Source organism: Caulobacter sp. GW822-FHT07D08 (genome assembly GCF_058798735.1).
The window spans coordinates 113,249-169,978 of sequence record NZ_JBXAKU010000005.1; the positions used below are offsets into that span (position 1 = coordinate 113,249).

A 56,730-nucleotide genomic window follows, 5' to 3' on the forward strand; every position below is an offset into this window, starting at 1 on the left:
TGGCCTCTTCGGCCTTCTCTTCGGACATCTTGTCGGGGTTCGAGCTGACTGTGGGCATCGGGACGCTCCTGCGGGATGGTTCTGGATCAACCCCGGGGCCGTGCGCCTGTTCCGACGGCTAAGCCGCTTCGGCGTCCGTCGTCGGCAGGAACGGCGAGATCACCGCCGTGGCGCGCGCGATCCAAGCCGCCTTCTCGCCCACGGGCGCGACATAGTGGATCACCTCCTCGGCCGCCTCCAGCCCGGCGGCGCGCGCGATGACCCAGGCGGCCAGATACTGCGAAGCCAGGCAGCCGCCCGCCGTGGCGACATTGCCGTGGGCCACGAACGGCGCGTCCAGCACCTGGACCCCCGCCTCGATGACCCAGGGCTTGGTGGTCAGGTCCGTACAGGCCGGCAGATCGCCGACCAGACCCAGCTTGGCCAGGATCAGCGTGCCCGAACACTGCGCCCCGATCAGCTGGCGCGCCGGGTCGAGCTGGATCCGGGCCAGCAGATCGGCGTCGGCGGCCACCTCGCGGGTCTTGATCCCGCTGCCGATGATCACCGCGTCGGCTTCGGCGGCGAACTCCAGCGGTCGCTGGCGCTGGACCGTCACGCCGTTCAGCGACGTGACCTCCGGGGTCGGGCTGGTGATGTGCGCCGCCCAGCCGCTGGCCTTCATGCGGTTGAGGATCGCCGCGGCGATGAACGAGTCCAGCTCGTTGAAGCCGTCGAACGTCAGCACCGCGATCTGCATGGGAAGTCTCCTATCCCGCCAACCTAACCGGCCGGCGTAATCCGCTCAACGCGATTGAAGCCCCCAACCCTTGGCCCGGGCTTCGGATCGGTCCAGGCTGGACGCCATGCTCTATCTCGTCATCAAGGCCGCCGTCTCGGGGGTGATCGTCGCCGCCGTGTCGGAGATCGCCAAGCGCTATCCGGGCCTGGGCGGCTTGGTGGCGTCGCTGCCGCTGGTCTCGGTGCTGGGCATGATCTGGCTGTGGCGCGACACTCACGATCCGGCGCGGATGGCGGCCCACGCCAGCGGCACGTTCTGGTTCGTCCTGCCATCGCTGCCGATGTTCCTGCTGATCCCGGCGATGCTGAAGCGCGGCGCGCCGTTCTGGACGGCTCTCGTCGCCGGCTGCGTTCTGACCATGGCGCTTTACGCGGCGATGGTCTGGGCCGGGCCGAAGCTGGGCCTGAAGCTGTAGCTCAACCTCTGGACGCGCCGCGCGCGCACCGATAGCCTTCCCGCGTTCGCGGAGGGGTCATGCGCGGTCCGAACCACATCCTGCCGACGCTGGCGGCGCTGGCCCTCTCGTCGCTGGGCGGGCTAGCGCACGCCGCGGCGTGCGAGCAGCGCTCGCCGACCGTGTTCGCCCTCAGCGGCGAGACCAACCCGGCCATGGCCGACTGCGTGGCCGCCAAGCTGCAGCCGACCACGACCGAGCTGGTCGTCGACAGCCAGGGCGGTCCCAGCGGCGCGGCCATGGACATCGCCGAGCGCCTCTCGGGCCTGGGCGACCTGACGATCCGGGTTGACGGCCAGTGCGCCTCGTCCTGCGCCAACTATGTCCTGCCGCTGGGCCGACGCCTGCTGATCGGGCGCCAGGCGATCATCATGGTCCATGGCGGCATGGACCCCGCCCAGGTCGCCAAGGTCGAGCCGAACAAGAAGGCCATGATCCAGGCCCTGGCCGACAGGCAGCTGGCCTTCGCGCGCCGCCACAGGATCCCGCCCGGCTGGCTGCTCTACCGCACGGCGGCGGCGCCCACGCGGGTCGACGGCCTGGACGGCGCCTATCGCTGGCGGACCACGCCCGAGGCCGAACTCTATCTGGTCGAGGCGCCGATGTTGCGCTCGTGCCTGCCCCGCCTGGATGTCACCGCCTACGAGACCTGGCTGAAAGGCCAGATGACCCCGGAACGGATCGCGCGCCTCAAGAAGAGCCGCATCGCCGCCACCGGCACGATCGTCTGCAATGGGCAGGGGTGGTAGGCGGCGGACCTCGGGAGCCGAAAACCTCGTCCTTCGACAAGCTCAGGATGAGGTTTTCCACTGAACCGTCGTCGAAACTAGTCCTCACCCTGAGCTTGTCGAAGGGCGAGGACGGGCCTGCTCACAGTCCCGTCCGGTCCAGACGCAGAACCATGCCGTCTACCCCTTGGCCTCCAGCCGCGCCGTCAGCGCGGTCATCTGGGCCTCGAGCCGTCCCAGCGCCTCGGCGTGCTGCTTGCCCAGCGCGACGATGTCACGCTCGCGCAGGGCGTCCAGCTTGTCGTGCAGGTGTATGATCTCCAGCTCGGCCCGCAGGTTGACGACATAGTCGTGCTCGGCGTTCTGGCGATCCTTCAGCGCCTGGCGGTTCTGGCTCATCATGATCACCGGGGCCTGCAGCGCCGCGACGGTGGACAGCAGCAGGTTGAGGAAGATGAACGGATAGGGGTCGAAAGCCAGGTTCAGCGGCTTGAGCGCGACATTGACCGCCGTCCATAGCAGCAAGGCCGCGCTGAAACCGCCGATGAAACCCCACGAGCCGCCGACCGCCGCCACCTTGTCGGCCAGCCGGTCCCAGAACGAGCGGTCGTCATTGAGCAGGATCGAGTTCAGGCCGGTCGGCGCCTCGGCGCAGATCAGGTCGATGACGCTCTTCTGGACCTCGTTCAGCTGTCCATAGGGGACAGACAGAAGTTGGCGGGACAACTGGTCGAGGCGGTCGTCGACATTCATGGGCGGGCTCTTGGGCAGGTGAAGACCGGATCATCGGCTGAGCCGGCGTGCGAAACCAACTTAAGCGTCATCACCCGGTGATTGACAGGCCCGCCTTCGCAAGGCGACGCTCGGCGGGTCGGGTGGGGCCGACCTCAAGTCAAACCGATCGATGGAGACGACCGATGGCCCATAAGTTCGTGATCAAGAAGAACAAGGCGGGCGAGTTCGTCGCCTACTTCACCTACAACAGCGAGACCATCTTCTGGACCGAAGGCTATGCGTCGAAGGCCTCGGCCAAGAACGCGATCGAGTCGATCCTGAAGAACGGCCCGGGCGCCGAGATCGACGACCAGACGGACTGAGGCTCTCCTCCCCCTTCATGGGGAGGTGGATCGCCGCGAAGCGCGGCGAGACGGAGGGGGCTGGTCAGGCCTCGATAGCGCGGCGCCGCCCCCCTCCACCGCCCTTCGGCGGTCCCCCTCCCCCCGAGGGGGAGAAGAAATCGACCGCTTGACCCATCGCTCCCCCGGGTCTCTGATCATTGATAACAATGATACGGGAGGGAGCCGTCATGCCGGCCAACGGGCGCAAGAGCATCTTTATCACCGGGGCCGCCAGCGGCATCGGCCTGGCCTGCGCCAAGCGGTTCGCCGCGGCGGGCTGGTTCATCGGGCTGTCGGACATCGACAAGGCCGGGCTCAAGGCCGCCCTGCTGGCCATCGGACCGGACAACGGCTCCATCCATCCGCTGGACGTCCGCGACCGCGACGGATGGGCCAACGCCCTGGGCGAATTCGGCAAGGAGACGGGCGGCAAGGCCGATGTCGTGCTCAACAACGCCGGGGTCGCCCGGTTCGGGGTGCTGGAGGATCTGTCCGACGCCGACTGCGACATCCAGATCGACGTCAACATCAAGGGCGTGATCAACGGCGCGCGGGCGGGTCTGCCGCTGCTGAAGGCCGCCGGCGGGCGGCTGATCAATGTCGCCTCGTGCGCGGGGCTCTACGGCTCGCCGAAGCTGGCGGTCTATTCAGCCACCAAGTTCGCGGTGCGGGGCCTGTCCGAAGCCTTGGACGTCGAATACGCCCGGCACGGCGTCAGCGTCGCCTGCGTCATGCCGTGGTTCGTCGAGACGCCGATCCTGAACGCCGGGGCTTCGGGCTCCAACGAGCACATGGCCGACGCCCTGCGCGCCGGCGGGCTGGAGGTCTATCCCGTCGAGGACGCCGCCCAGGCGGTCTGGGACGCCGCCCACGGCAAGCAGCTGCACTATTTCGTGGGCAAGCGGGCGAAGCAGATGCGCTTCGCCACCAGCCACATGCCGGGCGCCGTCAGGAAGCAGCTCCGCTCCCGGCCCCTACTGTCGTCTTGAGGCCTTCCAGCGGCGCGCGGTCGGACGAGACCGGGATCGCCTTGGTCGAGGCCGCGGTCGCCGGAGCCTTGATCGACATCGCCGAGGCCGGCGTCGTCTTGGCGGCCGTGGCGATCGGCGCCGAAGCGGGTTCGGTCACCGCCGCGCCGATCGGGCCGCCCATGCCCGGAGCGTTCGTCGAGGCGGGCTCGAGGCGACCCAGGGCGCTGGCGGCGTAGACCACCGGCGGACGACCATCAGCGGTCAGGCTGGCGATCTCGGACGGGGCGATGTCGTCGACACTGGGCAGGCGCGACGGCGCGAAGCTCGAGGCGCCGCCGCGACCGAAGCGATAGAAGATGTGCATGCCGACCTGGGCGACGCGCAGCAGGCGCGGACCCCAGCCGGGCGAAACATTGATCGTGTGGAAGTGCGTGGCCGAACCGACCTCGCTCTGGATCGTGCCGGCCAGGGTGCGCGAGGCGACCTTGCGGGCCCGGGCCCAGGCGCCGACGTCGCGGGCGCGGCGCATCGAGCCGTCGCAGGCGAAGCTGAACTGGCAGCCCGTGCGGTTGACCGCGCCTTGGAAGACCACGCCGCAGATCGACTTCGGGAAGGCCGGATGGCGCACGCGGTTCATCACCACCTGGGCCACGGCCGCCTGGCCGCTGGGGGTCTCGCCGCGCGCTTCGTAATAGACGGCGTCGGCCAGGCATTCGAGCTCGCGCGAGCTCTCCAGGGCGTTGCCCAGCTGGAATGGGGTGGCGCCCCCGACGTTGAAGGCGTTGCCGAAGCTGGCCCGGAGCATCAGCGGACCGGTGCGGCCGCTCTGGCCGGGCATCAGGCTGGAGCCGGCGCCTTCGAGGCGGGCGGCAAGCTGCTGGGTCTGACGGCCGCTGCGTTCGACCGCGGCGAAGAGATAGGGATCATGACGCTTGGCCACGGCAAGGGCGCCGGGGTCCATACGCGTAGAAGCGCTGAGCATCGCCGCGTCGGAGAAGTTCCCCGAAGCGCCTTCCGCCAATCGGGCGACGCGGGCGTGGGTGGAGGCCGATTGGGCCAGGCCACCCAGAAGGTAAACGCCGCCCAGAGCCAGACCCGTGATGGATCCGACCAATACGGCGCCGACCAGCCCGCGCGCATCCGCGCGCGTCTGCGACTTGATATACAAAACTCGTGTCCTGCGCGGCGAGGGCGCTCCGGCCCCCCGACAAAAACCGCCCCGAAATCCCCGGAAAAATCACTGCGGGGAGCGCTTCGAAGCGGAGACCCGGCCGTATCACGATGTGGCCAAGGTCCTGCTTGTAGCGGCTTATGACGTATCCGTGACCGACTCGCAAGCACTTGCCGCACTGCAACATGGCCTCTGCGCTCAGAAGTCGCACAGTTGAATTGTTAACGCCTTGAATCATCGCGAGAAGCTGGACGACTGCGAGCGGCGTTTTTTTGTGGATGGAAACGCCTTGCCGCACCTGTGTTCGCCGATTTCTGAACCGTCTTCGGCGGCGCCGCATCGTTACTCGACGACGACATAAACCTTAACATTCGGGGTGAACGAAGACTCAGAACACGGAGCTTCGAGGGGCCTGTCCGCCCGCCTACTTCCCCCTCACCAGCCGACGCCCGTCGACGAACAGCTTGGTCAGATAGACGCCGGCCGCGACGACCATCATGACCTTGAAGGACAGGTCGACGGTCTCTTGCAGGCGGACCAGATTCTCGCCCGGCGCATCGGGGAGCATTAAGGTGATCAGCGGCTGGGCCGGCCACAGCACGGCCACCAGGACCAGGCCGCCCAGCGAGCAGATCAGCTCCAGGCCGGCGCGCGGCCGCGCCCAGCCCGGCTTGACCACCACCAGCAGAGACGAGCAGACCTGCACCACCGACAAGGCCAGGATCGGCCAGTACAGCGCCTTCAGGACCGGGCTCAGCGCGATACCGACGTCGTCGCCGTTGTCGACGAGGGCGCCCATCGGGAACGGCAGCAGCCGGGTCCACCAGGCGATGAACAGCAGCGTGACGATCAGCTCGAACAGCCCCTCGAAGCGGCTCTTGACGAACAGCCCCTTGCCTTGGGGGATGTGCGGCAGGTCGCTGGCCTTCCACTGGCTGAAGTCGCCCAGCCTGATCCAGCCGCGCTCGACCGCCGCGCCGACCAGGGTGGCGCAGCCGATCAGGCTGAGCGCGGTCGGAATGAAATCGTTGATCACGCCGCTGATCATGTGCGACCCGCCCTGCCCCGTGACCAGCAGGATCCCCGCCGGGACGATCGCGGCGATCGCGGCGATCGCCAGCAGCACTTTCACGCCGAATTCCCAGAACGGATAGAGCTCCGGCCCGATCAGGGCGGTGTGGGGGCCGTAGCGGCCGGCCACGGCGATCGGGTGGCCGATGTCGCGCAGCAGGGCCTCGATCTCGCGCTTGTCGAGCGGACGACGACGGACGGCCTCCTGCTCCTCGACGCGGTTCATGATCAGGTCGCGCAGCTCGGCGGTGATGTCCTGGCGCTGGTCCTTGGGCAGCAGGGCGGCCACGGCCGCCAGGTAACGATCGATCAGATCGCTCATGGTCTTGTCCCCTTGGAAATGAGAGGCCGCCTTCACAGCAGCGGCTCGAGGGCGGCGTTGATCGCGCGCCATTCGTCGGCGAGGCGGGCCAGCACGCGCCTTCCCTCATCCGACAGCTGGTAGAAACGCTTCTTGCGCTTGTCTTCCTCGCGCCATTCGCTGGCCAGGAGCCCCTGGGTCTCCAGCCGGCGCAGCATCGGATAGAGCGCGCCTTCGTCAATCTCCACGCCCACGGCCTGGAGGGCCTGGCGCAGGCTGTAGCCGTACCGCTCCTCCCGCAGCTGGGCGAGGACGGCCAGGATCAGGCTCCCCCGCCGCAGCTCCAGGCGGAGCGATTCAAAGATGTCCGTATCGGTGGGCATTGGGTGTGCGTCGCATAGTGTGTGGCACATGGTGTGCGATACACACTGTATGTCACACAGTATGAGGGGGAGTCAACAGCCGGGGAACACCGTTCGGCTTTTCGCCACGGGAAAGCCCGGAAGCCGCGCGGGGCTGTCCGGGCTGACAGGCGCTGGCCCTCCCTCAGATGATGCCGCCGTTGACGCGCAGGACCTGGCCGTTGACCCAGGCGCCGTCCGGACCGGCCAGGAAGGCGATGCTCCCGGCGATATCGTCCGGCTGGCCGAGGCGCTCGAGCGGGGCGGCCTTGGACAGGCGCTCGATCACCTCGGCGGGCTTGCCGTCCAGGAAGAGCCTGGTCGCCGTCGGTCCGGGGGCGATCGCATTGACCGTGATGTTCCGGCCGCGCAGCTCCTTGCTCAGGATGGCGCTCATCGTCTCGACGGCGGCCTTGCTGGCGGCATAGACGCCGTAGCCAGTGGGCAGCAGGCCGACGACGCTGGACGACAGGCTGATGATCCGGCCGCCGTCGCGCAGGCGGCGGGCGGCCTCGCGCAGGACATTGAAGACGCCCTTCAGGTTCACGGCGATGGTCTGGTCGAACAGGGCGTCGTCGGTGTCGGCGATGTTGGCCAGCTTCATGATCCCGGCGTTGTTGATCACCACGTCGACGCCGCCAAACGCCGTCTCGGCGCTGTCGAACAGGCGGCGGACGGCGGCGGGGTCGCTGACATCGGCCTGGGCGACGACGGCCTTGCCGCCGGCGGCCTCGATCTCGCGCGCCACCTGCTCGGCGGGCGCGGCGTTCCCGGCATAGTTGACGATCACCGCGAAGCCGTCGCGGGCCAGGCGTCGGGCGGTTTCCGCGCCGATGCCGCCCGAGGCGCCGGTCACCAGCGCCACCTTCGAAGTTTGCTGAGTCATTGGAATGTCTCCGGTCTCTTTCGGGGCCGACCTCTTGTCGGCTGGGAGACCATGCGCCTTCGCCATGATTGAATAATTCAGCCAATCGCGACATTATTGTTCGCATTATCGAATAATGGAGGCGCGCGACGTGGATCGGTTCGAGGCGATGCGCCTGTTCACGCGGATCGTGGAGCGCCGCAGCTTCACCCAGGCCGCCGCCGATCTCGACCTGCCCCGCTCGACCGCCACCGAGGCCGTGCAGCAGCTGGAGAGCCGGCTGGGCGTGCGGCTGCTCCAGCGCACCACCCGCCAGGTCAGTCCCACCCTGGACGGCGAGGCCTACTACCAGCGTTGCCTGCGCCTGCTGGACGATCTGGAGGAAGCCGAGGGCGCGTTCCGCGAGCGCACGCCGCGCGGCCTGCTGCGGGTCGACGTCCAGGGCGCTCTGGCCCGGCGGTTCATCGTTCCGGGCCTGCCCGCGTTCCTGGACCGCTATCCGGAGCTGAAGATCCAGATGACCGAGGGCGATCGGCTGGTCGATCTGGTGCGCGAGGGCGTCGACTGCGTGCTGCGGCTGGGCGACCTGGAGGACAGCGCCATGGTCGGCCGCCGCGTGGCCCTGCTGCCCGAGGTGACCTGCGCCGCGCCGGCCTATCTGGCGCGCCAGGGAACTCCCCGCACGCCCGAGGACCTGAAGGCCCACCGCATGGTCGGCTTCCTGCAAGCGGGGACCGGACATCCCTACCCGCTGGAACTGACGATCGACGGCAAGCCGCGCCAGATCGCCGTGCCCGCCGACGTCACCGTCAACTCGGCCGAGAACACCGTGGCCATGGGCCTGCTGGGCCTGGGCCTGATCCAGGTCCCGCGCTACCGGGTCGAGGCGCAGCTGGCCGACGGCGGCCTGGTCGAGGTGCTGGCCGACTTCCCGCCCAGCCCGACGCCGGTGTCCCTGCTCTATCCGCGCAGCCGACAGCTGTCCCCGCGCGTTAGAGTGTTCATCGACTGGGCGGCGCGGCGGTTCGGTTCGGGATGACAGAAACTTGCAGCGGGAGTTTGCGATGGCGGACCTCAGCCGCTTCGTCGAGGCCCAGACGACCGTCCACGACACCGCCCTGGCCGAACTGAAGCGCGGCCGGAAGACCAGTCACTGGATGTGGTTCGTGTTCCCCCAGATCGCCGGCCTGGGCCGCAGCCCGACCGCCCGCTTCTACGCCATCGTCGATCTGGACGAGGCCCGCGCCTATCTGGCCCATCCCGTCCTGGGCCCGCGCCTCGTCGAGGCGGTCGAGGCCATCCTGGCCCTGCCCGGCCATGACGCCCGCGCCGTGTTCGGATCGCCCGACGACCTGAAGCTGCGCTCGTCCCTGACCCTGTTCCAGGCCGCCGCGCCGGACGAGCCGAGCTTCCAGAAGGCGCTCGACAAGTACTTCGCGGGCGCGCCCGATCCGATGACGGTGGAACGACTGTAAAAACAGCTCTGAGTTGACAATTGGCCAAATTCGCGCCAAAGTCCGCGCCGTACCGGGGCGTGAATTTGTCGAGTCCGTAGACGCGCGTCGCGTCCGGCCGCGCCCTCCTTTTCTGGCTTTCGTTCGCGTCGACCTCCGTCCGGGGCCTGCCATGTCGCTGAAGCCTGTCGCCGACCTCGCGCAATATGGCCTGCTGATCTGGCTGGCCGTGGTCGCGGCGGTCTTGCTGCTGAAGGGCTTCTCCGGCGGCGACATCCGGGGGCTGATCGTCAATCCCAAGACCGGCGGCGTCTCGGCCGCGCGGCTACAGGCCCTGGGCGTCACGGTCGGGTTCGCCGGCTGGTACGCGACCCTGGGGCTGCAGGCGATCTCGGCCCACGCCGACAAGCTGCCCGAACTTCCGACCGAGGCGCTCTCGATCCTGGCCGCCAGCCTCGGCGTGCATATCGGCGGCAAGCTCTATGAACGCACATAAGGGGGAAGCATCATGATCAACACGCCCTGGGGCCTGCTGGCCTACATCGTCGGCGTCGCCGTCGTCGCCATTATCCTGGGCTTCGCGGCCGTGGTCGCCTGGCGGCTGGCCACCAAGCGCGGCGAGCTGGACGGGCTGATCGCCGAGATCCCGTCCGAGACGGCGCTGAAGGCGGCGCTGGTCGCGGCCGTCACCGCCGCCGGCGGCCAGGCCCCGACCGCCGACGCCGTGGCCGCCGCCGTCCGTCGCGTGCCGGTCAAGGCCAGCCTGTCACGCTTCCAGTTCCTGATCTTCACCTTCGTGGTGGCGGGGCTGTTCCTGCTGCTGTCGATCGAGGCCGGGGCCTTCGTCGAGGTGCCGCCGACCGTGCTGGGCCTGATCGGCATCAGCGGCGGCAGCTTCATCATCTCCAAGGGCATTTCCAGCAACAGCAGCGGCGGCACGGGCGGAACGGCCAATACCGGCGACACCACTCAGTCCTGACCGCCAGAAACCTGATCGCCAGACGGGAGAGACCGCGATGCTTCGCTTAACCCTGCTTGGGGCCGCGTTGCTGGCGCTGGCCCCGGCCGCCGCCCTCGCCCCAGACGCTTCGTGGGCCCAGGCCACGCCGCCCGGGACGCCGCAGAAAGGCGCGCGGCCCGACCCGGCCCCGGCGGCCTGCCTGGCCCGCTTCGCCCAGGTCGGCCTGCCCCGGCATCGCGGCGACGACGAGCTGGCCAAGCAGATCCTGATCTGCCGCGACGGCTACGCCGTGTCGTTCAACAAGGAGACGCGCAATCCCGACTGGGTGATCGAGCGGCTGTCGCCGGCCGCCCTGACCGGGACCGCCAAGCGCAAGGACAATTTCCGCGCCGATCCCGACGCCAGGGGCTTCAGCCCGACGCCGCGGGACTATACCGACCCGGCCAACCCCCGCGACCGCGGCCACCAGGCCCCGGCGGCCGACTTCAAGTCCAGCCAGCCCCTGACCGACGACAGCTTCTACATGAGCAACATGTCGCCGCAGGTCGGAGCCGGCTTCAACCGCGCCCAGTGGCGGTTCCTGGAGGAGGACGTGCGCGCGGCGGTGCTGTGCGGCGGCCACCAGGACGTGATCGCGATCACCGGCCCGATCTATGGCTCCAGCGCGCTGTGGATCGGCAAGGGCCCGTACAAGATCCTGTCGCCGGCCGCCTATTTCAAGGTGCTGTACGACCTGCGGCGCGGCCGGGCGATCGGCTTCCGCCTCGACAACAAGGCCTACAAGAAGACGCCGTCGGACAAGTTCATCGTCCCGATCAGCCAGCTCGAGGTCGAGACCGGCCTCGACTTCCTGACCGCCCTCCCCCGCCGCGACCAGAACATCCTGGAAAGCAGCAAGGGCAGCTTCTGGGGTCATGGCCAGGGCTGCGCGAACGAAGTGAGGGATTAGGAGGCGGGCAAGGCTCGCCGTTCGAAGCACTGGCTTTCGCCGAAACGGACTCATCTGGAGGCGCGGGCGTCTGGCGTCGGCGCGGGCGGCGAAGGTCGAAAGTCCCCCTGACGAGTCGCCCTTTTTGAAGCGACGCCATTTTTCCGCCCGCAGCCCGGAAATCGGGACGGGAGACATTTTTCTTACGGCATCGAAACGCTGCTGCGTCCTACGAACAGGAGGCCCCAGCATGTCGGCGTCGGTCATGAGAACACCGCTTGAGCAGGTCGTGATCGACTACTCAGGACCGCTCACGCGCTTTTTCCAGCGACGTATCCGGGCGGGCCAAGAGGCGGACGACCTCGTCCAGGAAGTGTTTGGACGGCTGGCCCGGCAGAACCTTTCAACAGTGGACAACCTCCACGGCTATATCTTCCAGATCGCCGCCAATGTTCTGCGCGATCAGGCGCGCCGAGCCAGCACTCGCGCCTTCATCGTCGCTCAGCACGGTGATTTCGATGCGGAGGATCAGGCCGGCTTCTCGCCCGAACGGGTGCTGCAAAGCCGCGAGACCCTGCAGAGCCTGGTCTCGGCGCTCTACGAACTGCCGCCCGCCGTCCGCAACGTGTTCAGCCAGTACCATTTCGACGGAGTCTCCCAAGTGGAAATCGCCCGGCGGATGAGCATGTCGCTGAGCACCGTCGAAAAGCAGATGGCCAAGGCCAACGCCCACCTCCTCAAGCGTCTGCGGAAGCTCCTATGAACAGGACGCCGGACATGGATCAGATCGAGGCCGCCGCGGCGTCTTGGGACGCGCGACTGCGCCGGGGCGACGCGACCGAGCGTGAACGCATCGCCTTCCAGGCCTGGTTGCTGGAAGCCGACGAGCATCGCCAAGCTCACGAACGCCTGCAGGCCGCCCTGTCCACGCTTCGGGCCCAGGCGGACCTGCCGGAGCTGAGCGCCCTGCGCGACGCGGCCCGGCAGACCGCAAGGCGCATGGACCGCCGGCGCATGGCCATCGGCGCCGGTATGGCCGCGGCGCTGGCCTTGGCGGCAGGCCTGGGTTTGAACGCCAATCGCGGCGCCGAAGCCTTGGCTGTCCTGCAGGGAGCGAAGATCTACAGCACGACGCTGAACGAACGGACACAGGTCGTCCTTGCCGACGGTTCCGCGGTGACGCTGGATTCCAACACCCGCTTGGCGGCCAAGCTGAGCCCGGCGCGCCGGGACATCACCCTGCTTTCGGGCCGCGCCCTCTTCCACGTCGCCAAGGACCGGCAGCGTCCGTTCGTGGTCCGCGCGCGGGATCGGACCGTGACGGCGTTGGGCACCGTCTTCGACGTCGGCCTTTCGCAGCGCGGTCTGCGCGTGACCCTGCTGGAGGGGCGCGTGGCCGTCCGATCGGTGCAGGCCGGCGATGTTTCCCGCGAGTTGGCGCCGCGTCAGGAATTCGTGGAACGGGACCACGTGAGCGCGATCGTCAGGACCGTGGATCCGGAGAAGGCCCTTGGGTGGGTCGACGGCCAGATCTTCTTCGAAAACGACACCCTGGCGCAGGCCGCCGACGAGATGAACCAGTATTCGCGCCTGAAGATCGTCGTCGATCCGGCCGTCGCGAACCTGAAGATCAACGGCATGTTCCGGGCCGGGAACCAAACGGGCTTCGTCGGCGCCCTCCAGACCACCATGCCGGTCGAAGTTCGGCCGGACGACCATGGCCAACTCTTGGTCACGAGACGGCCCGGCGCCGCCCGTGACGCAGCGATCGTCGGAGACGGAAGTGAGCAGTAAGCAGGAAGACAAGCGCCTGGGCATGTCGGCCCGGATCAGTCGGCGCGACGTGGTCAACGGCGTCCTCGCCGGCAGCGGCGCCATCTTGATGTCCGGCTGCGCCACCGGGGCGGACGCGGCCGAAGCCGCCGGGCCGGTGCGCGACGCCTTCACCGGCCGCGGCGGGGTGGGCGACTACGCTCTGTCGAACGGCAACACCCAGACGGTGATCAACGCCGCGCACCGCGTGCGTGACATGACCTTCGACGCGCTGCCGACGGCCGATGACAGCGAGCAGGTCGACCTGGTGATCGTGGGGGGCGGGCCGGCCGGTCTCCTGACCGCCTTCGACTACGTCAACCTGACGGGAGGCAAGAAGACCACCCTGATCCTGGAGAACCACCCGATCTTCGGCGGGGCGTCCAAGCAGAACGACTTCCTGGTCAATGGCGTGCGCCTGACCGGCCCGCAGGCGGCCAACGACTTTGGTCCGCCGGTCAAGGGCTCCGGAGGAATCATGGACCGGGTCTTCGATGATCTGGACCTTCCGCGCGACTACGCGTTCGCCAGCTTCGACCCCAAGTTCAAACCCCTGCGGTTCGCGTGGGACAACTACACGAACATGGACGGCTTCGGCGAACGGCTCGTCGACATCGGTTACCACTTCAACGCCGCCGACGGCGCCAGCCCACCCCGCCTGGAGCGCAATATCTGGGACGATGGCCTGGCCCGCACGCCGTTCTCGCCCGAACTGCGTCGCCAGCTTCTGGCCTGGCGCGCCAACGCCGGCGGGACCTCCGACCTCAGCCCCGAGCAGCTCGATGGGATGAGCTACGCCCACTATCTCGAAGTGGTGAAGGACTATGATCCGGCGGTGACCCGCGTGGCGCGCCCGCCCATCGCCCTGCTCACCGGCCTTGGCATGGGCGCGGTGTCGGCGCTCGCCGCCAGCCGCTACGTCACCAACACCGCCCGCCAGACCATGTCCTTCCCGGGCGGCAACAGCGGCATGGCGCGCCCGCTGATCAAGAAGATGTTCCCCGGCGCGATCGGCGGCGAGAACACCTTCGCCGACATCCAAAGCAAGCCCATCAACTTCGCCGCCTTCGACCGTCCCGGCCAGCCCACCCGCCTTCGGCTGGGCGCCACCGCAGTCAAGGTCAGCCATACCGGCAAGGCGGGGCAGGAAGACGGCGTCCTGGTGGTCTACGAGAAGGGTGGGCGTCTCCATCAGGTGCGCGCCAAGGCCGTGGTCATGGCCAGCGGCGGCTGGGTGAACCGGCGCGTGCTGACCGACATGCCCATCGACATCGCCTCGGCCTACGGCGAGTTCATTCACGGCCCGGCCCTGGTCATCAACGTGGCCCTGACCAACTGGCGGGCGATGTACGACCTGGGCGTGACGGCGCTACGCTGGTTCGACGACGCCAACATGCTGGGGTTCAGCGGCAACATCCGCGCGCCAATGCTGGTCGACGGCATGACCCCGCCGCTCGATCCCGACAAGCCCGCCCTCTTCACCATGTACATGGGCGTCTACCCGGTCGAGGGCGCGGACGCGCGGGCGCAGACGGTCGCGAGCCGCATCAAGCTCCTGGGAACGCCCTACGCCACCTACGAGCGGATCGTGCGTCAGCAATTGGCGACCATCCTGGCTGGAACCCGTTTCGACCCCGCCAAGGACATCGCCGGGGTCGTCATCAACCGCTGGGGGCATGCCCGCGTCGTCCAGCCGCCCGGCTTCTTCCTGGGCAAGGACGGCAAGCCCAGTCCCCTGAAGGTGGTCGCCAAGGGCTACGGCCGGGTGATCATCGCCCACTCCGAGCTCAACGGCGCCCAGAACGCCCGCGGGGCCTTCGAGCATGGCGCGCGGGCGGCCAAGGAAGCCGCGGTCCTGACCTGAGCCTTCGCGCCGCCGCCATAGACCACCCCCCGCCGCCGCCGCCTCCGCGCGCGGCGGCGTTTTTTCATCCCGCAGAAATGGAGACCAGATCATGCGCATCGCCTCTTCCCTCGCCGCCCTCGCCCTGTTGGGCGCGGCCTCGTCCGCCTGCGCCCAGGAGGTCGTCCGGCACGGCCGCGAGGGTTCGATGCTGCTGGAAAGCGTCGAGTTGGGCGCTGGGGCCAAGACCATCATTCTCGGCGGCTACGCGGCCGCGCCCCTCGATCCCAACGACCGATCCAAGGGCTATGGAGACACCAAGACCCAGACCATCAGCACCCTGAAGAAGATGCAGGCTGTGTTGGAAAAGCACGGTTACAAGATGTCCGACATGGTCAAGATGAACATCTTCGTGGTGACCGATCCGGCGCTGGGCAAGGCCGACTACGCCGGGGTCAACGCCGGCTTCAAGGAGTTCTTCCTGACCACGGCCAACCCCAACACGGTGGCCCGCACCGCCCTGGAGATCAAGGCGCTGCAAAGCCCCGACCTCTATGTCGAGATCGAGGGTTGGGCCGCCCGCTAATCATTTTCACAAGAGCCGGAAACGCGATCGCCGCCCCTCGGGGCGGCGATCTTTGTTTCAGTTCCGCGCGCCAACGCCTGGAAACAAGCGTCTCCGTCCGGGGCGCGACGATCGCCCCGGACGAAGACGGCGTCGTCAGAAGCGGAAACGCGCCCCGACCCGGTAGGCTCGACCCAGCAGGTCGTATTGGCTGGTCGTGCCGAACGCGTAAGCGACGCTGAACAGGCCGGGGATCGGATTGGGGTCACGATCCAGCAGGTTCTCCACGACGCCAAACACGGTCACGTCGCGGCCGGCGATCTTCAGGTCGTAGTTCTGCGCCAACTCGACATAGGCGGCCGAGCCGAAGTGGTTGATCGCCTCGGCCACGCCTTGCGCGTTGGTGGTCGGGAAGTTGCTGAGCCGGCCGCCGCCCAGATAGCGCACCGTGACGGTCGTGCGGCTGGGGCCGTAGGCGTAGGTCCCCGTCACCAGGCCGTTCCACTTCATCGTGCCGGGCAGGCCCAGTTGGTCGGTCAGGGTGCCGGCCAGGGCGGTTTCGTTCTTGAGGGTGTTCGACGCCAGAAGGCGCAGGTCGATCGAACCCTTCAGGCTGTCGGTGAGGCTGGCCAAGTCGGCGCGGTAGGAGACCTCGTAGTCGACGCCTTCCACCGCCTGCTTCTGGGCGTTGACGCCGCCGATATAGATGGTGGCTCCCTCGATGCCGCGGCTGCCGGGCGCGCGGATGATCGAGGCGCAAGAGGCCGGATCCTGCTGCACGCCGGCGCCATAGCATTGGTTGATCAGCTGCTGCGCGCCGATGGCCACGATCGCGTTGCCGATATCGATCTTGTACCAGTCAACCGAAGCGCTGAAGCCCCGAAGCCAGTGGGGACGATAGACCAGGCCAGCGGTCCAGGTTTTGGCCGCTTCAGGCACCAGGTTCGGGTTGCCGCCGCTGATCGTGTAGGTGGACACCGTCGGACCGCCAGGCTGGCTGGCGTCCACGAAGGTGTTCTGGAAGGCCGTGCCGGCGGCGAAGAGATCGCTCAGGTTCGGCGCTCGAATGTCGCGCGAGCGCGTGGCGCGCAGACGCAGATCGTCGTTAACCTCCCAGGTGAGTCCGGCCTTCCAGGTCGTGACCGCGCCACTCGTCGAGTAGTCGGTCCGGCGGATCGCGCCGTTGAAGTCGACGCTCTTGAAGAAGGGCGCGTCCTTGATCAGCGGGACGAGCACCTCGCCGAAGATCTCCTTGACGTCATAGCTGCCTTGCGAAGCGCTGAAGTTGCCCGTGTACCAGGCCGACTGCAGCGACAGGGCGTCGGCCGTCGCTTTGAACTGTTCCTTGCGATACTCGAAGCCGGCGGCGATCGAGACCGGTCCGGCCCAGGTGGAGAAGGGCTCATATTGGGCGTCGATGGCCCAGACGTCCTGCTGGATATCGAGGTCCTGGCGGGCTTGCAGACCCTCGTCGACGCCGAGCACCCAGCGGGTCGCGTTCTGGCTGGGCGCGCCGATGCCGAAGATGTTCAGCGGCACGCAGCCGTTCGAGGCGTTGGTCAGTTGCGAGCGGCAGATCGCCTGGCCCGTCGCGACCCCGGCCACGCCACCGGTCGCGGGATTGGCGATGACGTCGATGGCCTGATTGTAGCGAGCGACAATCGGATTGTTGTCGCGCGTGTACCACACGTCGCTATCGCCGCGTTGGTAGTAGGCGCTCCACTTTCCGGTCTCCAGGAAGCGACCTTCCAGGGCGGCCAGGTAGCGGTTCTGGCGACGGTAGTAACCCGCCTCGCCGCCATGTCCGCCCGGCGTCACGAGGTCGTAGTTCAGGCGGCCCATGGTGAAGCCGGTCAGGTTGTTGGCGACCATCGCCTGGCGGATGGCGCTGGGGATGAACGGGTTGTCGATGCTGACATTGATGTTGGCCATGCGGTTATATTGCGATGACCAGTTGGAGGCGTCCGACCCGCCGCGCGAGGCCTCGAAGATGGCGGTGACGCTGTCGGTCAGCTCGTAGCTGGCGCGGCCGTAGACAGCCCAGTTCTTCACGGGCGGCAGCAGCGGCCAGATGCGCGCGATGTCCTCGACCGTGCCGCCGGCCTGATAGTCCCCGCTCTGGATCGGTCCGAAGACGAACTGGCCGACCTGGGCGTTCTCGCCGAACATCACGCCGCGCAGCGGCCCGCTGGTGATCAGGCCTCCGGGCGTGGCGCGGCCATAGCCGATGTCGTTGCGGACAATGCGGCCCGGCTGGCCGTTGGTGGCGGTCCAGGCCGGATTGGCGATCATCCGGAAGCCCGGCTGATACCAGTCGCGGCTCATCACCGAGTCGACGCCCTTTCCGTCGAAATAGTTGCCGCTCAGCAGCAGGTGACCGCGACCGCCCGCGAACTTGGCGCCGAACGCCAAGTCGGCCGTGTAGGTCTCGCTGTCGCCGCGCTCCGTGGCGCCGGCGCTGACCGAGCCCTTCAGGCCGGTGAACTTGGTGTCGAGGACGAAGTTGACCACACCGGCCACGGCGTCGGAGCCGTAGGCCGCCGAGGCGCCGCCGGTGACGATATCCACCCGCTGGAGCAGATTGGTCGGCAGCAGGTTGATATCCACGGCCGAGTTGAGGCCGGCCGAGACGACGCGTCGCCCATCTAGCAAGACCAGGGTGCGTGTCGGGCCCAGATTGCGGGCGTTGAGCAGATTGGCGCCGCCGCCGGTGGTGCCGGCGCTCAGCGTCGTGGTGCGCGGCGAGGTCGGCTGCCCCATCTGCGGCAGCTGGTTGATGTAGTCGGCGACGTTGGTCGGGGCCCGACGCTCGAGCGCCTCCTGCCCCAGCACCGTGGTCGGCGTCGGCGCCTGATAGCCATCGCGCACGATCCGCGAGCCGGTGACCATCACCTCCTCAACCACCTGCGGCGCGCTATCCTCGATCGGGGAATCGCTTGCGGCTTGGGCGACGGGCGCGGCCTGACCATAGCTGATCTTCTCGAGCAGGGCCGAGGCGCTCTTTGCCGTCGCCACCGGCGGGCTGCTGACCGCCGTCGAGGGCGTCTGCGTACGGCCGAGGGTCAGGACGGCGCCGCGATCGGAGGCCGACTGCAGGCCCGTGCCCTTGAGCAGGGCGTTCAAGGCCGCATGCGGTTCCAGGCGCCCTTGCACGCCCGCGGTGCGGCGGCCCGCGACCAGGGCGCTCGGAACCATCATCTCCTGGTTCGCCTGCCGCGCGAATGTGCTTAGCGCAACGCTCAGCTCGCCGGGCGCGATATTGAACTCCCGCGCTCGCTCGCCGGCCGCCGCGGGCGTCGCCGCCAGCGAGATCGCGAGCGCCGTCGCCGAACAGCCGCCATAGATCGAAAGCCTGTTACGCATGTTGCATCCCCGATAGTTGAGAGGCCCGCGGCCTTTCCAACTTGGGGGACGCAACACCGTCACAATCCCGCCAAAAAAGATTCACTTGGAACGCAAGGGAGGGCGTAGGGCGCGGCGCGCGCCTATAGCGAAGGCGGCTCGCCGGTATGGCGCCCAAGGTCCGATCTCAATCGGCGGCTTGGTGGGCGCTCCTGGGACATCTCCGTTGGTCTGGCGAGCACCGCAACCGGGGATATCCATTGACCTGCGCGATGAGCCTCCTCACTCTCGGGACCAAGAAACGGGCGCGCGACGCCGGTCATGATCAGCCATTGATCCGTATCGGTCTCCCACGCACGGCTGTCACAAACCCGTGCGATGCGGACCTGATGCAGGCACCTTACCTAGCGCGCAGTCGGTGGTTGGCGGCCCATGTGCTCCCGCACGAACCGGCTATGCGCGCCTGGATCCGCCGCACGACGCAGATCTCCGATACCGATATCGACGACATCGTGCAGGAGACCTACGCCATCCTCGCCAAGCTGGAGAGCGTCGAGGCGATCCGCGATCCCAAGACCTACGCCTTCCAGGTCGCCCGGTCTGTCTTTCTGCAGGGCCTGCGGCGCAGCAAGATCGTCCCCATCGGTTCCATCGCCGACCTCGCCGCGCTCGGGGACGCCGACGACGCGCCCAGCCCGGAGCAGCACACTCACGGCAAGCGGGAACTGGAGCGTGTCGAGGCTGCGATCCAGGACATGCCCACGCAGGTCCGCAAGGTCTTCTGGCTTCGCCGAGTGGATGGCCTTTCCCAGCGCGAGACCGCAAAGCAGCTTGGCCTTGCGGAACACACCGTCGAAAAGTACAGCGCCAGGGGGCTGAAATTCCTGCTGGCGCAATTTGGCCGTGGCGGAAATGCCGCCGCCAAGTCATCTAAGACACAGGACGCCGCTCAGGACCCCGTGGTTGTAGACCCCAAACCTTCGAATGCCCGAACGCGAACACGCCAATGATATAGAAGACGCCGCCACGATCTGGGCGGCCAAGGCTGAACGCGGACTGACGGCGGAGGATCGGGAAATCCTCGATCGGTGGCTTGAAGGCGACAGCAGACGGCTCGGCGCCTTCGTTCGCGCCCAAGCGGCCTGGATCCACGCCGAACGCGCCGTCGCGCTCGGAAAGATGCCCGAGCCGGAGGACGCCCCTCCTCCCAAGCCCTTCGCCGAGTCTGCCGCCGTCCCTCATCATTCGCCGCGCCGCCGAGCGCCGGACCGACGCATGGTCGTGGGCGGCGGCGTCGCCCTCGCTGCGGCCTTCGCCGGCGCCTACGTGGTCGGCTCGGGTCGGCATCGCACTCTCGAAAGCGGTGTCGGCGAAATCCGCCGCCTCGCGCTCAAGGGCGGAACCATCCTGACGCTCGACACCGATACGCGGGTCGATCTCGCCGCGTCGTCGGAGGATAGGCGGCTCGAACTGGTTCGCGGCAAGCTGTTCGTCGATGTGGCCCGATGGCAGGATCGCCCTTTCGTCGTGCGGGCCGGCGATCTCGTCCTGGAGACCGTGGATGGCGCGTTCGGCCTGCAGAACCTGGGAAAAGCGCCGATCACGGCGCTCGTCACCCAGGGCAAGCTGATCGCTTCACAATCCCGAGGCATGTTCGGGGCAAGACGAACCGTCACGGTCGAAAAGGATCATGCCCTCACGCTCGCCTCGGATGAGCTCCTGGCCGCCAGCGGCGTGCGGCCCGTGGCGGTCGCCCAGCAGGCTCAGCTCCTGGCCTGGCGCGAGGGGATGCTGTCGTTTGGCGGCGAGCGGCTCGAGGACGCGGTCCGCGCCTTCGATCGCTATGGCCCGGTGCGGATCGTCGTGGCCGATCCCGGGCTTGCCCGCCAGAGGATCACCGGCCTCTTCAAGGCCGACGATCCTAGGGGCTTCGCCACAGCCATCGCCGCCAGCTTCGGCGGCAGCGTCGAGAGCCAGGGCGAGACCCTTCGGATCACCGCAAAAAAATCCGGTTCGGCGTAGCCGGAAAGTCGCGGCCTCGCGCATCTACCCAACAAGGGTCGTTCCACGCGCGGGTGCGTGTCGTTCGTCAGGAGGCCAGACGTGTTTCCCGCGCGGGTGACAGTCGCGATCATCGCGTCGATGCTGGCGGTCGCGCCGGCGGTCGCCCACGCGCAGCAGAAGATCCGCTTCAACCTCGCCGAACAGCCCGCCGTGACCGGAATTCCCGAGTTCGCGCGTCAGGCCGGACTCCAGATCGTGTCGCCCGCCGGTCTCGCCGGCCTGAAGACACGCGCGGTAAGGGGTGACCTTACCGTCGAAGAGGGCCTTCGCCGGCTGCTCGGTGGCGCCGACCTCTACGTCGCGGCGCGTAGGGGCGACGTCATCAGCCTCGCGGCCCGACCGCGCGTGGCGATGCGGCCCCCAAGCCCCTCGCCCGCGCGCCGGTCGATCGAAGCGCCGCCGCCCGGGCCTCAGCCGGACACGGTCTCCGACGTCGTCGTCACCGGCACGGTGTCGCCCGAGCGGCGGCTCGACGCGGGCCTGGCGATCACCACCGCGTCGCTAGACCGGATCCACGAACTGGCGCCCAACAACACCGCCGATCTCCTGAAGCTGGCCCCCGGCATCTGGGCCGAGACCACGGGTGGCGCCACTGGGGCCAATGTGTTCGTCCGCGGGTTCCCGACCACGGGCGACGCCCCTTTCCTTACCGTACAGCTGGACGGCGCGCCGATCTTCCCGCCCACCGAGCTGGCCTTCAGCGAAAACACCACGCTGTTCCGCATCGACGACATGATCGAGCGGGTCGAGATCCTGCGCGGCGGCGCCAGTACGATCCTGTCGAACGGCCAACCCGGAGCGGTCATCAACTTCATCCAGCGCATCGGCACGCCTGAGCCGCACGCCGGGCTGCGACTGACGACGACCGACTATGGCACGAGGCGCGCCGACGCCTGGCTCAGCGGACCGGTGGCGCGCGACACGGTCTTCGCCGTCGGCGGATTCTACCGGATCTCCGAGGGTATTCGGGACACCCAGTTCCCGGCCGATCGCGGCGGCCAGATCACCGCCAACCTGACCCGCCGCTTCGACGGCGGCTCCGTCACCGGCTATGTCCGCTACACACGCGACCGTAACGCCTTCTACACCGGCGCGCCGCTGATCGCGGACGGCGACGGCGGCTTCAGCGCCCTGCCCGGCTTTGATCCGCTGCGCGACACGCTCGTCGGCTCGGATACCCGACGCCTGGCGATCGAGACCGGGCCGGGCGCGTATCGGCCGGTCGACCTGGACAATGGGCGCGGTCTTGATCTTCTCATCGCCGGCGCCAGCCTGGAATGGTCTCCGGGCGGCGACATAGAGGTGACCAACCGGTTCAACGTCACGCGCGGCGACGCCAATACGATTGGGCTGTTCACCGGCCCCGTCCCAACCACCCTGGGCCAGTACATCGCTGACACGGTGGCGCGAGCCAATGCCGATCCTCGCGTGATCCTGGCGGCGGGACGCGCGTCATCGGGCCAAGCGTCGCTGGCCGCCACCGGCGCTCCGCTCGCGCCCGACCGCTATGTCCTCACCGCCGGGCTCTGGTCGGTAACGAAGACGATCGCCTCGGTCACCGACGAGCTGCGGGTGTCGCGCGCGATCGGCGCGGATCACAGACTGACGGCGGGCCTCTATGTCTCGGACTATCGGTCAGACGATGTCCGCCAGTTCGGCAACAACCTGCTGCTGCTGGCCGAACCCAACGCCCGGCGGATCGATCTCGTGCTCGACAACGGCGTCCGGGCCAGTCGCGACGGCTTCGTCAGCGCCACCACCAGCCAGGTCGTCGGCTACAGCCACGGCAGCAACATCGCGCTGCTCCTCAACGACCGATGGACTGTCTCGGAGCGGACCAGCCTCAACGCCGGCGTCCGGATCGAGCATCAGTCGCTGCGCGGCGCCGTGCGCGAGGTCCAGGCCAACACCGATTTCGACGGCGACCCGCGCACGCTCTACGACAACAACGGCGCCCTGCTGCTCGGCTCCTCGACGGCGCTGAAAGACGAGTCCGGGAAGGCGTCCTGGACCGTCGGGCTGGTCCACAAGGCCCTCCCCGATCGACTGACGCTGCACGCGCGCTTCAACCACGGCTCCAACCTGCAGAGCTTCGAGAAGCTGCGGATCGGCGGTCGACGCGGCCAGTCGGCGGACGTGCTCGAGGCGGGCGCTGACGTCGCCGCGGGATCCGTGCGCGCCTCGGTGAATGTCTTCGTCAACCGGTTCTCGGGCCTGCAGTTCACGCGACTGCTGGCGCAGCCGGACGGAACGGTCGGGTCGATCATCCTGCTGGGCGGCGCGCGCGCGGCGGGCCTCGAACTCGACGCCGACATCGCGCCGGCCCCGCGCTGGAAGGTCGAGCTGCGAGGGACCTGGCAGGACGGCCGCTATCGGGGCTTCGGCGACAACAGCGGCAACCGCGTCGTGCGCCAGCCCAACCTGCAGTTCGCCGTGTCGCCGGCGTACGCCACGCGCATCGGCCACGCCGACGTCAAGCTGCGCGCCACCTACACCTTTGTCGGCCAACGCTATTCGGACGTCGAGAACCTGCAGAAGCTTCCGCGCTATTCGACGATCGACGCAGGTGTGCACGTGCAGCTGGACAATGGCGTTTATGGCGATCTGGTCGCCCAGAACCTGTTCAACGCCTTTGGCCTGACCGAAGGCAACACCCGCGTGCTGGGCGCGGTTCTGTCGTCAGGCCCGATCATCGCCAGGCCGCTGTTTGGCCGGAACCTGAGCCTGTCCCTGGGCTATCGTTTCTGATCGCCGCCCGCCGCGACGCGCGGTCCCCGATAAAAAACTTCCGGTCCCTAGCCGGATTTCGCGAGCGCTCCGCATCTAGTTTTCGGAAGCGGGCCAACCGCCGCGCTTCCGCCAACCCGTGGTTCGCGCAGCACGAATAAATCCAGAGGCGCGATCCACCCGACTTTTCCGGGGGGAGCCCAATGAACCTGACCCTACGCATCGCCCTGCTTGCGTCCGCCGCCGCGATCGCCTGTCCAGCCGCCGCCCAAACCCAGTCCGACACCACCGCCGCCACGGTCGACGAGATCGTCGTCGTCGGATCGGCAAACCCGAATGGCCAGAAGACGCTCGAGGCTGGCTACGCGGTCACCTCGCTCAGCAGCGACGCGATCAGGGCCGCCGCGCCGATCAGCGCCGCCGACGTGCTGAAACAGGTGCCTGGCATCTGGGCCGAAACCACCGGCGGCGTCTCGGGCCCGAACATCGCCGTGCGCGGCTTCCCGACCGGCGGCGACGCCAAGTTCGTGACCATGCAGATCGACTCGCTGCCGATCTATCCGGTCCCCAGCCTGTCGTTCCTCGACAACTCCACCCAGTTCCGCCTCGACGAGACGGTCAAGCGTGTGGAAGCCACGATCGGCGGCCAGGCCGTGCTGTTCGGCAACGGTCAGCCCGGCGCGACGGTCAACTGGGTGCAGAAGACCGGCAAGAGCGATCCGGGCGGCCTCGCCCAGTTCACCTACGGGACCGGCAAGCTCATGCGCGCGGACGGCTACTATGGCGCGGACCTCGGTAATGGCTGGTACGGCAGCCTCGGCGGCTTCTACCGGACGTCCAAGGGCGTACGGAACACCCAGTTCCCGGCCGACCAGGGCTACCAGGTGGTCGCCACTCTGACGCGCGAGTTCGAGAACGGCTCGGCCACGCTCTACGGGCGCCAGACCTACGACCGCAACGCCTTCTTCACGCCGATCCCGCTGCTGCGTTCGGGCGAGGGCAATGACGCCAAGCTTCACCCGTTTCCGGGGTTTGATCCGACGCGCGACACCTTCCTGGGCAACGCCACGCGTATCGTGACGTTCGACGTCGCCTCGAACGGGACCAACACGCCGCTCTCAAAAACGGTGGATCTTGCCCGCGGGCGGGGTGTCGACATCCACCTGGTCGGGTTCGATTTCGACCGGAAGTTCGGCGACTTCGCCTTCTCCAACAAGATGGCCTACTCGGCCGGCACGACGCCGACGATCGCGCAGTTCACCGGCGCCACGCCCGTGACGCTGGGCTCGTTCATCGCCACCCAGGCGGCGACGGCCAACGCCAACGCCGCCGCGCTGGCGGCGGCCGGACGCCCCGCCACAACCGGCTCGGCGACCCTGATCGGGACCGGCGCCGCCCTCACCGACATGACCCAGAACGTGATCGGCGTCGGCGTCTTCTACGTCGTCAAGAAGATCAAATCGTTCCAGGACGAGGCGCGCCTGTCGCGCGAGATCTTCAGCGGCAACACCCTGACCGGCGGCGTCTATTTCGCCGACTACAGCTCGGACGACACCTGGCTGACCGGCCACAACCAGCTGATGACGGTTCAGAACCACGCCCAGCCGATCAACCTGGTGCTGGACAACGGCGTGAAGATCACCAACGGCAGCGGCGTCTACACGCCGACCGCCCTGGCGCTGCACAACGTCTACAGCGGCCGCAACACGGCGGTGTTCCTGAACGACCACTGGGAAGTCACCGAGCGCCTGCGGTTCGACGCCGGCTTCCGCTACGAGTGGGAGGAGATCGACGCCAGCTTCCAGAATTCGGCCAAGCAGAACATCTCCACCGACCCGCTGGCGCTGTACGACGTCCAGGCCTCAGTGCTGCTGCCCGGTTCGCGGCCGGTCCACTACAGCGGCTCGAAGGGCGCGTTCAACGTCAACGCCAACTACGAGATCACGCCGGGGATTAACGCCTTCATCGGCTACAACAAGGGCTACGCCCTGCCCGTCTTCGACGACCTGCGCAACAACGTCACCGCCGTCACGAAGGTCGATCAGTTGCAGGGGGGCATCAAGACCCGCGGGTCCTGGTACGCCGTCAACCTGACCGGCTTCTACAACACCTTCCGCGGCCAGCCGAGCTCGCAGATCCTCGCCGACGGCACGGTGGTCCGGTACCTGACCAGCTCGGACACCTACGGCCTGGAGTTCGATGGCGTCATCCGGCCGTTCCAGAACTTCTCGCTGACGGTGTCGGGCGACTACCAGCACGGCAAGTACGTGGCCGGCGGTCCGGGCATCACCGGCAACCAGGTGCTGCGCAACCCCGACTTCCAGGCCCGGGTGACGCCCAGCTACACCTTCGACACCTCGGCCGGCGGACTGACACTCTACGCCACCGGGACCTATGTCACCCAGCGCTTCGCCGACCTGCAGAACCTGCAGCCGCTGCCCAAGTACGCGACGCTGGATCTCGGGGCCTCGCTGGCTCTGGCGAACGGCATGGAGCTGGCGGTCACCGGCACCAACGTCACCAACAAGCTGGCGATCACCGAGGGCAACACCCGCGTGGTCGGCAGCGGCGTCGGGGCCGGCGGCGTCTTCCTGGGCCGCCCGCTGTTTGGGCCCAACTACCAGGTCAGCCTGCGCATGAAGTTCTAAGCCTCTCGGCCGGCCCGGGCTTCAGCTCGGGCCGGCGCCTTTCCAGGGATTCCCCATCATGAAGACGTTCCGCGCCGCGCTTGCGGCGCTCGCCGTGGTCTTCGCGCCAGCGACGGCCGCCCAGGCCGCCCCGGACACTTTACCGGCCTGGTCGCAGGGCTATCTGTATATCCACCACATCAGCACCGGACGCGGCAACGCGACCTATTTCGTCCTGCCCGACGGGACGACGATGCTGATTGACGCCGGCGAGGCCGATCCGGAGTTTGCGAAGATGGTGGCGCCGCTGAAGGCGTTCCCGCCGCTTCCCGACGGCGAGCATTCGGCCGGCTGGTGGATCGCCGACTACATCCGCCAGTTCGCGCCCGCCGGCCGCCCGGTGAAACTCGACTACGCCCTGATCACCCATTTCCACACCGACCACATGGGCACGGTCACGCCGGACAAGCCGATGTCGCGAACCCGCGCCTATCGTCTCGCCGGCATCACCGAGGTGGCCGACCTCATCCCGGTCACCACGCTCGTCGACCGGGCCGCGCCGTCTTACGACTATCCGGTCGACCTGAAGACATGCGCGAGCCCCGGCGGCCTGCCCGGTTCAAACGGCCTGTCCCTGGCCAACTATCTCGCCTTCGCCGACTATCGGATGAAGCATGGCCAGGCCGTGGTGGGCCTGAGACCCGGCGCGCTGGATCAGATCAGACTGGCCAAGGCCGAGGCCTACCCCACCTTCCACATCCGCAACATCGCCTCCAGCGGCGTGATCTGGACCGGCGCGCGCGACGAGACCCAGGACTACATCCCCAAGGGCGCGGTCAAGGATTGCGGCTTCGACGAGAACCCGTTCAGCAACGTGCTGACGGTCGCCTATGGCCGGTTCAAATACTATTCGGGCGGCGATATCCCGGGCGTGCCCAACTACACCCAGCCCTGGTGGCGCGACATCGAGACCCCTGTGTCGGCGGTGGTCGGCCCCGTCGACGTCATGCTGCTCGACCACCACGGCAACCGCGACACCATCAACGAGAACATCCTGCGTAATCTCGCGCCGCGCGTCATGGTGCAGGAAAACTGGCTCTCGCCGCAGCCGGGCGAGGAGGTGGTCACCCGCATGGCGTCCAAGGGTCTCTATCCGGGTCCGCGCGACGTCTTCTCCACCGGCATGGCGCCAGAGACGCGGGCGGCGATCGGGCCGATCATGGACAGCCTCTACAAGAGCTATAACGGCCACGTCGTCATCCGCGTCGCGCCCGGTGGCGAGCAGTACGAAGTCTATGTCCTGAACGACACCGATGCTCGTCGCGAGACGGTGAAGCGGTTTGGCCCCTACCTGTCGAAGTAGCCCCTGGCCGCACCCGCAAAAGCTAAACTCTGGCCGGTCCTCCCCTTATGGCCGGCCGAACGGGCGATCGGTTCGATGGCCCTGACTGGCGAGCAGCCGGCCCGACTGGCTGCTCGCCGCTTTTTGCCGCCTGCCGCCGTCGCCGGCCGACCTCTTTCCGGGCCTCTTCCACGGTGCAGATGCGTCGGCTGTTTCCGGACGGGAAGACCTTCGGTCCCCAAGCGCGCAAGAGAGATACAGCCCCGAAAACTGCGATTGACAGTCATTCTCACTTAAACGTAATTGCGACGCATTATTAGATTCTGGGGCGGTGATGCGTTTTCAACTTTCGATGATCGGAGCCGTCAGCGCTCTGGCCTTGACCATGGGCATGGCCCACGCGGCGGAAACCCCAACAGCGCCCGCGGTCGATCAATCGACCAACGCCGTCGAAGCCGTGATCGTCACCGGCGAGAAGTCGTCGCGTGGCCTGCAGGAGACGACGACCAGCGTCGCGGTGACCACGGCCCGCACGATCGAGCGCGAGCATCTGAAAACCCTCTACGATGTGGTCAATCGCACCGCCAACATGAGCGACACCTACGGCAAGAGCGGCTTCACCATCCGAGGGGTGTCCAACACCAACGTCTCGGGCGGCGGCTCCAGCGGCCTGGCGACGATCTACCTGGACGGCGCGGCCCTGCCCGACGCCGCGGCCTATAGCGGCCCGCTGGAGATGTGGGACATCGGCCAGATCGAAGTGTTCCGCGGTCCTCAATCGACGCTTCAGGGCCGCAACGCCCTGGCCGGCGCGGTGGTGATCCGCTCGACCGATCCGACCTTCACCTGGGGCTTCAAGGCCCGCGCCGAAGCCGCCAGTGGCGACGAGCGCTCGATCGCCTTCGCCGGGGGCGGCCCGATCATCGCCGACCAGCTGGCCTTCCGCCTGGCGGTCGAGGACAAGTCCACCGACGGCTTCATCTACAACCCGACCCGTCACGTCGACGCCGAGGCCGCCGACATCTTCAACGTCCGCGGCAAGCTGCTGCTGACCCCGACCGCCCTGCCCGGCCTCAAGGCGCTGGCGACCTACAGCCATTTCAAGCGCGACGCCGGCTACCTCTATACCTATTCGCGCACCGATACGCCGGACCACTACGACCACCGCGTCGACACCTCCGGAGATCCGCAGACCTCCAATTCCAAGGGCGACATCTTCACGCTCGACGCCAGCTACAAGTTGACCGACCAGCTGACGGCGACCGGCGTCGTGTCCTGGAACAAGCTGCACTCGATCGGCAAGTACGACGCCGACTACTCGCCGGCCCGTATCAGCTACGGGACGCGCGACGATACAACCAAGACCGCCTCGCAGGAGCTGCGGCTGAACTACGCCCACACCCGCTTCAAGGGCCTGTTGGGTTTCTATCACGCCAAACGAGACAGCGACCTAAGCTCCGTCAGCCTGACCAACGTCCAGTTCCCAACCTCGACCCTCACGGCGGTCATGACGCAAACCCTGGTGGGCATGGGCTATTCCCAGCCCGTCGCGGCGGCGACAGCGGCGGACTTCTCGGCCCGCTATGCCGGCGCTTTGCCAGTCATTCCGGTCAATTACAGCTCGGCGAACCCCGAGGCCATCGAAACGAGCGCCTTGTTCTTCGACGGCAGCTTCGCCCTGAACGACAAGCTGACCCTGCTGGGCGGCCTGCGCTACGATCACGAAGAAAACACCAGCAGCAGCACGGCGACGGCGATCCTGGCCTCGGCCCTGCCCTCGGCAGCGACCTTCCCCGCGCCCTACCAACCTTTCGTGCCGACCGTGAACGCTTTCGTCACCGGCATGGTCGCGCAGGCCGGCGCCTCAGCCCCGGAATCGACCCGCAAGTTCAATGCCTGGCTACCCAAGATCGGCGTGAAGTACGCCTGGACCGACGACATCTCCACCAGCCTGACCGCCCAACGCGGCTATCGCTCAGGCGGCCAGATGGTCAACATCGCGCGCTCGACGGTCGCGCCCTATGACCAGGAGTATACCTGGAACTACGAAGCCTCGCTACGCACCGCCTGGCTGGACAACACCCTGACGGTCAACGCCAACGCCTATTACACCGACTGGAAGGACCAGCAGGTCATCGTCTATCTGGGCCTGAACGCCTATGACTATCAGGTGGTCAACGCCGGCAAGTCGCACCTTTACGGCTTTGAGCTGGAGGTGTCGCAGCAGGTGACGCCTCGGTTCAACTGGTACGCTTCGGCCGGTCACACGCGCACCCAGTTCGACGAGTTCAAGGTCAATGTCGGCGCGACCTCGACCGACCTGACGGGCGCGGAGTTCCCCTACGCCCAGCACTGGACCCTGGCCGCTGGCGCCGACTATCGCTGGGACAACGGTTTCGTGGCCAACCTCAACGCCAACTACCGCACCAAGGCCTATTCCCAGGCCGACGTGAACCAGGCCACCGACGACCCGGTCAAGGCGCGGGCCCTGGTCAACGGGCGGTTCGGCTATGAGCAGGAGCACTGGGGGATCTACGTGTTCGGCAAGAACCTGCTGGACAAGAAGTACGCCCAGTATTCCCGTTCCGACCAGAACATCGCCCTGCTCGGCGATCCTCGGGTGATCGGCGTCTCGCTCGAGACCCGCTGGTGACCGGTTCGCTGGCCCCCGACGCCTTAATCGGCCTGGCCCTGACGCCCCTCGCTCTGGTCGCGGCCCTGATGCTGCGCCAAGCCTGGAGACGCAACAGCCTAGGCCGCCCTTGGCTGATCTCCGGCGCCTGGGCGCTGCTGGGGACAATCCTGGCAGCCAGTGGTTTCCTGCTGGGCGGCGCACGGGGGCCGGCCATCGTTCTGGCGCTCGGCTCGACCGTGGCCCTGGCGCTGGTCGCGACCGGCGTCGAGTTTCGCAACGCCAAGAAGAAGGCTCCGCGCGAGCTGGCTCTCGAGCCGTCCGAGCGCCGACGCATCGCCTGGCGCGGCTGGCTGCGGGGCTTCCTGGCCGGTCCGCTGGCCGGGATCGCCGCCCTGGGCTGCGGCCTGGCCATCGCCATCTGCGCGCCCGGCGCGATGCAGAGCCGCATGGTGATCGGCGGACTGATGGTGCCGTTCCTATGGGCCGGCGGCATGGCCTGGACACTATCCGACGACAAGATCCTTCGCGCCACCGCCGTGCTGACCGGCGTTTCGGTCGTCACCCTGGGCGCGGCCTTCCTGAAGGGGGCGCTGTAATGGACGCGAAAACGACGCCTTCCGCCAAGCCGCGCGCGATCGGCAAGTCGATCTGGCCCAAGGTCCCCGCCGAGTTCGTGCGGGCCATGCTGGCCGGCCATTCAGCCCTGGGCCTTGCCTTCGCGGCCCTGATCTACCTGGTCTGCTTTTCCGGCTCGATCGCCGTCTTCACCCAGGAATATACCCGTTGGGAACAGCCGGCGGGGCCGGTGCTGCAGCACACCACGCCCCAGGCGGTGGACAGAGCCTTCCGCCAAACCCTGGCGATCAATCCTGACGCCCATGACCTGTTGATCCAGCTGCCCCAGCCCGTCCGCCCGCGCCTGACCGTCCATCTCGACGACGCCAAGAAGGCGGAGCGCACCTTCGTCGCCGACGCCGCCGGCGCGATCGTCGGCGAGCTGAAGACGCCCTGGACCGAATTCCAGGCCGAGCTCCACACCGTGCTGCACCTGCCGCGTGCTTGGGGCGGCTTCGTCGTAGGGCTCACCGGCGTGGCCCTGCTGTCGTCTCTGATCTCGGGCGTCCTGTCGCATCCACGCGTCTTCAAGGACGCCTTCGCCTTTCGTTGGGGAGGATCCAAACGCCTGCAGGAAGCCGACCTTCACAATCGCATCAGCATCTGGGGCCTGCCCTTCCACCTGGTGGTGTCGCTGACCGGCGCGTTCCTGGGCCTGACGGTGATCATTGTCGGCGTGCTGGCCCTGGCCACGTTCAAGGGTGACACCGCCAAGGCCTACGCCCTGTTCAGCGGCCCGACGGTGGCCGACGATCCACGCCCCGCGCCGGTATTAGACTTGGCCAAGCCGCTGAAGACCCTGGGCGCCGCTCGTCCCGATGCGCGCCCGGCCTACCTCTATGTCGAACACCCCGGCGAGCGCGGCCAGCACGTGATGGTCAACGCCGTCACCCCTGGCCGTTTGTCGCGCGGCGAGACGTTTGTGCTCGATGGTGATGGCAAGCTGCTCGGCCAGGTCGGCTACGAGAGCGGCGCCCTGGGCCTCAAGGTGCTGTCGTCGATGACGCCCCTGCACTTCGGTTGGTTCGGCGGCTGGCCGGTTAAGGTCGCCTATCTGCTGCTGGGACTGGGCCTGACCTCCGTGACGTCCAGCGGCGTCGCCATCTGGCTGGCCCGCCGCCGCGACAAGGGTCGCCCCGCGCCGCGCTGGGAGCGCGTGTGGACCGCATTCGTCTGGAGCCAGCCTTTCGCCTACGCCGCCTCGGCCGTCGCCGCCCTGATCCTACCCGCCCCACCGGTGACCGTCTGGATCGTCGCCACCCTGGCGGCCAGCGGGACGGCGATCGTCTGGTCGCCCGCGGCCATCTCGATCCGCCTGCGCCTGGCGACGGCGGCCCTATTGCTGCTGACAGCCGGCGTTCATGCCGCGCTAAACGGCGCGCGAATGGCCGATCCAGTCGGCTGGATCACCGACGCCTGCGTAGTGCTGGCCGCTCTCCTCCTGGCCGGTAGTGTCTGGAAGGCGCGCCAGCCGGTGAGAGGCGAGCTGGCGCCATAGGCCGCCCAGCCGGTCCTCCCGCCACACTGCTGCCACTCCCCGTCAGCAGGCCCTCTAGCCGTGAGCCTCGCGGGTCCCTAACTTGGGGCCATGCCTCGCACCCCCGACACCGCGCCTCTTGGGGGCGTTTCCGACGTCTCGACGCCCTTCGTCCTGGATACCCTTGGGGACACCGTCCAGGACGTCGCCGACGCGACCATGCCCATGCTGTGGACCCCGCACCGCCCCGCGCGGCCGGACAAGTCCGAGGGCGGCAAGAAATTCAAGCTCGTTTCCGACTACCAGCCCGCCGGCGACCAGCCGACGGCGATCAAGGAGCTGGTCGAGGGCATCAATAACCGCGAGCAGGACCAGGTGCTGCTGGGCGTCACGGGCTCGGGCAAGACCTTCACCATGGCCCAGGTCATCGCCGCCACCCAGCGCCCGGCGCTGATCCTGGCCCCGAACAAGACCCTGGCCGCCCAGCTCTACAGCGAGATGAAGTCGTTCTTCCCCGAGAACGCGGTCGAGTACTTCGTCAGCTACTACGACTACTACCAGCCGGAGGCCTACGTGCCCCGGACCGACACCTATATCGAGAAGGACAGCTCCATCAACGAGCAGATCGACCGGATGCGCCACTCGGCCACCCGGGCGATCCTGGAGCGCGACGACGTCATCGTCGTGGCCTCGGTCAGCTGCATCTACGGCATCGGCTCGGTCGAGACCTACACGGCCATGACCTTCACCCTGACGGTCGGCGACCGGGTGGACGAGAAGCAGCTGATCGCCGACCTGGTGGCCCAGCAGTACAAGCGCAACGAGATGGCCTTCGAGCGCGGCACCTTCCGCCGCCGCGGCGACACCATCGAGATTTTCCCCGCCCACTACGAGGACCGCGCCTGGCGCGTGACCATGTTCGGCGACGAGGTCGAGTCGATCAGCGAGTTCGACACCCTGACCGGCAAGAAGACCGCCGAGCTGGAGACCATCAAGGTCTACGCCAACAGCCACCACGTCACCCCGCGCCCGACCCTGCGCCAGGCGATCATCGCCATCCGCGCCGAGCTGAAGGAGCGGCTGGCCTGGATGTACGAGAACGGCAAGCTGCTGGAGGCCCAGCGCCTGGAGCAGCGGACCAATTTCGACCTCGAGATGATCGAGACCACCGGCTCGTGCGCCGGCATCGAGAACTACAGCCGCTATCTGTCCGGCCGCCAGCCGGGCGAGCCGCCGCCGACCTTCTTCGAATATATCCCCGACAACGCCCTGCTGTTCACCGACGAGAGCCACCAGACGGTTCCGCAGATCGGCGCCATGTACAAGGGCGACCGCAACCGCAAATGGACCCTGGCCGAGTACGGCTTCCGCCTGCCCTCGGCCCTGGACAACCGCCCCCTCAAGTTCGAGGAGTGGGACGCCATGCGGCCGCAGACGGTGCACGTCAGCGCCACCCCGGCCGGCTGGGAGATCGAGCGGGCCGGCGGCGTCTTCGCCGAGCAGGTGATCCGCCCCACCGGCCTGATCGACCCGCCGGTCGAGGTGCGCCCGGTCTCCAAGGACGGCGCCAGCCAAGTCGACGACGTGGTCGACGAGATCCGCCAGACCATCAAGAAGGGCTACCGCACCCTGGTCACCGTCCTGACCAAGAAGATGGCCGAGGACCTGACCGAATACCTGACCGAACAGGGCATCCGCGTCCGCTACATGCACAGCGACGTCGACACCCTGGAGCGCATCGAGATCATCCGTGAACTGCGGATGGGCAATATCGACGTGCTGGTGGGCATCAACCTGCTGCGCGAGGGTCTGGACATCCCCGAGTGCGGCTTCGTGGCCATTCTCGACGCCGACAAGGAAGGCTTCCTGCGCTCGGAGACCAGCCTGATCCAGACCATCGGCCGCGCCGCGCGCAACGTCGACGGCAAGGTCGTGCTCTATGCCGACCGGATCACCGGCTCGATGGAGCGGGCCATGGCCGAGACCTCGCGCCGCCGCGAGAAGCAGCACGCCTACAATCTCGAGCACGGCATCACGCCCGAGAGCGTCAAGCGCGACATCAAGGACATCCTCAACAGCCCCTACGAGCGCGGCGACCGCGTGCTGGTGCCGATGGGCATGTCCGAGACCGACGACCGCCCGTTCAGCGGCGACAACTTCAAGGCCGCGCTCAAGGACCTGGAGGCCAAGATGCGCGAGGCCGCCGCCAACCTGGAGTTCGAGACCGCCGCCCGCCTGCGCGACGAGATCAAGCGCATGAAACTGATGGACCTGGAATTCGCCAACGAGGTCCTGGCGGCGACGGGGGACGAGGTCGACAAGTCGGCCCCCAAGCGCCTGCGCGCCGAGATCCGCCAGGAGAAGGCGGAGGAGTTCAGGAAGAAGCGGAAGTAGCGGGGATCGGCTCCTCCTCCACGTCGCGGGGGCGGGGGCCAATGCGGCCCACGTCCCCGTTCGACCCGGCGCCGCCTTCCGAGGATAGCCTGGTCAATGACCTGCGCCCCATTGACGCAAGTCGGCGTCTGGGGTCGCGAATTAAGATTTCGTCAAACTGAAAAGCCAAGAGTTCGCGGGCGGACAAAGTGTATTTCGCCCGCCTGTTTGGCGTACTCAAAATTACATAGTCAGACGAACAATAATTTCGCGCTCCTTGGTGCGCGGAGGGGAGACATCTGTGCGCCTGTTGGAGAATACGAAGATCGGCGTGAAAATCGCCTCCATGATGATCGCGCTTGGGCTGATCTGTATGCTCGTCGCCGCCTATGGCGGTGAGCAACTGAGGAAAAGCGATGCAACCTATTCTGTTCTCTCGGACGTGCGTGGTCCCGCCAGGGTAGAGATGGCGCGCGCAAACCGCAGCTTGAACCAGATGGCTTACTTCGCCGCCATGACCGTGTTCTATGACGGCGCCTCGCCTGAAGGACGCAGCGCCAAGGCCAACTACGACAAGGCCTATGCGAAACTCCAGGGTTTTCTGAAGGACGGCGCCGAGGGCCTGCCCGACCAGAGCGACCAGATCAAGGCGCTGTCGGCGAACGCCGAGGGCGTGAAGGCCGCCTTGGACAAGGTCGTTGAATTCGGCTTGCAGAACCGCAACGACGAGGCGGCCCAGGCGATGATCGTTGCAGCCAAGCAAGTCGAGACCTTCGGCGCGGCCAACACCAAGATCGTCGAGGCCAGCATCAAGGACGGCCACGAACAATCCAACGCCTTGAGCGCCAATTCCAGCCGCACGCGCTGGCAGTTGCTGATCATCGCCGCGCTCGGCACGGCCGTGGGCGTGGGCAGCGCGCTCTGGATGACCGGTGTCAGCATCACCCGGCCGCTCGACCACCTGGCCGACAGAATGCGCCGCTTGGCGTCCGGCGATCTCGAGGTCGAGGTCGACGGCCAGGCGCGGGGCGACGAGGTTGGCCTGATGGCCAAGGCCGTCCAGGTTTTCAAGGACAATGGCCTGAAGGCTCGCGATCTGGCCAGCGACGCCGATCGGCTGCGGGCCGAGGCCGAGGGGGAGCGCGGGCGGGCCGAAGCCGAACGTCGCAAGACCGAAGCCGAACAGGCGATGGTGGTCTCCGCGCTCGCCGCCAGTCTGGCGAAGTTGGCCCAAGGCGATCTGACGACCCAGATCGATGCGGAATTCAACGGTCAGTACGCCCAGATCAAGTCCGACTTCAACGACGCCATCGCCAGTCTGCGCGAGGCGATGACCGCGATCTCGGGAACGACCGACGGCATCCGCGGCGGCTCCGACGAGATCGCCGCCGCGTCCGACGATCTGTCGCGGCGGACGGAGCAGCAAGCCGCCAGCCTGGAGGAAACCGCCGCCGCGCTCGACGAGATCACCGCCACGGTCAGGCGCAGCGCCGAGGGGGCCCGCCAGGCTTCCGGCGCCGCCACGGGCGCGAAGGTCGACGCCGAGAAATCGGGGCGGATCATGCAGGAAGCGGTCACGGCCATGACCGAAATCGAGCAGAGCTCGGGCCAGATCACCCAGATCATCGGCGTCATCGACGAGATCGCCTTCCAGACGAATCTCCTGGCCCTGAACGCCGGCGTCGAGGCCGCCCGGGCCGGTGAAGCTGGACGTGGGTTCGCCGTCGTCGCCCAGGAAGTGCGCGCCCTGGCCCAGCGTTCGGCCGAAGCGGCCAAGGAGATCAAGACCCTGATCGCCAACTCCTCGTCTCAGGTCGAGCGTGGGGTGAAACTGGTCAGCGCGACCGGAGAGGCCCTGACCGACATCGTCGGCAAGGTCAGTCAGATCGACCTGCTGATTTCGGAGATCGCCCAGTCCTCCCAGGAACAGGCCACGGGCCTCAACCAGGTCAATGTCGCCGTCAATCAGATGGATCAGGTGACCCAGCAGAACGCGGCCATGGTCGAGCAGGCCACCGCCGCCGCGTCCAACCTCAAGAACGAGGCCAATGAGCTGGGGCGCTTGGTGCTGCGCTTTGAAACCGGCCAGGGCGCGCGCCGCGCCGCGCCAGCCCGCGCCCAACCGGCTCGGCCTGATCGTCAGGCGCCGCCGCGCAATCCCGTGGCCAAGATGCAGGCCAAGATCGCAAGTTTCACGCGGCCGAGCGGAGGCGGCGCGGCGGCCGTGGCTCAGGAATCCTGGGAGGAGTTCTGATCCTGACCGCCAGTCCCTCGGCCTGACCTGAAACGCGGAGCGGCCCAGCGCGGCGACGAAGAAGCGGCCGGTTCAGCCGGAGCCGGCCGCGCTCCAGATCGCGTGAAACGGTGACCGTCGCCAAACTGACACCTCGCTTCGCTACTCCAGCGCTCTGGAAGTTGGCGGTCGTCGCCGGCGGGACGCGGCGCGATGGCTTGGCTACGTGACATAGACAAGTGGTTCGCCGAGGCGGTGCTGCCGTTCGCGCAGACCTACCGCGCCTATGCCCGCAAGCTGACCGGCGACGCCGTCGAGGCCGAGGACCTGGTGCAGGAAGCCTACGCCAAGGTGCTGAGCGTGCCCGACTGGCGGCGCCTGGAGCAACCGGAGCGCTTTGTGCTGACCATCATCCGCAACCTGGCCTTCGAGCGTTTCCGCCGGGCCAAGGTCGTGGGCATTCGCCAGATCGGGGTGTTGGAGATGGAAGCTCTGCCCGACCCCGCGCCGGACGCGCATGCCGTGACCAGCGCCCGCGAGGAGCTGTCGCGCGTCCTCGAGGCGGTCAACCGCCTGCCCGAACAGTGCCGACGCGTGGTCACCTTGCGAAAAATGGAAGGCCTTTCGCCGGGCCAGATAGCGGTTCGGTTGAACTTGTCCATCTCTACGGTTGAGAAGCACCTAGCCAAAGGGCTGATGCTGCTGACCAAGTCCCTGGCGGCGAGCGAAGACCGAAGGATCGGGAGTAAAGCGAGTACATGGCGAAAACGGGCGATCAAGACAGAGACGCGCTGATCGCCCAGGCTTCGGAATGGCTGGCGCGTCTGGACGCCGGCCGCGCGGATCCCGCCGAGTTCGAGGCTTGGCGCGACACCGATCCGCGCCGCGCCGCCGCCTTCGCCGAGGTCGCGGCCGCCTGGAGCAAGCTGGACGCCTTGCGCGACGCCGAGCCCGGCCCTGACCTGATCGGGCGGCCGGCCGTGAGCCGTCGCGCCTGGCTGGGCGGAGGCGTGGCCCTGGCCGCGAGCGTCGTCGGCGCGGCCTATCTGGGACGTGATCAACTGCTGCGCGCCCGAACCCTCACGGGTGTCGGCGAACGGCGGACCCTGGCCCTGCCCGACGGCAGCTCGGTCGAGCTGAACACCGACACCGAGGTCCTGTGGCGGTTCGACCGCAAGCGCCGTCGCCTGTGGCTGGAGCGCGGCGAGGTCGCCTTGACCATCGCCCAGGACGCCCTGCGGCCGTTCGAGCTGTTCACGCGGCAGGGGCTCGCGCAATTGGCCTCGGGCCAGTTCAACGCCCGACTGCGCCCCGTCGGCCTGGACCTGATCGTCCTGGCCGGCCGCGCGGCGATCAAGACGGCCGCTGGCGAGACCCGGGCCGTCGTCGAGAGCGCCACCGACGAGCGCCAGGCGCTGGCGGTGACGACGACCGGCGTCGTCATCGCGCCCGCTCCCGAATCCGAGGTGCAGGCCGTGCAGGCCTGGCGTCGCGGTGAAATCGTCTTCGACGGTCAGCGCCTGGCCGACGCTGTCGAGGAGTACAATCGCTACCTCACCCGCAAGTTGGTCGTAGAAGACCCCAAGGTCGGCGCCATGCGTCTGGGCGGCCGGTTCCTGACGGACAATCCCGAGAACTTCCTGGACGCCTTGCGCACAACGTTCGGCATACGGATTATCGACGATGGATCGTCACGAATTCTTCTAAAATCTCGATAGCGGTTTTTCGCGCCCCCTCCATCTGGCCGAACGAGACGCCGGTTTTCGGCGGACGAAAAGAGGGGCGAATACGATGATCAAGTCTTGGACGCGATTTGGGGCGCCGCGCATCGGCGCATGTCTGCTTCTGGCCACGACGGCGCTGGTCGCGCCGGTCGTCGCCCAGGCCCAGGCGGCCGCGCGGGTGGAGTTCAACATCCCGGCCGGCGACATGGCCCAGGCCCTGACCGCCTTCTCGCGCCAGGCGGGCGTGCAGATCCTGTTCCCCTATGACGTGGCCGCCAAACACCGCGCGGCGGGCCTGCAAGGCGCCTATGGCCGCGAGGACGCGGTCCGCAAGCTGATCGACGGCAGCGACCTGGAGATCGCCTCGGCCACCGCCCAGGTCATCACCCTGCGCCAGCGGGGCGCCGGCCCTTTGGCCGCCGGCCCGGCCGCCGCTGATGTGTCGACGGTCGAGGAGTTGATCGTCACCTCGCGCGCCGGCTCCGACGCCCGCACGCGTCTGGCCACCAGCTACGCCGTCACCACCATGAACGAAGAGACCCTGCGACTGCGCTCGCCGATGGGCGTGGCCGACGCTCTGAAGTCGGTGCCCGGCTTCTGGGTCGAGGCCTCGGGCGGCGAGGCCAGCGCCAACATCCGCGCCCGCGGCATCCCGCAGGAGGGCTTCTCGGCCATCGCCCTGCAGGAAGACGGCGCGCCGGTCCAGCACGACGGCGGCCTGGGCTATCTGAACGCCGACCAGTCGTTCCGCCTGGACGAGACCATCGAGCGCATCGAGGTGGTGCGTGGCGGCCCATCCTCGATCTTCGCCTCCTACGCCCCGGGCGGCACGGTCAACTTCATCACCCGCAAGGGCGAGACGAAGGAGGGCGTCGTCAAGGTCCAGGCCAGCGACTACGGCCTCAAGCGCGTCGACGCCTATTACGGCGGCCCGATCGGCGACTGGCGCGCCAGCGTCGGCGGCTTCTGGCGCGAGGACGACGGCATCCGCGATCCCGGCTTCACGGCCAACAAGGGCTATCAGGTCCGCGCCTCGATCGGCCGCGACTTCCAGCGCGGCAGCTTCGACTTCAACATCAAGCACCTGGACGACAACGTCATCCTGTTCGCCGGCGTGCCGCTGAAGTTCGACTCCAATGGCGAGGCCAGCGCCGCGCCGGGCTTCGATCCGCTGACCGGCACGCTGGCGGGTCCGGAGACCACGAAGCTGACCCTGCGCGGCCCCAAGGGCCCGTTCGACTGGGACCTGTCGCGCGGCACCGAGGTCAAGCTGACCCAGGCCACCGCCGCCCTGAACTACGAGATCGCCGATGGCTGGCGTCTGCAGGAGACCCTGCGCTACCGGACCTCGGAGTCCAAGCGCATCGGCCTCTTCCCCAACACCCCGGTGCTGGGCTCGGCCCGCATCGCCCAGTACAAGGCCGCCCTGCTGGCCGCGACGCCCGGCGCGGTCGACGTGCAGCTGCGCTACGCCACCAATCCCAGCCAAGTGTTCGACACCGCGGGCCAGAACGGCAACGGCCTCGTGGTGGATGGCTCGCTGCGCTACGTCTCCGTGCCGCTGGATGAGCTGATCAACGACACCCGCCTGCTGCACAAGTTCGAGATCGGCGGCCAGACCCATGACGTGGCGGCCGGCTTCTATCACGCCCACGTCGAGGAGGCCTTCAACCGCTATTCGGCCAATGCTCTGCTGGACGTGCGCGAGAACGCGCGCCGCCTGGACCTGGTGGCGGTCGACGGCGCGGGCAAGGTCCTCTCCAGCCTGACCGAGAACGGCATCAGCCGTTACGGCGCCGAGTTCGCCAATGGCGACGGCAAGTCCAACACCACCGCCCTCTACCTGACCGACGAATGGCAGGTGACGCCGAGTCTTCGCATCGACGCCGGCGTGCGCTGGGAGAAGGTCGAGTTCACCGGTCGCAGCGAGCGGACGGCGACCATCAACCTGGGCCTCTCGCCGACTCCGGCCGACGACACCGTGCTGGCCGGCTCGGGCGTCTATGACCGCTTCACGCGCAAGTTCGAGCACAGCGGCTGGACCGTCGGCGCGGACTATCGGATCAGCCCGCGCATGGGCCTCTTCGCCCGTTACACCTCGGCCTTCCGCCTGCCGTCGCTGGGCGACTACATCACCAACGCGTTCAACACCGCGCCGATCGTCCAGACGATGGATCTGTGGGAAGCCGGCTACAAGCTGAGCGCCGGCAAGCTCGATCTCTACGCCACGGTGTTCCACACCGCCTATGACGCCCTGACCTTCGGCAGCCTGGTGTTCAACCCCACCACCGGCGCCTATGTGAACCAGACCAGCATCACCGACACCAAGACCCTGGGCCTGGAGCTGGAAGGGACGTTGCGCCCGGTCTCGTGGTTCGACCTGGGCTTCAGCGCCACGATCCAGAACCCCGAGTTCGGCGACTACAAGTTCGAGGAAGGCTGCGCGGTCTCGGCCTCGGACCCGACCTGCCAGATCAAGCCGCCGGCGGGCTCGGCGACGCGGACTCGCGACTTCACCGGCAATCAGCTGATCCGCGCGCCAAAGACGGCCTTCCGCCTGACGCCCGGCCTCAACCTGATGGACGGCCGCCTGCGGATCGAGAGCACCATCGAGCGCTACGGCGACCGGTTCTCGGACGCGGCCAACACCTCCAAGCTCGCGGCCTACACCCTGGTGGGCGCCACGGTGCGGTTCAACGTCACCGACCAGCTCTCGGCCTATGTCTACGGCACGAACCTGACCAACGAACTGGGCCTGACCGAGGGCAATCCCCGCGCCGGCCAGATCATCAGCAGCGAGGCCGGATCGCTGTACGGCGTCGGCCGGCCGGAGTTCGGCCGGGCCTTCAAGGCGGCGCTTCTCTACAAGTTCTAGGGCGCGCCGCCTGACTTCCTTCCCCTGAACCTTGGGGCGGCCGCAGCTTCGGCCGCCCTTCTTTTTATTGGAGCTTCCGATGATCCGCTGGCTCACTCTGGCCCTTCTGCTGATCGCCGCGCCCGCCTGGGCCCAGTCCGGCGGGCCCGACCTCGTCCTGACCGGTCAGATCACCGGCGCCGACCACCAGACCTACAAGCCGGTGACCTTCGACGTTCCGGCCGGCGTCACGCGCCTGTCGGTCGCGTTCGACTACACCGGTCGAGAGGACAAGACCGTGGTGGACCTTGGGTTGCTGGACCCCATCCGCTTCCGCGGCTGGAGCGGCGGCGCCAAGAAGGCGTTCTTCGTCTCCGCCGAGGCGGCGACGGCCAGCTACCTGCCCGGGCCGCTGCCGGCCGGGAAGTGGACGCTATTGCTGGGCGTGCCCAATGCTCGGCCGAACGCGAAGGCGACCTACGAGGCCCGGATCTGGTTCCAGCGCACGCCCGCGCCGCTTCCCGCCGTCCTGCCCAAGGCCACGACGCCGGGCTGGTATCGCGGCGACCTGCACATGCACACCGCCCATAGCGACGGCGGCTGCGTGACCGGCGACGCCCCGCGCGCGCCCTGCCCCGTCTACCGCACCGTCTTGGCCGCTCAGGCCGCCAGTCTCGACTTCATCGCCATCACCGACCACAACACGACCAGTCAGGCCGAGGCGATGGCCGAGCTCCAGCCGGCGTTTCCCGGCCTGCTGCTGATCCCGGGCCGCGAGGTCACCACCTTCCAGGGTCACGCCAACGTCTTCGGCCCCACGGCCTTCATCGACTTCCGCCTGGGGTCCAAGACCGTGCCGACCCTCCGCGACCTGCAGCGGGCGGTGAAGGCGGCGGGCGGCGTCTTCTCCATCAACCACCCGGCCGCGCCGTCCGGCGAGCAGTGCATGGGCTGCGGCTGGACCGTCAAGGACACCGACTACGACGCCGTCCAGGCGATCGAGGTCGCCAACGGCGGCAACGAAAAGGCCCTGGGCGACTTCGAGGGCGTCCTGTCGGGCGTGCCCTTCTGGGAGGCCCAGCTGAACCAGGGCCGGCGCATCACCGCCGTGGGCGGCAGCGACAACCACGACGCCGGCATCCCGCACGACAAGCCGTCCGCCGTCGGTCGTCCGGCGACGGTCGTCCATGCCGAAGGCCTCTCGACCGAAGCCATTCTCGCCGGCCTGCGCGCCGGCCGGGTGTTCATCGACCTGGACGGGACCCGCGACCGTATGCTCGACCTGACGGCCACGACGGGCGGCCGAAAGGCCGTCATGGGCGAGACGCTGGCGGTTAAGGCCGGCGAGACGGTGACCTTCACCGCCGTCGTCTCCAACCTCGATGTCGCGGGCCTGGAGGTGATCCGTGACGGGGCCAAGGCCGCCGTGAGCATCTCTCCGGCGGGCGAGTTCTCGATCCGCGCGGGACAGGGCGCCAGTTGGGTGCGGGTCAATTCGCGCGACCCGGCGGGGCGATTGCTCGTGATCGGCAACCCCATCTATCTCGCGGTCGGCCCTTGAGGCTAAACGACCTTCCGAGACGTGTGGAGCGTCGGAGCATTCCGGTCAGATCGACACCGGTCCCCATGCCGGACGGCGTTGCGTCCTAACCCACCATCCCCGCCAGCCGCCCGCGGATGATCTCCTCGGCCTCGGCGACGATGCGGTCGACTAGGTCCTTCACGGTCGGGATGTCGTGGATCAGGCCCTGGACCATGCCGGCGCTCCAGATGCCGCCGTCGGTGTCGCCCTTGGCCAGGGCGTCGCGGCCGCGGGTTCCGGCGACCAGGTGGGCGACGTCCTCGAACTTGGCGCCGCCGGCCCGCTCGATCTGCACCACCTCCTGGCTGACGGCGTTGCGCATCACGCGGGCCGTATTGTGCAGGGTGCGGAAGATCAGGTCGGTCTGGCGCTCGTCGTTGGCGACCATCTGCTCCTTGAAGGCCATTGGGATCGGGGCCTCCTGGGTGACGCAGAACCGGGTGCCCATGTTGACGCCGTCGGCGCCCAGCGCCAGGGCCGCCACCAGGCCGCGGGCGTCGGCGATGCCGCCCGAGGCCAGCATCGGGATCTTCACCTTGTCGGCGGCGGCGGCGATCAGGATCAGGCCGGGGATGTCGTCCTCGCCCGGGTGGCCGGCGCACTCGAAGCCGTCGATCGAGATGGCGTCGACGCCCATCCGCTCGGCGCTGAGGGCGTGGCGGACGGCGGTGCACTTGTGGATGACCTTGACCCCGTGGGCTTTCAAGTCGTCCACGTGCTCCTGAGGCTTATAACCCGCGGTCTCGACGATCTTGATCCCGCTCTCGATGATCGCGGCCCGATACTCGGCATAGGGCGGCGGGGTCATGGCCGGCAGGATGGTCAGATTGACGCCGAACGGCTTGTCGGTGAGGTCGCGGGTGCGGGCGATCTCCTTGGCCAGCGCTTCCGGCGTCGGCTGGGTCAGGGCGGTGAGAAAGCCCAGCGCCCCGGCGTTGGCGACGGCGCTGACCAGCTCGGCCTTGCCGACCCACTGCATGCCGCCCTGGGCGATCGGGTGCTCGACGCCGAACAGCGCGGTGAAACGGGTCTTGATGGCCATGGTTGGGTCGCTCCCTCTGGTTTCGGGAGACTATGCCGGAGTGACGCTAGGGGCAGGCAAGCGCCTTCAGCGCCGCCCGATCCGCGCCAGCTCGTCGGCCCGGTCGCGGGTGCGGTCCGTCATGCATTCCTCGCCGTCCAGCTTGCCCTGCTGGCCGTATTTCGTCTCGTCATAGTAGGGCATGCACTCGGCGTCGCGGTCCTTGATCCAGGCGCGCTGCTCGTTGCGCAAAGCCAGCCTCTGGGCGGGCTTCAACCGGGCCATCAGCGCCTGGTAGACGCGGTTGAGCCGGGCGTCCTCGGCGATGCGCGGGCCGGAGAAGCACTGCATCAGTTCCATGTTCGACCCGCCCAGCCGGTCGCAGCGTTCGCGGGTGGTTTCGCCGTGCGCCTGGGAGGCGGCGGGCGCGGCCAGCAGCAGGACGGCGGCGATGGCGAGGACGCGGATCATCGGGGCAAGCTCCACCAGAGAGCGCCACCGTAGAGCATTTTCCGACGAAGTGGATACCGGTTCGTCGTCAGAAAATGCGTTAAAACAAGAGCCTAGAGCATTTCGCCGATCCAATTGGAACAGCGATCCGCAAACCTTTCCGGCGGACGTCAAATCCGCCGGTTAAGTCTCCTACTGCAGCCCCGCGCGGCCGATGGCGTAGAAGCGGTCGGCGCGTTGCTTGCGCAGCTGCTCGGCGCTCATGTGGGCCATGGCCTTCAGTTCTTCCTCGACCGCGTCGCCGACGGCCTGGATGGCGACGTCGCCGTTCGAGTGGGCGCCGCCGGCGGGCTCCTCGACGATGCGATCGACGATGCCCAGCTTGATCAGGTCCTGGGCGGTGATGCGCATCTGGGTGGCCGCGTCCTTGGCCCGGGCGCCGTCGCGCCACAGGATCGAGGCCGCGCCTTCCGGCGAGATCACCGAATAGATCGAGTGCTCCAGGATCAGCACGCGGTTGGCGCCGGCCAGGGCGATGGCCCCGCCCGAGCCGCCCTCGCCGACGATGGTGGCGACCATCGGCGTGCCGAGCGTGAGGCAGCGTTCGGTGGAGCGGGCGATGGCCTCGGCCTGGCCGCGCTCCTCGGCCCCCAGGCCCGGATAGGCGCCGGCGGTGTCGACGAAGGTGATGACCGGCAGGCTGAAGCGCTCGGCCATGTCCATCAGGCGGACGGCCTTGCGATAGCCTTCGGGGCGGGCCATGCCGAAATTGTGCTTCAGGCGCGTCGTCGTATCGTGGCCCTTCTCGTGGCCCATGACCACGACCGGCTGGCCGCGGAACCGACCCAGGCCTCCGACGATCGCCTGGTCGTCGGCGAACTTGCGGTCGCCGCGCAGCTCGACGAATTCGTCGATCAGGCCCGCGACATAATCGCGCAGGTGCGGCCGCTGGGGATGCCGGGCGACCATGGTCTTCTGCCAGGCGTCCAGATTGGCGTAGGCCTCCTTGCGGAGCTCCTGGGCGCGGTCGCGCAGGGCTTGGATCTCGAGGTCGAACGCCCCCGGTCCAGCGGTCTCGGAGAGCTTGCTCAGCTCCTCGATCTTGCTTTCCAGATCAGCGATTGGGCGTTCGAAATCGAGATAATGGGCGGCCATGGACTCTTGAACGTCGCCGTTGATGAAAGGGTGCGAACCTAGTGGCGGAATCCCCCGAGGGAAAGGGGCCAGATTCAGGCCGGGAACCGCCGCGAATCCGACGTGTTTTATCCACAGGCTGAATGGTGCGGTTCACAGGTGAGTCTCGAATCGAGACTCTCTCCCCTGGTGAATCGCGACATAGAGTCCTATGTTCTTTTGTAGCAGGTCGCGGAAGTCGATCTGCGCCCCGCGGCCCCCGCCATCGAACGTGCGCGGCCCCGCCTGTAGAGAGTGCATAGCGCCCATGCAGGTGTTCACCTTTTTCTGTGTTGAAGCCGACGGCTCGGTGCCGCGCTTCGACGTCACGCCCTGCGCCGACGACTCGGCCGCGCGCGCGAGAGCTTTCGAACTTCTCGACATGCACCACCGCTGTGACTTCGTGGAGGTCTGGCGCGGATCGCAGCGTGTGTTCGACGTCAGCCCGCTGCGGGCGGTCGCGGCCTGAGGGTCCATCCTCGTCCTTCGACAGGCTCAGGATGAGGATTACTCTCGACGCGTCCGTAGAAACCTCATCCTGAGCCTGTCGAAGGACGAAGTTGAGGGCCAAGAATTCCGACCGCGATGAATAATTGCATCGCGACGTGAGCGGCTATAGCGTCAACTTCCGGATGGGGCCCGACCGCGCTCCGCTTGCCGGAAGGCCGCCTCATGGACGTCGCCGTCTCTTCGCGTTTTGGCCTCTCCGCGCCGCTTATTCCCCCCGCCCCGAAGATCCACGCCAAGCCGCTGGGCGTCACCCCGCTGGGCCAGCTGCGCGTGGCCTGGGAGATGGGCCGCAGCCTGATCGGGGCCTATTGCGAGGAGGACTATGAGACCCTCGCGGTCCCCTACGCCTTCATGGGCCAGCCGGGCCTGTTCCTGAACGACCCCGCCGGCGTCCGCCACGTGCTGACCTCTCCGAAATACGCCCGACCGGTCAAGGCCGCCCGCTCGCTGAAGCCCCTGGTCGGCGAGGGCGTGCTGATGTCCGAGGGCGAGACCTGGCGGCGGCAGCGCAAGAGCCTGGCGCCCGTCTTCACCCCCGCCGCGATCAGCGGCCTGTTGCCCCACTTCGTCGCCGCCGGCGCCGGGCTGGCCGAAGCCCTCGAAGGCAGAGACCGCGCCAATCTGGCCCAGGACTTCCACCGCGCCACCCTGGACGCGGTGCTGCGGGCCCTGTTCTCGCGCCGCGCCGACACGGAAGGCGCGGTGCTGGCCGACCTGGCCCGCCGCTACATGGAGGGGCCGGCGCACTTCAACCTGATGGACTTCGTCGCCAAGGGCGCCGACGACCTGCTGTTCATGGACGGCGAGCGACGACGGCTCGGCAAGCGCTGGTTCACGGCGGTCGACGCCCTGATCGAGGAGCGACGGGCCAAGCCGCATCCGGAAGTCCGCGACCTGCTCGACCGCCTGCTGGCCGCGCGGAACGAGGATGGCTCGCCCCTGCCCGACCAGGAAATCCGCGACCAGTGCAGCTCGATGCTGGCCGCCGGTTTCGAGACCACCTCGCGGCTGCTGTTCTGGGCGACCTATCTGCTGGCGCTGGACCCGGCGACGCAGGATCGCGTCCGCGCCGAAGTGCTGGCCTTCCCGGCCGAGCGGGTGGCCAGCCTGGACGACCTCAAGGCCTGGCCGCTGCTGCGCTCGGTGCTGTTCGAGACCCTGCGACTCTATCCGACCGCGCCGCTGATCGCTCGCCAGGCCCTGGAGGCCGACGTGGTCTCGGGCTGCGACGTCGTTCCCGGCTGCATGGTCACCATCAGCCCGTGGGTCATCCACCGGCACCGCAAGCTGTGGGACGCCCCGACCGCCTTCAAGCCCGAACGGTTCATCGACCAGCCTCACCCTTGGGGCCTGGAGGCCTTCCTGCCGTTCGGGGCCGGGCCGCGCGTCTGCATCGGCGCGGGCTTCGCCCTGGCCGAGGCGCAGATCGTGCTGGCCAGCCTGCTGGCGCGCTTCAAGGTCTCGATGGCCAGCGACCGGCCGGTCTTGCCGCGCGCCTCGATCACCCTGGGGCCGAACCATGCGCCGGATTTCCGTCTGGAGCCGATCGTACAAGCCCGGCCTTGATCGGCGGGACATGAAGCGCCAGCTTCCGACCACCGCTCTGCAAGGATTCACGTCATGACCGAAGTCGCCCAGACCCGTCCGTTCGCCACCGCCACGGACACCGGCACAGGGGTCCTGCAGACCTTCGTCACCGCCGGCCCCTCGACCATCGTCGCCGACGTCTCAGTGGCCCAGGGCGGGCTCGATCTGGGTCCTGACCCGCACGAGTTGGTCGCCGCGGGCCTGGCGGCCTGCACCACCATGACCCTGCGCCTCTACGCCAACCGCAAGAATTGGGACGTCAGCGGCCTGCACGTCGAAGTCTTCTCGCACTACGACGCCGACAAGACCCCGCCCGAGCGCTTCGAGCGGGTCATCAGCCTCGACGGCAACCTCAACGAGGAACAGCGCGAGCGCCTGTTCGAGATCGCCGACCGCTGCCCGATCCACAAGCTGCTGACGGCGGGAGCGAGGATCGTGACGACGGTGGCGGAGCAGGACTGATTGCTTCTCCCTTCCCCCTTGATGGGGGAAGGGTCGGGGATGGGGGTGATGCTGAGCTGGAAGCCGCGCTCGGCATCAACCGCCGTAGTCACCCCCACCCCCGCCCCTCCCCCATCAAGGGGGAGGGAACCTGTTTCAGAACCCGTACAGCGCCTTATACTCCGCATCCTTGCCCGCGATCTGACGCGCGCAGTCGACCATCACCTTGGCCTGTTTCCAGGTGGCGTCGTCCTGCATCTTGCCGTCGATCATCGCCACGCCGGTCCCATCCGGCATGGCCTCCAGGATTTTGCGCGCGAAGGCCACTTCGGCCGGGTCGGGGCTGAACACCCGCTTGGCGATCTCGATCTGGCTGGGGTGCAGGCTCCAGGCGCCGGCGCAGCCCATCAGGAAGGCGTTGCGGAACTGCTGCTCGCAGGCTGTCGGGTCGTCGATCGCCCCGAACGGACCGTAGAACGGCTTGATCCCATGAGCCGCGCAGGCGTCGACCATCTTGGCGAAGGTGTAGTGCCAGAGATCCTGCTGCACCGAGACGCGCGGCGAGCCGTCCGCATACGGATCCTCGATGACGCGGTAGCCCGGATGCCCGCCGCCGACCCGCGTCGTCTTCATCGCCCGGCTGGCGGCCAGATCGGCCGGACCCAGTGAAATCCCCTGCATGCGAGGGCTGGCGGCGGCGATGGCCTCGACGTTCATCACGCCCTCGGCCGTCTCCAGGATGGCGTGCAGTAGGATCGGCCGCGTGACGCCGTGCTTGGCTTCCAGCGAGGCCAGCAACTGATCCATGTAGAAGATGTCCCACGGCCCCTCGACCTTGGGCACCATGATCACGTCGATCTTGTCGCCGGCCTTCTCGACGATGGTGCTGATCTCATCCAGGTGCCAGGGCGAGTTCAGGCAGTTGATCCGCGTCCAGAAGCCGACGCCCAGGGCCTTGAAGTCGACCTCGCGCGACATCGAAACCAGGCCGGCCAGGGCCGCGCCCTTGGCGTCGGCCGGGATGGCGTCCTCGAGGTTGGCCAGGATGACGTCGACGGTCGGGGCGATCTCGGGGACCTTGGCGCGGACCTTGTCCAGATGCGGCGGCACGAAGTGGATCATCCGCTCGACGCGGGCCGGCAGCTCGCGATAGGGCGCGGGCGCGCCGATGGCCAAGGGTTTGAAAAAGCCGCGTGCGGTTTTCATGCCGATCACTCCCCGAACAGTCTTTGTTGACGCGCGACAGTCGCCGAAACCGGCATCCGCCTTCGGCTGTCGCACTGCCGTTTCGCAGTTGCGAGAAGACTGCGGCGACGCGGCATCAAGGTCAAGGCTGACGCGCGGGTCAGGCCTTGGCGGCGGGCGGCGGGACCGGCTTGGGCGCCTCGTCGGGGTCCTCGCGCTCGAGGTCGGCGGCGGCGTCGTTGCTGGAGCCGGGCTTGACCGCCTTGGCGGCCTTGCGGCGGCGGGCGGCGGGTTCCAGCTTGAGGCTGGTCAGGGCGTCCTCGCCCTCCTCGCCGAAGAGCCCCCGCACCCGGATGTCGCGCTGCGGATAAGGGATCTCGATTCCCGCCTCGCGCAGGGCGTCGTCGATCAGCCAGGTATAGGCCGCGAAGATCGCCGCCGGCCGGCGGACGGCCTCGACCGTCGGCCAGACCACCAGCTCGAACTTCAAGCTGCTCTCGCCATAGCCGACCAGCCAGACCTGGGCCCGGCGCACGGCGTCGTCCGGCGAGGTGTAGGGCGCGGCCCTGGCGGCCTTCAGCACCGCCTCGCGCACCTGGTTCTTGTCGGCCCCGAAGGCGGCGACGAACGGCACGCGCAAGCGGCGGTTGGTGTTGCGCAGGGTCCAGTTGATCACCTGGTCGTTCACCAGCACCGAGTTGGGCACGATGATGTCGGTGCTGTCATTGGTGCGGATGCGGGTGGCGCGCGGGCCGATCTCGTGGACCACGCCGCGCCCGCCATTGGACAGCTCGACGAAGTCGCCCACCGCCACCAGCCGCTCGAACACCAGGCTCACGCCGGAGGCGAAGTCCTTGATGATGCCCTGCAGGCCCAGGCCGACGCCGACACCGACGGCGCCGGCGAACACCGCCAGCGAGGTCAGGTCCAGGCCCATGGTCGACAGGCCCACCGTCACCCCGATGATCACCAGGCCGTAGGTCAGGACCTTCTCGACGATGTAGAGCGAGGCCGCGTCCCCGGCCGCCCGCTCGCGCAGCCCCCGCAGCCCGACCGAACTCAGCCGTGCGGCGAACAGCGCCACCGCCACGATCAGCACCCCGGCCGCGAGGCCTCCGACCGTCACCGACGCCTTGCCCAGCTTCAGGAGTTCGAAGGAATCGAGCGTGCGGAGCGAGTTGGCGGCCATGAGCCGGAGTGTGGGCGGATCGGGCGGGAGGGATCAAGGGCCCTCTCCTCCCCCTCTTGGGGGAGGTGGCGCGCCCGCGAAGCGCGGCGTGACGGAGGGGGCTGGTCATGACTCAGCAGGCGCGGCGCTGACCCCCTCCACCGCCGTTCGGCGGTCCCCCTCCCCCAAGGGGGGAGGAGAGATTTAGCCGTGGCCCCTCTACCGCCCCACCATCGCCATGCCGGCCTTGGTGTAGCGCTCGCCCTCGATGGCGGTTTCCGGAACCGCCGCCGCGATGCGGGTGAGATCCTCGGCCGAGAGGGTGACGTCGACGGCGCCGATGTTCTCCTCCAGGCGGGCGATCTTGGTGGTGCCGGGGATCGGGACGATGTCCGGGCCCTGGTGCAGGATCCAGGCGAGCGCCAGCTGGGCCGGGGTGATCCCCTTCTCGCCGGCGATCTGGGTCAGGGCCTCGACCAGGCCGAGGTTCTTGGTCAGGGCCTCGCCCTGGAAGCGCGGCAGGTTGCGGCGGAAGTCGTCGGCGGCCAGCTCGCTCTTCAGCGCCCCGGTCAGGAAGCCACGCCCCAGCGGGCTATAGGGGACCAGGCCGACGCCCAGCTCGCGCAGGGTCGGCAGGATCTCGGCCTCGAGCTCGCGGAACCACAGCGAATATTCGCTCTGCAGGGCCGCGACCGGCTGGACCGCGTGGGCCTTGCGGATCGTCGCCGCGCCGGCTTCGGAGAGGCCGAAATGCTTGACCTTGCCCTCGGCGATCAGGTCCTTGACCGTCCCGGCCACGTCCTCGATCGGCACGTTGGGGTCGACGCGGTGCTGATAGAAGAGGTCGATGACCTCGACACCCAGGCGCTTCAGCGAGGCCTCGGCCACGGCGCGGATGTGCTCGGGGCGGCTGTCGACGCCGCGCATGCGCGAAAAGCCCTCGCCCGTCCCTTCCGGCGCGATGTCGAAGCCGAACTTGGTGGCGATCACGACCTTGTCGCGGAAGGGCCTCAGACCCTCGCCGACCAGGATCTCGTTCAGATAGGGACCATAGACCTCGGCGGTGTCGAAGAAGGTCACGCCCAGCTCGACGGCCTTGGCCAGCACCTTGTGGGCGTCGGCGCTGTCGAGGGCCGTGCCATAGACCTGGCCCATGCCCATGCAGCCGAGACCGATGGCCGAGACCTCGAGGCCGTCGCCGAGTTTGCGCGTCTTCATGGGATGCTCCTTAGGTGTGGGATGACGATGAAGATGGGACCCGCGCGCGGCAAGCCTAGGGCCTTCGCGTCGATATGGAGGATCAGGCAATCTTCCCGGCGCGCCGGACAATCAATCGTCTTCAGGCCGCCAGCTTCATCAGGCTGCCCGGCGGCATGTCCTGCCGGATCTGCGTGTCCAGGTCCTCGGTCATCTGGTCGAGGTCCTTGAGGCCGTCCTCGACGTCCTTGACCTCGTCGGAGCGCTCGAACTTGCCCGGCTGGGTCAGGATGCCCTTGGTCTTGGCGGTCTGCAGCTCGTCCTTCAGGGCCTTGCTGAGCGCGCGGACCGACTTGATGAAGTCCATGTCGCCGCTGGCCTCGCCCTTGGCCTGGTCTTCCAGGTCCTTGCGGGCGGCGGCCTGCTGGTCGGGCGTCAGCGAAGCGTCCGGGGCGGCGGCGAAGTCGGCCTTGAACATTTCGCCGGCGTCCTTGGCCGCCTTGCCGTACGCCTTGACGGCGCCCTGCAGCTCCTTGGCCACGGCGGCCAGCGCCTTGGCCATGGCCTTGGGGTCGTTGGCGTAGAGCTTCTTCAGCAGCTTCATCTTCTCGATGACGCGATTCAGCTTCTCGCGGGCGCGGCCCTTGGCGTCGCCGATCTGGGTCTTGCGGTTGGTCCGCATGTCGCTTTTCAGGCGGTCCAGCGCCTCGGCCTCGGGGCTCCTGGTCGCCACGGGGGCGTCCTTGGACTCTTGCGGAGACGTCGCCCCGACCAACCCCATCGTCTTGCCATAGGCGGCCAGGACCATCGGTCCCGCCTGCCCCGCCGTCGTCACCATGGCTTTCAGCCCCGCCCGGCGGTTCTCCGCCCGTTCGACGGAGACCCTAACGCGGGAGGGTTAAGCTAGGCCTTCTTCACGAACTCGGTGCGCAGGACCAGGCCCCGGACCTTGTCGACATTGGCCTCGATCTCCTCGGGATCGCCGGTCAGGCGGATCTTCTTGACCACCGTGCCGCGCTTCAGGGTCACGCCGCCCGAACCCTTGACCTTCAGGTCCTTGATCAGGGTGACGGTGTCGCCTTCGGCCAGCAGGGTTCCGTTGGAGTCGCGGGTCTCTTCCGACATGGTGGGCCTTTCGGGATAGGGCGGCCCAAGAGGCAAACCCGTAGATTTGGTGGGGGCTTTCCTAAGGGCTGCCAAGGCCGCACGTCAATACGGCGTCTTCTTGCGCCCCAGCGGATGCTTGGTCTGGACGATGTGCTGCAGGTGCTCGCCGGCCACGTGGGTGTAGATCTGGGTGGTGGCGATATCGGCGTGGCCGAGCAGGGTCTGGATGACCCTCAGGTCGGCGCCGCCTTCCAGCAGGTGGGTGGCGAAGGCGTGGCGCAGGACGTGCGGGCTGACCTTCTCGCGGTCGATGCCCGCGGCGATCGCGGCGTCCTCCAGCAGCTGGCCGACCCTGCGGGCCGTCAGGCGGCCGGACACGCCGCGCGACGGGAAAAGCCAGGGGCTGTCTTTCGCGCCCTTGGGAAAGAAGGCCGGGCGCTCGACGAGGTAGGCCTTCACCGCCGTCCGGGCGGCGTCGTTCAGCGGAGCCAGCCGCTCCTTGCCGCCCTTGCCCTTGACGATCAGATAGGCCGGATCCCGCGCCAGGGCCAACAGCGGCAGGGCCAGCAGCTCGGAGATCCGCAGGCCCGAGGCGTAGATCAGCTCGATGATGCAGGACAGGCGCAGACCTTGCGCGCCGTCTTTCGCGATGGCGGCGGCCAGCAGGCGCTCGATCTCCTCGCGCTCCAGCACCTTGGGCAGGGGTCGTCCGGCCTTGGGCGCGGCGACGCGGCGGGAGGGGTCGTCGGTTCGCCAGGTCTCGCCCAGCACGAAGCGGTAGAACTGCCGCACGGCCGAGCGGCGGCGGGCGGCGGTGGCCGGCGACAGGCCCCGCGCGCCGAGGTCCTGGAAATAGGCCTCGATGGTCTCGGCGTCGGCGTCGTCCAGGTCGTGACCCGAGCGGCTGAGGAAGCCTCGGGCGTCCTCCAGGTCCTTGCCATAGGCGGTCAGGGTGTTGCGGGCCGCGGCGCGCTCGACGGCCATCATCTCCAGGAAGGCGTCGACCCAGCCGGAGCCCTTCGTACTCATTTGACGAAGGCGAGCGACAGCAGCCCCTCGACGACGACGGCGCGGGCGTCGGCGGTCAGGCCGGCGCGGTTCAGGGCGTGGGCGATGCGGGCGCGATCCACCGGCTGCGGGCCGGTGGCTCCGGCGTCGAGCGCGATCGACAGGGCCAGCAGGCCCGCCTCGCCCTTGCGCTTGGCGCCGGCGGCGTCCTCCAGCAGGACTGCCCGCGCGGACGAAGCGGCCGGCTTGCCCAGGTCGAAATTGGCGAACTGCGCGCGGGCGTCGGCGTCCATCGCGCCGCCCAGGCTGGCCAGCAGCACGGAAGCCGACTGGGCCGCCGACCTGGCCCCGCCCGAGGCGCCCCGCGCCACCAGATTGCCCAGCACCTGATTGTCGAGCTTGCCGGAAGCGGCGGCGATCAGGGCGTCGAGGATGGCGAGATCAGCGGGGCCGGCGCCGGGGATGCTGTCCTGGACCAGATGGCCGCGGATGGTTCGGGCGCTGGCGACATCGCCGGCCGCGACGGCCGCGCGGGCCATCAGCACCGGGTCCTGCAAGGGCGCGCCGGCGGCGGCCAGGCCGGCGATCGAAGCGGCCGAGGCGTGGGCGGCCTCGACGAAGGCCGGCACGGTCTTGGCCTGACGCAGGAACGCCAGGTCCGAGGCCTCCTGCGCCGTCAGGTCCGCGCCCGGCGCGACGCCGGCCAGGTCACCGCTGGCGGGCTTCAGCACCGGCTTCAGGGCCGGCGAGGCCGAGGCGATGGCGGCGGCCGACTGCAGGTCGAGGTTCAGGCGGCGCGACAGGGCGTAGTTGACCCCGTTCTTCAGATTGGCCGCGCCCGGCGCCGTACCGCCCAGCGCCGCGCCCATCAGGCGCGCGTAGTCCGTGTCTCCGTCCTGTTTTCTTGGCGTGGCGTTCTGGGCCAGCTGGAAGGTCAGCTGGGCGGCGTCGGCCTGGCCGGCCTTCATCTGGCAGAAGGCCCGCAGACGCAGCCAGTAGGCCGCGCCGCGATCGACGGTCAGGGCGTCCTGCACGCGGCAGGCCTTGTCGTCGTCGCCGGTGATCAGGGCCGCCTCGGCGGTGGCCATGGACAGTGGGGCGCTGCCGGGCGCGCCGGTCGCGCGGTCCAGGATGGCGTTGGCGCCCTTGGCCTCGCCCAGGGCCACCAGGGCCATGCCGCGCGCCGCGCCCATGTCGACATTGTCGCCCACCCCGGCCGGACCATTGGCGCCGGTCGAGAGCATCCGCCTGGCCAGGTTCGCGAAGGCCGGCGACAGCGGCTTGGTCCCGGCCAGTTTCGGCACGACATCGCGCATGATGTCGGGCGCGGTGTCCTTCCACAGATCACCGGGAAGGCCGGTCTCGGCCACCGGGCTGGAGAAATAGTCGGGCGCGGCCAGGCTCTTGACCCTGACCTCCTCCTGACCCGCCTCTTGGGCCCCGGCGACGGTCCCCAGACCCGAGGACGTGAGCAGGAGCGCGGAGAGCGCGACGGCTTGCGTGTGACGCTTCGAAAAGACCATGGACCGGTTATGACGCATCGCGGCGCTCTCGCAAACTTGGCGGTTTGGCCAAGCCTCGTGTAAACCCGCGACCGCATCATGACCGCCATCGTCCTTTCCCCCGAAGAACTCGCCGCCCTGCGCCAGCGGACCATCGTGCTGGTCGGCCTGATGGGCGTGGGCAAGTCCAGCGTCGGACGGCGGCTGGCGACTGTGCTGGACCTGCCGTTCCGCGACGCCGACAACGAGGTCGAGGCCGCCGCCGGCCGCTCGATCTCGGAAATCTTCGCCGAGCTGGGCGAAGCCGCCTTCCGCGACGGCGAGCGCCGGGTGATCGGCCGCCTGCTGGACGAGCCGCCGCACGTACTGGCTACCGGCGGCGGGGCTTTCGTCAGTCCCGAGACCCGCGCCCTGATCAACGCCAAGGCCGTCTCGGTCTGGCTGAAGGCCGATGTCGAGCTGCTGGCCCGCCGCGTCTCGCGCAAGGACAATCGCCCGCTGGTGCGCGGCAAGGATCCGGTGGTGGTCCTGACCGAACTGGCGAAGGCGCGCTATCCCGCCTATGCCGAGGCCCAGGTGCACGTCGAGACCGGCGACACCCCGCACGGGGTGGCGGTCGACGCCATCCTGACCGCGCTGCTGGCCCACATGTCCGCCCAATAGGAGTATCGCCATGATCCGCACCGTTTCCGTGGGGCTGGGCGAGCGCGCCTATGACGTCGTCATCGGTCCGGGGCTGATCGACAGGGCCGGCGAGCGGATCGCTCCGGTGCTTGGCAGGCGCAAGCGCGTGGCCATCGTCACCGACAGCAACGTCGGCGAGCACCATGGCGAGCGTCTGGCGGTGTCGCTGGAAAAGGCCGGCGTCGCGGTCGACGTCATCACCATCCCGCCCGGCGAGGAGAGCAAGAGCTTCGAGGGCCTGGCCGATCTCTCCGACCGCCTGCTGGCCCTGGGCCTGGAGCGCGGCGACCAGATCGTGGCGTTCGGCGGCGGCGTGGTTGGCGACCTCGCGGGCTTCGCGGCGGCGATCTACAAGCGCGGGATCGACTTCGTGCAGGTTCCGACCACCCTGCTGGCCCAGGTCGACAGCTCGGTCGGCGGCAAGACCGCCATCGACACCCCGCGCGGCAAGAACCTGATCGGCGCCTTCCACCAGCCACGCCTCGTGCTGGCCGACCTCGACGTCCTGGCCACCCTGCCCGCCCGCGAGCTGGCCTGCGGCTATGCCGAGATCGTCAAGTACGGCCTGCTGGGCGACTTCGCCTTCTTCGAGTGGCTGGAGACCAACGTCGGCAAGGTGCTGGAACGCGACGTCGACGCCCTGGTCCGCGCCGTGGGCCGTTCCGTGGAGATGAAGGC

At 68.1% G+C, this 56,730-nt stretch carries 49 protein-coding genes and 1 pseudogene (2 of these 50 only partly in view); 32 read left to right on the plus strand and 18 right to left on the minus strand.

The features are described 5' to 3' along the window. Positions 1-58, minus strand: partial view of a hypothetical protein gene (locus AC1RJ9_RS11490; RefSeq protein ID WP_492837020.1) — the start only. 122 nt of this gene lie to the left of the window's left edge; the window shows 58 of its 180 coding nt (coding positions 1-58); it begins with the start codon at positions 56-58; its stop codon lies beyond the left edge, outside the window. Between the two features lie 60 nt (positions 59-118). After that, positions 119-739, minus strand: coding sequence for a DJ-1/PfpI family protein (locus AC1RJ9_RS11495; RefSeq protein WP_492837021.1), 621 nt, complete (start codon positions 737-739; stop codon positions 119-121). A gap of 70 nt (positions 740-809) precedes the next feature. Here AC1RJ9_RS11495 and AC1RJ9_RS11500 point away from each other — a divergent pair, with 70 nt between their 5' ends. Next, the gene (locus AC1RJ9_RS11500; RefSeq protein ID WP_492837022.1) at positions 810-1,196 is read left to right on the plus strand and encodes a DUF3147 family protein; all 387 of its coding nucleotides are present in this window, start codon (positions 810-812) and stop codon (positions 1,194-1,196) included. Between the two features lie 59 nt (positions 1,197-1,255). Further along, on the plus strand, positions 1,256-1,984 hold the full coding sequence (locus tag AC1RJ9_RS11505; protein WP_492837023.1) for a hypothetical protein: 729 nt from the start codon (positions 1,256-1,258) through the stop codon (positions 1,982-1,984). A 159-nt stretch (positions 1,985-2,143) separates the two neighbouring features. Here AC1RJ9_RS11505 and AC1RJ9_RS11510 read toward each other — a convergent pair whose 3' ends face one another. Continuing rightward, positions 2,144-2,716: a DUF1003 domain-containing protein gene (locus AC1RJ9_RS11510; protein WP_492837024.1), complete on the minus strand. Its 573-nt coding sequence runs from the start codon at positions 2,714-2,716 to the stop codon at positions 2,144-2,146. Positions 2,717-2,880: 164 nt separating this feature from the next. Between AC1RJ9_RS11510 and AC1RJ9_RS11515 the strand changes: the two genes are divergently transcribed. Both AC1RJ9_RS11515 and AC1RJ9_RS11520 read left to right on the plus strand, forming a co-directional pair. Next, positions 2,881-3,060 carry a YegP family protein gene (locus tag AC1RJ9_RS11515; protein WP_099580967.1) on the plus strand — a complete coding sequence of 60 codons (180 nt, stop codon included), beginning with the start codon at positions 2,881-2,883 and terminating at the stop codon, positions 3,058-3,060. Between the two features lie 179 nt (positions 3,061-3,239). Next, positions 3,240-4,070 (plus strand): SDR family oxidoreductase, encoded by an 831-nt coding sequence (locus AC1RJ9_RS11520; protein WP_492837025.1) that lies wholly within the window; start codon positions 3,240-3,242, stop codon positions 4,068-4,070. On the opposite strand, the gene AC1RJ9_RS11525 is transcribed toward AC1RJ9_RS11520, so the two are convergent. The 4 genes from AC1RJ9_RS11525 to AC1RJ9_RS11540 form a co-directional block, all read right to left on the minus strand. Continuing rightward, the gene (locus AC1RJ9_RS11525; protein ID WP_492837026.1) at positions 4,030-5,220 is read right to left on the minus strand and encodes a cell wall hydrolase; all 1,191 of its coding nucleotides are present in this window, start codon (positions 5,218-5,220) and stop codon (positions 4,030-4,032) included. The genes AC1RJ9_RS11520 and AC1RJ9_RS11525 overlap by 41 nt on opposite strands. A 427-nt stretch (positions 5,221-5,647) precedes the next feature. Beyond that, on the minus strand, positions 5,648-6,616 hold the full coding sequence (locus AC1RJ9_RS11530) for an HAAS signaling domain-containing protein (RefSeq protein WP_492837027.1): 969 nt from the start codon (positions 6,614-6,616) through the stop codon (positions 5,648-5,650). 32 nt (positions 6,617-6,648) lie between these two features. Further along, positions 6,649-6,978: a PadR family transcriptional regulator gene (locus AC1RJ9_RS11535; protein ID WP_492837028.1), complete on the minus strand. Its 330-nt coding sequence runs from the start codon at positions 6,976-6,978 to the stop codon at positions 6,649-6,651. Between the two features lie 163 nt (positions 6,979-7,141). Next, positions 7,142-7,882 carry an SDR family oxidoreductase gene (locus AC1RJ9_RS11540; RefSeq protein WP_492837029.1) on the minus strand — a complete coding sequence of 247 codons (741 nt, stop codon included), beginning with the start codon at positions 7,880-7,882 and terminating at the stop codon, positions 7,142-7,144. Between the two features lie 130 nt (positions 7,883-8,012). Between AC1RJ9_RS11540 and AC1RJ9_RS11545 the strand changes: the two genes are divergently transcribed. From AC1RJ9_RS11545 to AC1RJ9_RS11585, 9 genes are all read left to right on the plus strand, one after another. Then, positions 8,013-8,900: a LysR family transcriptional regulator gene (locus AC1RJ9_RS11545; protein WP_492837030.1), complete on the plus strand. Its 888-nt coding sequence runs from the start codon at positions 8,013-8,015 to the stop codon at positions 8,898-8,900. Positions 8,901-8,925: 25 nt separating this feature from the next. Continuing rightward, the gene (locus AC1RJ9_RS11550) at positions 8,926-9,336 is read left to right on the plus strand and encodes a DUF1810 domain-containing protein (protein ID WP_492837031.1); all 411 of its coding nucleotides are present in this window, start codon (positions 8,926-8,928) and stop codon (positions 9,334-9,336) included. A 151-nt stretch (positions 9,337-9,487) separates the two neighbouring features. After that, entirely contained in the window at positions 9,488-9,811 is a 324-nt protein-coding gene (locus AC1RJ9_RS11555) for a hypothetical protein (protein ID WP_492837032.1), read from the plus strand. A 12-nt stretch (positions 9,812-9,823) separates the two neighbouring features. Next, positions 9,824-10,294, plus strand: coding sequence for a hypothetical protein (locus AC1RJ9_RS11560; RefSeq protein WP_492837033.1), 471 nt, complete (start codon positions 9,824-9,826; stop codon positions 10,292-10,294). Between the two features lie 37 nt (positions 10,295-10,331). Beyond that, entirely contained in the window at positions 10,332-11,225 is an 894-nt protein-coding gene (locus AC1RJ9_RS11565) for a DNA/RNA non-specific endonuclease (RefSeq protein WP_492837034.1), read from the plus strand. A gap of 229 nt (positions 11,226-11,454) precedes the next feature. Then, a complete protein-coding gene (locus tag AC1RJ9_RS11570) occupies positions 11,455-11,967 on the plus strand; it encodes an RNA polymerase sigma factor (protein WP_492837035.1) in 513 nt (170 codons plus the stop codon). Between the two features lie 14 nt (positions 11,968-11,981). Beyond that, on the plus strand, positions 11,982-12,998 hold the full coding sequence (locus tag AC1RJ9_RS11575; RefSeq protein WP_492837036.1) for a FecR family protein: 1,017 nt from the start codon (positions 11,982-11,984) through the stop codon (positions 12,996-12,998). Next, on the plus strand, positions 12,988-14,880 hold the full coding sequence (locus AC1RJ9_RS11580) for an NAD(P)-binding protein (RefSeq protein WP_492837037.1): 1,893 nt from the start codon (positions 12,988-12,990) through the stop codon (positions 14,878-14,880). The genes AC1RJ9_RS11575 and AC1RJ9_RS11580 overlap by 11 nt, the downstream gene beginning before the upstream one ends. Before the next feature lie 91 nt (positions 14,881-14,971). Next, positions 14,972-15,445 (plus strand): Rid family hydrolase, encoded by a 474-nt coding sequence (locus tag AC1RJ9_RS11585; protein WP_492837038.1) that lies wholly within the window; start codon positions 14,972-14,974, stop codon positions 15,443-15,445. Between the two features lie 267 nt (positions 15,446-15,712). Here the strand turns inward: AC1RJ9_RS11585 and AC1RJ9_RS11590 are convergent. Next, positions 15,713-18,787, minus strand: a pseudogene (locus AC1RJ9_RS11590) (TonB-dependent receptor domain-containing protein); the annotation flags it as partial. A 368-nt stretch (positions 18,788-19,155) separates the two neighbouring features. Here AC1RJ9_RS11590 and AC1RJ9_RS11595 point away from each other — a divergent pair. The 14 genes from AC1RJ9_RS11595 (at position 19,156) to AC1RJ9_RS11660 (ending at position 42,998) form a co-directional block, all read left to right on the plus strand. Continuing rightward, complete coding sequence (locus AC1RJ9_RS11595; RefSeq protein WP_492837232.1) at positions 19,156-19,776, plus strand: RNA polymerase sigma factor; 621 nt, start codon at positions 19,156-19,158, stop codon at positions 19,774-19,776. Next, positions 19,751-20,788 (plus strand): FecR family protein, encoded by a 1,038-nt coding sequence (locus tag AC1RJ9_RS11600; RefSeq protein ID WP_492837039.1) that lies wholly within the window; start codon positions 19,751-19,753, stop codon positions 20,786-20,788. The genes AC1RJ9_RS11595 and AC1RJ9_RS11600 overlap by 26 nt, the downstream gene beginning before the upstream one ends. Before the next feature lie 81 nt (positions 20,789-20,869). Then, positions 20,870-23,578, plus strand: coding sequence for a TonB-dependent receptor (locus tag AC1RJ9_RS11605; RefSeq protein WP_492837040.1), 2,709 nt, complete (start codon positions 20,870-20,872; stop codon positions 23,576-23,578). Between the two features lie 182 nt (positions 23,579-23,760). After that, positions 23,761-26,205, plus strand: coding sequence for a TonB-dependent receptor (locus tag AC1RJ9_RS11610; protein WP_492837041.1), 2,445 nt, complete (start codon positions 23,761-23,763; stop codon positions 26,203-26,205). A 58-nt stretch (positions 26,206-26,263) separates the two neighbouring features. Next, the gene (locus tag AC1RJ9_RS11615) at positions 26,264-27,547 is read left to right on the plus strand and encodes a ComEC/Rec2 family competence protein (RefSeq protein WP_492837042.1); all 1,284 of its coding nucleotides are present in this window, start codon (positions 26,264-26,266) and stop codon (positions 27,545-27,547) included. A gap of 313 nt (positions 27,548-27,860) precedes the next feature. After that, a complete protein-coding gene (locus AC1RJ9_RS11620; protein WP_492837043.1) occupies positions 27,861-30,179 on the plus strand; it encodes a TonB-dependent receptor in 2,319 nt (772 codons plus the stop codon). Beyond that, positions 30,176-30,757, plus strand: a complete 582-nt coding sequence (locus AC1RJ9_RS11625; RefSeq protein ID WP_492837044.1) for a hypothetical protein — start codon at positions 30,176-30,178, stop codon at positions 30,755-30,757. Before AC1RJ9_RS11620 ends, AC1RJ9_RS11625 begins: the two co-directional genes overlap by 4 nt. Beyond that, positions 30,757-32,274: a PepSY-associated TM helix domain-containing protein gene (locus AC1RJ9_RS11630; protein WP_492837045.1), complete on the plus strand. Its 1,518-nt coding sequence runs from the start codon at positions 30,757-30,759 to the stop codon at positions 32,272-32,274. Before AC1RJ9_RS11625 ends, AC1RJ9_RS11630 begins: the two co-directional genes overlap by 1 nt. 90 nt (positions 32,275-32,364) lie before the next feature. After that, positions 32,365-34,647: an excinuclease ABC subunit UvrB gene (uvrB, locus tag AC1RJ9_RS11635; protein ID WP_492837046.1), complete on the plus strand. Its 2,283-nt coding sequence runs from the start codon at positions 32,365-32,367 to the stop codon at positions 34,645-34,647. A 475-nt stretch (positions 34,648-35,122) separates the two neighbouring features. After that, positions 35,123-36,880: a methyl-accepting chemotaxis protein gene (locus AC1RJ9_RS11640; protein ID WP_492837233.1), complete on the plus strand. Its 1,758-nt coding sequence runs from the start codon at positions 35,123-35,125 to the stop codon at positions 36,878-36,880. 192 nt (positions 36,881-37,072) lie between these two features. After that, positions 37,073-37,654 carry an RNA polymerase sigma factor gene (locus AC1RJ9_RS11645; protein ID WP_492837047.1) on the plus strand — a complete coding sequence of 194 codons (582 nt, stop codon included), beginning with the start codon at positions 37,073-37,075 and terminating at the stop codon, positions 37,652-37,654. Next, positions 37,618-38,577, plus strand: coding sequence for a FecR family protein (locus AC1RJ9_RS11650; protein WP_492837048.1), 960 nt, complete (start codon positions 37,618-37,620; stop codon positions 38,575-38,577). The genes AC1RJ9_RS11645 and AC1RJ9_RS11650 overlap by 37 nt, the downstream gene beginning before the upstream one ends. A 73-nt stretch (positions 38,578-38,650) precedes the next feature. Continuing rightward, entirely contained in the window at positions 38,651-41,458 is a 2,808-nt protein-coding gene (locus AC1RJ9_RS11655) for a TonB-dependent receptor (RefSeq protein WP_492837049.1), read from the plus strand. Between the two features lie 79 nt (positions 41,459-41,537). Further along, positions 41,538-42,998, plus strand: coding sequence for a CehA/McbA family metallohydrolase (locus tag AC1RJ9_RS11660; RefSeq protein WP_492837050.1), 1,461 nt, complete (start codon positions 41,538-41,540; stop codon positions 42,996-42,998). A gap of 85 nt (positions 42,999-43,083) precedes the next feature. Here AC1RJ9_RS11660 and AC1RJ9_RS11665 read toward each other — a convergent pair whose 3' ends face one another. From AC1RJ9_RS11665 to AC1RJ9_RS11675, 3 genes are all read right to left on the minus strand, one after another. Next, entirely contained in the window at positions 43,084-44,061 is a 978-nt protein-coding gene (locus AC1RJ9_RS11665; protein ID WP_492837051.1) for an NAD(P)H-dependent flavin oxidoreductase, read from the minus strand. A gap of 66 nt (positions 44,062-44,127) precedes the next feature. Continuing rightward, positions 44,128-44,511 carry a lysozyme inhibitor LprI family protein gene (locus tag AC1RJ9_RS11670; RefSeq protein WP_492837052.1) on the minus strand — a complete coding sequence of 128 codons (384 nt, stop codon included), beginning with the start codon at positions 44,509-44,511 and terminating at the stop codon, positions 44,128-44,130. A 171-nt stretch (positions 44,512-44,682) separates the two neighbouring features. Continuing rightward, complete coding sequence (locus AC1RJ9_RS11675) at positions 44,683-45,645, minus strand: acetyl-CoA carboxylase carboxyltransferase subunit alpha (RefSeq protein WP_492837053.1); 963 nt, start codon at positions 45,643-45,645, stop codon at positions 44,683-44,685. Positions 45,646-45,931: 286 nt separating this feature from the next. On the opposite strand from AC1RJ9_RS11675, the gene AC1RJ9_RS11680 reads away from it, so the two are divergent. The 3 genes from AC1RJ9_RS11680 to AC1RJ9_RS11690 all read left to right on the plus strand — a co-directional run bounded on the left by AC1RJ9_RS11680 (position 45,932) and on the right by AC1RJ9_RS11690 (position 48,222). Further along, positions 45,932-46,132, plus strand: coding sequence for a hypothetical protein (locus AC1RJ9_RS11680; protein ID WP_492837054.1), 201 nt, complete (start codon positions 45,932-45,934; stop codon positions 46,130-46,132). 203 nt (positions 46,133-46,335) lie between these two features. Further along, positions 46,336-47,739 carry a cytochrome P450 gene (locus AC1RJ9_RS11685; RefSeq protein WP_492837055.1) on the plus strand — a complete coding sequence of 468 codons (1,404 nt, stop codon included), beginning with the start codon at positions 46,336-46,338 and terminating at the stop codon, positions 47,737-47,739. Positions 47,740-47,793: 54 nt separating this feature from the next. After that, a complete protein-coding gene (locus tag AC1RJ9_RS11690; RefSeq protein ID WP_492837056.1) occupies positions 47,794-48,222 on the plus strand; it encodes an OsmC family protein in 429 nt (142 codons plus the stop codon). A gap of 135 nt (positions 48,223-48,357) precedes the next feature. On the opposite strand, the gene AC1RJ9_RS11695 is transcribed toward AC1RJ9_RS11690, so the two are convergent. The 7 genes from AC1RJ9_RS11695 to AC1RJ9_RS11725 form a co-directional block, all read right to left on the minus strand. Further along, positions 48,358-49,416, minus strand: a complete 1,059-nt coding sequence (locus tag AC1RJ9_RS11695) for an HpcH/HpaI aldolase/citrate lyase family protein (protein ID WP_492837057.1) — start codon at positions 49,414-49,416, stop codon at positions 48,358-48,360. A gap of 130 nt (positions 49,417-49,546) precedes the next feature. Next, positions 49,547-50,575 (minus strand): mechanosensitive ion channel family protein, encoded by a 1,029-nt coding sequence (locus tag AC1RJ9_RS11700; protein WP_492837058.1) that lies wholly within the window; start codon positions 50,573-50,575, stop codon positions 49,547-49,549. Between the two features lie 198 nt (positions 50,576-50,773). After that, entirely contained in the window at positions 50,774-51,772 is a 999-nt protein-coding gene (locus AC1RJ9_RS11705; RefSeq protein WP_492837059.1) for an aldo/keto reductase, read from the minus strand. Positions 51,773-51,893: 121 nt separating this feature from the next. Continuing rightward, positions 51,894-52,589, minus strand: coding sequence for a hypothetical protein (locus AC1RJ9_RS11710; RefSeq protein ID WP_492837060.1), 696 nt, complete (start codon positions 52,587-52,589; stop codon positions 51,894-51,896). A gap of 65 nt (positions 52,590-52,654) precedes the next feature. Then, positions 52,655-52,876, minus strand: a complete 222-nt coding sequence (locus AC1RJ9_RS11715) for an alkylphosphonate utilization protein (protein WP_099581025.1) — start codon at positions 52,874-52,876, stop codon at positions 52,655-52,657. An 84-nt stretch (positions 52,877-52,960) separates the two neighbouring features. Next, the gene (locus AC1RJ9_RS11720; protein WP_492837061.1) at positions 52,961-53,887 is read right to left on the minus strand and encodes a site-specific tyrosine recombinase XerD; all 927 of its coding nucleotides are present in this window, start codon (positions 53,885-53,887) and stop codon (positions 52,961-52,963) included. Further along, a complete protein-coding gene (locus tag AC1RJ9_RS11725) occupies positions 53,884-55,407 on the minus strand; it encodes a hypothetical protein (RefSeq protein WP_492837062.1) in 1,524 nt (507 codons plus the stop codon). The genes AC1RJ9_RS11720 and AC1RJ9_RS11725 overlap by 4 nt, the downstream gene beginning before the upstream one ends. A gap of 60 nt (positions 55,408-55,467) precedes the next feature. Between AC1RJ9_RS11725 and AC1RJ9_RS11730 the strand changes: the two genes are divergently transcribed. Together AC1RJ9_RS11730 and aroB are read left to right on the plus strand one after the other, a co-directional pair. After that, positions 55,468-56,031 carry a shikimate kinase gene (locus tag AC1RJ9_RS11730; RefSeq protein WP_492837063.1) on the plus strand — a complete coding sequence of 188 codons (564 nt, stop codon included), beginning with the start codon at positions 55,468-55,470 and terminating at the stop codon, positions 56,029-56,031. A 10-nt stretch (positions 56,032-56,041) separates the two neighbouring features. Further along, positions 56,042-56,730, plus strand: partial view of a 3-dehydroquinate synthase gene (gene aroB, locus AC1RJ9_RS11735; protein WP_492837064.1) — the 5' portion only. It continues 424 nt past the right edge of the window; the window shows 689 of its 1,113 coding nt (coding positions 1-689); it begins with the start codon at positions 56,042-56,044; its stop codon lies beyond the right edge, outside the window.

Coding starts and splice junctions, on each gene's coding strand:
- AC1RJ9_RS11655 (WP_492837049.1), top strand. CDS start 38,651: ATGATCAAGTCTTGGACGCGATTTGGGGCGCCGCGCATCGGCGCATGT.
- AC1RJ9_RS11670 (WP_492837052.1), bottom strand. CDS start 44,511: ATGATCCGCGTCCTCGCCATCGCCGCCGTCCTGCTGCTGGCCGCGCCC.
- AC1RJ9_RS11720 (WP_492837061.1), bottom strand. CDS start 53,887: ATGAGTACGAAGGGCTCCGGCTGGGTCGACGCCTTCCTGGAGATGATG.
- AC1RJ9_RS11680 (WP_492837054.1), top strand. CDS start 45,932: ATGCAGGTGTTCACCTTTTTCTGTGTTGAAGCCGACGGCTCGGTGCCG.
- AC1RJ9_RS11555 (WP_492837032.1), top strand. CDS start 9,488: ATGTCGCTGAAGCCTGTCGCCGACCTCGCGCAATATGGCCTGCTGATC.
- AC1RJ9_RS11585 (WP_492837038.1), top strand. CDS start 14,972: ATGCGCATCGCCTCTTCCCTCGCCGCCCTCGCCCTGTTGGGCGCGGCC.
- AC1RJ9_RS11570 (WP_492837035.1), top strand. CDS start 11,455: ATGTCGGCGTCGGTCATGAGAACACCGCTTGAGCAGGTCGTGATCGAC.
- AC1RJ9_RS11685 (WP_492837055.1), top strand. CDS start 46,336: ATGGACGTCGCCGTCTCTTCGCGTTTTGGCCTCTCCGCGCCGCTTATT.
- AC1RJ9_RS11535 (WP_492837028.1), bottom strand. CDS start 6,978: ATGCCCACCGATACGGACATCTTTGAATCGCTCCGCCTGGAGCTGCGG.
- AC1RJ9_RS11530 (WP_492837027.1), bottom strand. CDS start 6,616: ATGAGCGATCTGATCGATCGTTACCTGGCGGCCGTGGCCGCCCTGCTG.
- AC1RJ9_RS11510 (WP_492837024.1), bottom strand. CDS start 2,716: ATGAATGTCGACGACCGCCTCGACCAGTTGTCCCGCCAACTTCTGTCT.
- AC1RJ9_RS11665 (WP_492837051.1), bottom strand. CDS start 44,061: ATGGCCATCAAGACCCGTTTCACCGCGCTGTTCGGCGTCGAGCACCCG.
- AC1RJ9_RS11650 (WP_492837048.1), top strand. CDS start 37,618: ATGGCGAAAACGGGCGATCAAGACAGAGACGCGCTGATCGCCCAGGCT.
- AC1RJ9_RS11565 (WP_492837034.1), top strand. CDS start 10,332: ATGCTTCGCTTAACCCTGCTTGGGGCCGCGTTGCTGGCGCTGGCCCCG.
- AC1RJ9_RS11600 (WP_492837039.1), top strand. CDS start 19,751: ATGCCCGAACGCGAACACGCCAATGATATAGAAGACGCCGCCACGATC.
- uvrB (WP_492837046.1), top strand. CDS start 32,365: ATGCCTCGCACCCCCGACACCGCGCCTCTTGGGGGCGTTTCCGACGTC.
- AC1RJ9_RS11710 (WP_492837060.1), bottom strand. CDS start 52,589: ATGGTGACGACGGCGGGGCAGGCGGGACCGATGGTCCTGGCCGCCTAT.
- AC1RJ9_RS11505 (WP_492837023.1), top strand. CDS start 1,256: ATGCGCGGTCCGAACCACATCCTGCCGACGCTGGCGGCGCTGGCCCTC.
- AC1RJ9_RS11540 (WP_492837029.1), bottom strand. CDS start 7,882: ATGACTCAGCAAACTTCGAAGGTGGCGCTGGTGACCGGCGCCTCGGGC.
- AC1RJ9_RS11725 (WP_492837062.1), bottom strand. CDS start 55,407: ATGCGTCATAACCGGTCCATGGTCTTTTCGAAGCGTCACACGCAAGCC.
- AC1RJ9_RS11515 (WP_099580967.1), top strand. CDS start 2,881: ATGGCCCATAAGTTCGTGATCAAGAAGAACAAGGCGGGCGAGTTCGTC.
- AC1RJ9_RS11645 (WP_492837047.1), top strand. CDS start 37,073: ATGGCTTGGCTACGTGACATAGACAAGTGGTTCGCCGAGGCGGTGCTG.
- AC1RJ9_RS11575 (WP_492837036.1), top strand. CDS start 11,982: ATGGATCAGATCGAGGCCGCCGCGGCGTCTTGGGACGCGCGACTGCGC.
- AC1RJ9_RS11730 (WP_492837063.1), top strand. CDS start 55,468: ATGACCGCCATCGTCCTTTCCCCCGAAGAACTCGCCGCCCTGCGCCAG.
- AC1RJ9_RS11560 (WP_492837033.1), top strand. CDS start 9,824: ATGATCAACACGCCCTGGGGCCTGCTGGCCTACATCGTCGGCGTCGCC.
- AC1RJ9_RS11715 (WP_099581025.1), bottom strand. CDS start 52,876: ATGTCGGAAGAGACCCGCGACTCCAACGGAACCCTGCTGGCCGAAGGC.
- AC1RJ9_RS11595 (WP_492837232.1), top strand. CDS start 19,156: ATGCAGGCACCTTACCTAGCGCGCAGTCGGTGGTTGGCGGCCCATGTG.
- AC1RJ9_RS11640 (WP_492837233.1), top strand. CDS start 35,123: ATGGCTTACTTCGCCGCCATGACCGTGTTCTATGACGGCGCCTCGCCT.
- AC1RJ9_RS11700 (WP_492837058.1), bottom strand. CDS start 50,575: ATGGCCGCCAACTCGCTCCGCACGCTCGATTCCTTCGAACTCCTGAAG.
- AC1RJ9_RS11615 (WP_492837042.1), top strand. CDS start 26,264: ATGAAGACGTTCCGCGCCGCGCTTGCGGCGCTCGCCGTGGTCTTCGCG.
- AC1RJ9_RS11610 (WP_492837041.1), top strand. CDS start 23,761: ATGAACCTGACCCTACGCATCGCCCTGCTTGCGTCCGCCGCCGCGATC.
- AC1RJ9_RS11660 (WP_492837050.1), top strand. CDS start 41,538: ATGATCCGCTGGCTCACTCTGGCCCTTCTGCTGATCGCCGCGCCCGCC.
- AC1RJ9_RS11550 (WP_492837031.1), top strand. CDS start 8,926: ATGGCGGACCTCAGCCGCTTCGTCGAGGCCCAGACGACCGTCCACGAC.
- AC1RJ9_RS11630 (WP_492837045.1), top strand. CDS start 30,757: ATGGACGCGAAAACGACGCCTTCCGCCAAGCCGCGCGCGATCGGCAAG.
- AC1RJ9_RS11620 (WP_492837043.1), top strand. CDS start 27,861: ATGCGTTTTCAACTTTCGATGATCGGAGCCGTCAGCGCTCTGGCCTTG.
- AC1RJ9_RS11705 (WP_492837059.1), bottom strand. CDS start 51,772: ATGAAGACGCGCAAACTCGGCGACGGCCTCGAGGTCTCGGCCATCGGT.
- AC1RJ9_RS11675 (WP_492837053.1), bottom strand. CDS start 45,645: ATGGCCGCCCATTATCTCGATTTCGAACGCCCAATCGCTGATCTGGAA.
- AC1RJ9_RS11690 (WP_492837056.1), top strand. CDS start 47,794: ATGACCGAAGTCGCCCAGACCCGTCCGTTCGCCACCGCCACGGACACC.
- AC1RJ9_RS11495 (WP_492837021.1), bottom strand. CDS start 739: ATGCAGATCGCGGTGCTGACGTTCGACGGCTTCAACGAGCTGGACTCG.